Annotated in this window: 54 protein-coding genes, 1 pseudogene and 1 riboswitch (2 of these 56 cut by a window edge); of the genes and pseudogenes, 19 read left to right on the forward strand and 36 right to left on the reverse strand. The window is 39.5% G+C overall.

Annotated features, from left to right (window positions below):
* The 4 genes and pseudogenes from QGM71_RS06465 to QGM71_RS06480 form a co-directional block, all read right to left on the reverse strand.
* Positions 1–552, reverse strand: partial view of a sialic acid TRAP transporter substrate-binding protein SiaP gene (locus QGM71_RS06465; protein ID WP_327606709.1) — the 5' portion only. The gene continues 459 nt to the left of window position 1, outside the view; only the first 552 of its 1,011 coding nucleotides appear in the window; the start codon lies at positions 550–552; its stop codon lies beyond the left edge, outside the window.
* A 132-nt stretch (positions 553–684) separates the two neighbouring features.
* On the reverse strand, positions 685–1,551 hold the full coding sequence (locus QGM71_RS06470) for an N-acetylneuraminate lyase (RefSeq protein WP_327606710.1): 867 nt from the start codon (positions 1,549–1,551) through the stop codon (positions 685–687).
* Positions 1,552–1,564: 13 nt separating this feature from the next.
* Positions 1,565–2,257, reverse strand: coding sequence for an N-acetylmannosamine-6-phosphate 2-epimerase (locus tag QGM71_RS06475; RefSeq protein WP_327606711.1), 693 nt, complete (start codon positions 2,255–2,257; stop codon positions 1,565–1,567).
* Positions 2,258–2,561: 304 nt separating this feature from the next.
* Positions 2,562–2,876: pseudogene (locus QGM71_RS06480) on the reverse strand (DUF3892 domain-containing protein).
* Between the two features lie 255 nt (positions 2,877–3,131).
* Here QGM71_RS06480 and QGM71_RS06485 point away from each other — a divergent pair.
* The 4 genes from QGM71_RS06485 to QGM71_RS06500 are packed head-to-tail and all read left to right on the forward strand — an operon-like array spanning position 3,132 to position 7,749.
* Positions 3,132–3,722 (forward strand): TetR/AcrR family transcriptional regulator, encoded by a 591-nt coding sequence (locus QGM71_RS06485; protein WP_327606712.1) that lies wholly within the window; start codon positions 3,132–3,134, stop codon positions 3,720–3,722.
* 31 nt (positions 3,723–3,753) lie between these two features.
* Positions 3,754–5,091: a purine-cytosine permease family protein gene (locus QGM71_RS06490; RefSeq protein WP_327606713.1), complete on the forward strand. Its 1,338-nt coding sequence runs from the start codon at positions 3,754–3,756 to the stop codon at positions 5,089–5,091.
* Entirely contained in the window at positions 5,088–6,176 is a 1,089-nt protein-coding gene (locus QGM71_RS06495; protein WP_327606714.1) for a DUF917 domain-containing protein, read from the forward strand. The genes QGM71_RS06490 and QGM71_RS06495 overlap by 4 nt, the downstream gene beginning before the upstream one ends.
* 1 nt (position 6,177) lies before the next feature.
* The gene (locus QGM71_RS06500) at positions 6,178–7,749 is read left to right on the forward strand and encodes a hydantoinase/oxoprolinase family protein (protein WP_327606715.1); all 1,572 of its coding nucleotides are present in this window, start codon (positions 6,178–6,180) and stop codon (positions 7,747–7,749) included.
* A gap of 204 nt (positions 7,750–7,953) precedes the next feature.
* On the opposite strand, the gene QGM71_RS06505 is transcribed toward QGM71_RS06500, so the two are convergent.
* The 18 genes from QGM71_RS06505 to menC form a co-directional block, all read right to left on the reverse strand.
* A complete protein-coding gene (locus QGM71_RS06505) occupies positions 7,954–8,676 on the reverse strand; it encodes an amino acid ABC transporter ATP-binding protein (protein WP_327606716.1) in 723 nt (240 codons plus the stop codon).
* On the reverse strand, positions 8,677–9,339 hold the full coding sequence (locus QGM71_RS06510) for an amino acid ABC transporter permease (protein WP_327606717.1): 663 nt from the start codon (positions 9,337–9,339) through the stop codon (positions 8,677–8,679).
* A 76-nt stretch (positions 9,340–9,415) separates the two neighbouring features.
* Positions 9,416–10,192 (reverse strand): transporter substrate-binding domain-containing protein, encoded by a 777-nt coding sequence (locus tag QGM71_RS06515; RefSeq protein WP_327606718.1) that lies wholly within the window; start codon positions 10,190–10,192, stop codon positions 9,416–9,418.
* 391 nt (positions 10,193–10,583) lie between these two features.
* Positions 10,584–11,264 carry a phosphoribosylaminoimidazolesuccinocarboxamide synthase gene (locus tag QGM71_RS06520; protein ID WP_327606719.1) on the reverse strand — a complete coding sequence of 227 codons (681 nt, stop codon included), beginning with the start codon at positions 11,262–11,264 and terminating at the stop codon, positions 10,584–10,586.
* Positions 11,265–11,990: 726 nt separating this feature from the next.
* On the reverse strand, positions 11,991–12,434 hold the full coding sequence (locus QGM71_RS06525; protein WP_327606720.1) for a HicA family toxin-antitoxin system: 444 nt from the start codon (positions 12,432–12,434) through the stop codon (positions 11,991–11,993).
* Positions 12,435–12,551: 117 nt separating this feature from the next.
* A complete protein-coding gene (locus QGM71_RS06530; RefSeq protein ID WP_327606721.1) occupies positions 12,552–13,154 on the reverse strand; it encodes an ABC transporter ATP-binding protein in 603 nt (200 codons plus the stop codon).
* On the reverse strand, positions 13,147–14,103 hold the full coding sequence (locus tag QGM71_RS06535) for an ABC transporter ATP-binding protein (RefSeq protein WP_327606722.1): 957 nt from the start codon (positions 14,101–14,103) through the stop codon (positions 13,147–13,149). Before QGM71_RS06535 ends, QGM71_RS06530 begins: the two co-directional genes overlap by 8 nt.
* A 14-nt stretch (positions 14,104–14,117) precedes the next feature.
* On the reverse strand, positions 14,118–14,984 hold the full coding sequence (locus tag QGM71_RS06540) for an ABC transporter permease (RefSeq protein ID WP_327606723.1): 867 nt from the start codon (positions 14,982–14,984) through the stop codon (positions 14,118–14,120).
* Positions 14,981–15,976, reverse strand: a complete 996-nt coding sequence (locus QGM71_RS06545) for an ABC transporter permease (protein WP_327606724.1) — start codon at positions 15,974–15,976, stop codon at positions 14,981–14,983. The genes QGM71_RS06540 and QGM71_RS06545 overlap by 4 nt, the downstream gene beginning before the upstream one ends.
* Positions 15,977–16,059: 83 nt before the next feature.
* Entirely contained in the window at positions 16,060–17,652 is a 1,593-nt protein-coding gene (locus QGM71_RS06550) for an ABC transporter substrate-binding protein (RefSeq protein ID WP_327607050.1), read from the reverse strand.
* A 117-nt stretch (positions 17,653–17,769) separates the two neighbouring features.
* Complete coding sequence (locus tag QGM71_RS06555) at positions 17,770–18,594, reverse strand: urease accessory protein UreD (RefSeq protein ID WP_327606725.1); 825 nt, start codon at positions 18,592–18,594, stop codon at positions 17,770–17,772.
* Entirely contained in the window at positions 18,587–19,207 is a 621-nt protein-coding gene (gene ureG, locus QGM71_RS06560) for an urease accessory protein UreG (protein ID WP_327606726.1), read from the reverse strand. Before ureG ends, QGM71_RS06555 begins: the two co-directional genes overlap by 8 nt.
* 51 nt (positions 19,208–19,258) lie before the next feature.
* Positions 19,259–19,945, reverse strand: a complete 687-nt coding sequence (locus tag QGM71_RS06565) for an urease accessory protein UreF (RefSeq protein WP_327606727.1) — start codon at positions 19,943–19,945, stop codon at positions 19,259–19,261.
* A complete protein-coding gene (gene ureE / locus QGM71_RS06570) occupies positions 19,938–20,393 on the reverse strand; it encodes an urease accessory protein UreE (protein ID WP_327606728.1) in 456 nt (151 codons plus the stop codon). The genes QGM71_RS06565 and ureE overlap by 8 nt, the downstream gene beginning before the upstream one ends.
* A gap of 10 nt (positions 20,394–20,403) precedes the next feature.
* Positions 20,404–22,122: an urease subunit alpha gene (ureC, locus tag QGM71_RS06575; protein ID WP_327606729.1), complete on the reverse strand. Its 1,719-nt coding sequence runs from the start codon at positions 22,120–22,122 to the stop codon at positions 20,404–20,406.
* Positions 22,119–22,442: an urease subunit beta gene (locus QGM71_RS06580; RefSeq protein ID WP_327607051.1), complete on the reverse strand. Its 324-nt coding sequence runs from the start codon at positions 22,440–22,442 to the stop codon at positions 22,119–22,121. The genes ureC and QGM71_RS06580 overlap by 4 nt, the downstream gene beginning before the upstream one ends.
* Before the next feature lie 47 nt (positions 22,443–22,489).
* A complete protein-coding gene (locus tag QGM71_RS06585) occupies positions 22,490–22,792 on the reverse strand; it encodes an urease subunit gamma (protein ID WP_327606730.1) in 303 nt (100 codons plus the stop codon).
* 722 nt (positions 22,793–23,514) lie between these two features.
* Positions 23,515–24,618, reverse strand: coding sequence for an o-succinylbenzoate synthase (gene menC / locus QGM71_RS06590; protein ID WP_327606731.1), 1,104 nt, complete (start codon positions 24,616–24,618; stop codon positions 23,515–23,517).
* 199 nt (positions 24,619–24,817) lie between these two features.
* Here menC and QGM71_RS06595 point away from each other — a divergent pair, with 199 nt between their 5' ends.
* A complete protein-coding gene (locus tag QGM71_RS06595; RefSeq protein WP_327606732.1) occupies positions 24,818–25,657 on the forward strand; it encodes a MurR/RpiR family transcriptional regulator in 840 nt (279 codons plus the stop codon).
* Positions 25,645–26,772 carry a M20 peptidase aminoacylase family protein gene (locus QGM71_RS06600; protein ID WP_327606733.1) on the forward strand — a complete coding sequence of 376 codons (1,128 nt, stop codon included), beginning with the start codon at positions 25,645–25,647 and terminating at the stop codon, positions 26,770–26,772. The genes QGM71_RS06595 and QGM71_RS06600 overlap by 13 nt, the downstream gene beginning before the upstream one ends.
* A gap of 421 nt (positions 26,773–27,193) precedes the next feature.
* On the opposite strand, the gene QGM71_RS06605 is transcribed toward QGM71_RS06600, so the two are convergent.
* Entirely contained in the window at positions 27,194–29,170 is a 1,977-nt protein-coding gene (locus QGM71_RS06605) for a S8 family serine peptidase (protein WP_327606734.1), read from the reverse strand.
* 313 nt (positions 29,171–29,483) lie between these two features.
* On the opposite strand from QGM71_RS06605, the gene upp reads away from it, so the two are divergent.
* The 4 genes from upp to QGM71_RS06625 all read left to right on the forward strand — a co-directional run bounded on the left by upp (position 29,484) and on the right by QGM71_RS06625 (position 32,397).
* Positions 29,484–30,116: a uracil phosphoribosyltransferase gene (gene upp / locus QGM71_RS06610; RefSeq protein ID WP_327606735.1), complete on the forward strand. Its 633-nt coding sequence runs from the start codon at positions 29,484–29,486 to the stop codon at positions 30,114–30,116.
* A 99-nt stretch (positions 30,117–30,215) separates the two neighbouring features.
* A riboswitch (TPP riboswitch) is annotated at positions 30,216–30,311 on the forward strand.
* A gap of 109 nt (positions 30,312–30,420) precedes the next feature.
* Entirely contained in the window at positions 30,421–31,116 is a 696-nt protein-coding gene (gene tenA, locus QGM71_RS06615; RefSeq protein ID WP_327606736.1) for a thiaminase II, read from the forward strand.
* 367 nt (positions 31,117–31,483) lie between these two features.
* The gene (locus QGM71_RS06620; RefSeq protein WP_327606737.1) at positions 31,484–31,969 is read left to right on the forward strand and encodes a DoxX family protein; all 486 of its coding nucleotides are present in this window, start codon (positions 31,484–31,486) and stop codon (positions 31,967–31,969) included.
* A gap of 107 nt (positions 31,970–32,076) precedes the next feature.
* Positions 32,077–32,397: a cupin domain-containing protein gene (locus QGM71_RS06625; RefSeq protein WP_327606738.1), complete on the forward strand. Its 321-nt coding sequence runs from the start codon at positions 32,077–32,079 to the stop codon at positions 32,395–32,397.
* Positions 32,398–32,471: 74 nt separating this feature from the next.
* On the opposite strand, the gene QGM71_RS06630 is transcribed toward QGM71_RS06625, so the two are convergent.
* The 7 genes from QGM71_RS06630 to QGM71_RS06660 form a co-directional block, all read right to left on the reverse strand.
* Positions 32,472–34,238: an L-lactate permease gene (locus tag QGM71_RS06630; protein WP_327606739.1), complete on the reverse strand. Its 1,767-nt coding sequence runs from the start codon at positions 34,236–34,238 to the stop codon at positions 32,472–32,474.
* A gap of 141 nt (positions 34,239–34,379) precedes the next feature.
* On the reverse strand, positions 34,380–35,144 hold the full coding sequence (locus tag QGM71_RS06635) for a fumarylacetoacetate hydrolase family protein (RefSeq protein ID WP_327606740.1): 765 nt from the start codon (positions 35,142–35,144) through the stop codon (positions 34,380–34,382).
* 70 nt (positions 35,145–35,214) lie between these two features.
* A complete protein-coding gene (locus QGM71_RS06640) occupies positions 35,215–36,675 on the reverse strand; it encodes an FAD-linked oxidase C-terminal domain-containing protein (RefSeq protein WP_327606741.1) in 1,461 nt (486 codons plus the stop codon).
* Between the two features lie 20 nt (positions 36,676–36,695).
* On the reverse strand, positions 36,696–38,078 hold the full coding sequence (locus QGM71_RS06645) for a (Fe-S)-binding protein (RefSeq protein WP_327606742.1): 1,383 nt from the start codon (positions 38,076–38,078) through the stop codon (positions 36,696–36,698).
* A gap of 1 nt (position 38,079) precedes the next feature.
* Positions 38,080–39,414, reverse strand: coding sequence for an FAD-binding oxidoreductase (locus QGM71_RS06650; protein WP_327606743.1), 1,335 nt, complete (start codon positions 39,412–39,414; stop codon positions 38,080–38,082).
* A gap of 15 nt (positions 39,415–39,429) precedes the next feature.
* On the reverse strand, positions 39,430–40,140 hold the full coding sequence (locus tag QGM71_RS06655; RefSeq protein ID WP_327606744.1) for a FadR/GntR family transcriptional regulator: 711 nt from the start codon (positions 40,138–40,140) through the stop codon (positions 39,430–39,432).
* A gap of 315 nt (positions 40,141–40,455) precedes the next feature.
* On the reverse strand, positions 40,456–42,633 hold the full coding sequence (locus QGM71_RS06660) for a malate synthase G (RefSeq protein WP_327606745.1): 2,178 nt from the start codon (positions 42,631–42,633) through the stop codon (positions 40,456–40,458).
* Positions 42,634–42,789: 156 nt separating this feature from the next.
* Between QGM71_RS06660 and QGM71_RS06665 the strand changes: the two genes are divergently transcribed.
* Positions 42,790–43,674: a LysR family transcriptional regulator gene (locus QGM71_RS06665; protein ID WP_327606746.1), complete on the forward strand. Its 885-nt coding sequence runs from the start codon at positions 42,790–42,792 to the stop codon at positions 43,672–43,674.
* A gap of 10 nt (positions 43,675–43,684) precedes the next feature.
* Here the strand turns inward: QGM71_RS06665 and QGM71_RS06670 are convergent, their stop codons facing one another.
* The 4 genes from QGM71_RS06670 to QGM71_RS06685 form a co-directional block, all read right to left on the reverse strand.
* Complete coding sequence (locus tag QGM71_RS06670; RefSeq protein ID WP_327606747.1) at positions 43,685–44,386, reverse strand: LutC/YkgG family protein; 702 nt, start codon at positions 44,384–44,386, stop codon at positions 43,685–43,687.
* Positions 44,387–44,389: 3 nt separating this feature from the next.
* Entirely contained in the window at positions 44,390–45,823 is a 1,434-nt protein-coding gene (locus QGM71_RS06675) for a LutB/LldF family L-lactate oxidation iron-sulfur protein (RefSeq protein WP_327606748.1), read from the reverse strand.
* Positions 45,824–45,838: 15 nt separating this feature from the next.
* On the reverse strand, positions 45,839–46,558 hold the full coding sequence (locus QGM71_RS06680; protein ID WP_327606749.1) for a (Fe-S)-binding protein: 720 nt from the start codon (positions 46,556–46,558) through the stop codon (positions 45,839–45,841).
* Between the two features lie 320 nt (positions 46,559–46,878).
* Positions 46,879–47,379: a zinc-binding dehydrogenase gene (locus tag QGM71_RS06685; RefSeq protein WP_327607052.1), complete on the reverse strand. Its 501-nt coding sequence runs from the start codon at positions 47,377–47,379 to the stop codon at positions 46,879–46,881.
* On the opposite strand from QGM71_RS06685, the gene QGM71_RS06690 reads away from it, so the two are divergent.
* A complete protein-coding gene (locus QGM71_RS06690; protein WP_327606750.1) occupies positions 47,315–47,446 on the forward strand; it encodes a hypothetical protein in 132 nt (43 codons plus the stop codon). The genes QGM71_RS06685 and QGM71_RS06690 overlap by 65 nt on opposite strands.
* Before the next feature lie 48 nt (positions 47,447–47,494).
* On the opposite strand, the gene QGM71_RS06695 is transcribed toward QGM71_RS06690, so the two are convergent.
* Positions 47,495–48,226 carry a glucose 1-dehydrogenase gene (locus QGM71_RS06695; protein WP_327606751.1) on the reverse strand — a complete coding sequence of 244 codons (732 nt, stop codon included), beginning with the start codon at positions 48,224–48,226 and terminating at the stop codon, positions 47,495–47,497.
* Between the two features lie 246 nt (positions 48,227–48,472).
* Between QGM71_RS06695 and QGM71_RS06700 the strand changes: the two genes are divergently transcribed.
* On the forward strand, positions 48,473–49,078 hold the full coding sequence (locus tag QGM71_RS06700; RefSeq protein WP_327606752.1) for a TetR/AcrR family transcriptional regulator: 606 nt from the start codon (positions 48,473–48,475) through the stop codon (positions 49,076–49,078).
* Between the two features lie 606 nt (positions 49,079–49,684).
* Here the strand turns inward: QGM71_RS06700 and QGM71_RS06705 are convergent.
* Positions 49,685–51,097: a sigma-54 interaction domain-containing protein gene (locus QGM71_RS06705; RefSeq protein ID WP_327606753.1), complete on the reverse strand. Its 1,413-nt coding sequence runs from the start codon at positions 51,095–51,097 to the stop codon at positions 49,685–49,687.
* Between the two features lie 210 nt (positions 51,098–51,307).
* Here QGM71_RS06705 and pruA point away from each other — a divergent pair, with 210 nt between their 5' ends.
* The 6 genes from pruA to QGM71_RS06735 form a co-directional block, all read left to right on the forward strand.
* A complete protein-coding gene (gene pruA, locus QGM71_RS06710; RefSeq protein ID WP_327606754.1) occupies positions 51,308–52,855 on the forward strand; it encodes an L-glutamate gamma-semialdehyde dehydrogenase in 1,548 nt (515 codons plus the stop codon).
* A gap of 105 nt (positions 52,856–52,960) precedes the next feature.
* The gene (locus QGM71_RS06715) at positions 52,961–54,166 is read left to right on the forward strand and encodes an ornithine--oxo-acid transaminase (protein ID WP_327606755.1); all 1,206 of its coding nucleotides are present in this window, start codon (positions 52,961–52,963) and stop codon (positions 54,164–54,166) included.
* 60 nt (positions 54,167–54,226) lie between these two features.
* On the forward strand, positions 54,227–55,495 hold the full coding sequence (locus tag QGM71_RS06720; RefSeq protein WP_327607053.1) for a Glu/Leu/Phe/Val family dehydrogenase: 1,269 nt from the start codon (positions 54,227–54,229) through the stop codon (positions 55,493–55,495).
* A gap of 64 nt (positions 55,496–55,559) precedes the next feature.
* Positions 55,560–55,814, forward strand: coding sequence for a biotin/lipoyl-binding protein (locus tag QGM71_RS06725; protein ID WP_327606756.1), 255 nt, complete (start codon positions 55,560–55,562; stop codon positions 55,812–55,814).
* A 307-nt stretch (positions 55,815–56,121) separates the two neighbouring features.
* Positions 56,122–57,546, forward strand: coding sequence for a Na+/H+ antiporter NhaC (gene nhaC, locus QGM71_RS06730; RefSeq protein WP_327606757.1), 1,425 nt, complete (start codon positions 56,122–56,124; stop codon positions 57,544–57,546).
* Positions 57,547–57,580: 34 nt separating this feature from the next.
* Positions 57,581–57,671, forward strand: the 5' end (the start) of a protein-coding gene (locus tag QGM71_RS06735; RefSeq protein WP_327606758.1) for a mandelate racemase/muconate lactonizing enzyme family protein. The gene runs 1,016 nt beyond the window's last position; only the first 91 of its 1,107 coding nucleotides appear in the window; it begins with the start codon at positions 57,581–57,583; its stop codon lies off the right edge, out of view.

Raw genomic sequence — 57,671 nt, forward strand, 5'->3', positions numbered from 1 at the left:
TGTATCCGCTTCAGGAACGCGTAATTTTAATCCTTTCATATCACTCAGTGATTCAATTGCGCGGTTTGCTGTAGTTTGACGTGTACCATTATAAGCAGTAGCCGCAATCATCCAATTATGCTCGTCCAGCAATTCACTGTGAAGCTCTTGGCCATATTCTGTTTCATAAACTGCACGGTGTAAATGGTCGAAATCGTCAACAATGTAAGGCAGCCCCATTAACGTTGCACGTGGAACCCAGATTCCAAATCTGCCAGTCTCGGCAAATGTTATATCCAGTGAGTTCTCGCGGACTTGCTCCAGCATTGCACGGTCATCTCCAAGCTGTGAGTCTGCATAAATATTAATAGTCAGTTGACCATCACTTTCTTCATCAACATAGTCAGCAAGAACCTCCGCTGCTTTGTATTCATTCTGTGCTGTACCTGCTACCATACCAAACTTCAACTCGAAGCTTTCCTCGTCAGATGAAGCTCCTCCCTCATCTGTACCACATGCTGCTAATCCTGCAATTAAGACTACTAAGATACCCATCAACATAAATTTCTTCATAACTAAACCCCTTTCATTTTATGGAATTAATGTAATCGCACCATAATAAAACGCTTTCATTGATTATTGACAATATATCACCATGATAATATATTGTCAATATAATTTTAAAAATGACTTTTACCTATCAATTTACATGTATTTCTCTGCAATCTGTCTTGCTCTGCCTACTTCTTCTTCCTTTAACTCACGCATAGGCTTTCTGCAGTGTCCTGCGTCAATTCCTTTAAATTTCAGCATTTCTTTTATAGTCTGATAGAGACCATTGTCTAAAACGGCCGCAATCAAATCATTCGTTTCTTTTTGTACTTTTCTTGCCTCTTCCATTTTACCTTCAGCTGATAGTTCCATAATTTGTCGCGCGCGTTTGCCATTTACATTAAAAGTACTTCCAATAGCTCCATCAATATTCAGCACACTAGCAGATAGAAGCATTTCATCAAAACCGGAATAAATCAATTTATCCGGAAATGCATGTCTGATTCTTTCCAGCAGAAAGAAATCTGGTGCTGTAAATTTAACGCCAATAATCTTTTCATTTTCAAATAGCTCACCAAACTGTTCCAGATTCATATTCACACCAGTTAATGCAGGGATAGAATAAATGATTAAGTCATTGTCCACACTTTCCAGGATCGTATTGTAGTAGTCTTTAACTTCTTCAAAGTTAAACTTATAGTAAAATGGAGTCACTGCTGAAATAGCATCATAACCCAGATCTGTAGTAAATTGTGCAAGCTCCACTGCTTCATCTATGTTCAGCGACCCAACCTGGGCAATAAGCTTTACCTGATCTCCAACCTCATCTTTTACTATTTCAAAAATTCGCTTCTTATCTTCAGTTGAAATCAAGAAGTTTTCTCCCGTGCTCCCATTGACATACAGACCATCAATTTGAGATTCCTGTATGTTATGTCTTACTATTTCTCTTAAGCCCTTCTCATTAATTTTTCCTTTTTCATCAAATGAACACATTAAAGCAGTATATAATCCTTTCATAGCTATCACCTTTCTATTGGTTGTATTTTTTATTTTCTTCAATTGCTTGCATAAATTTTTCCGTAATTAGTTGTGGTCGGGTAATCGCACTTCCCACAACTACAGCATGCGCACCTAGTAACAGTGCTTTTTTTGCTTTTTCAGGTGTATCAAAATTCCCCTCCGCAATGACAGGGATTGAAGCTTTTTCAAGCAGTTCCTTTAACAAATCCAGTGGAACAGTTCCCTTGGAATAGGTAGTATAACCCGCAAGTGTTGGTGCAATGATATCAATACCGGCTTTTTCAGCATTTAGCCCTTCTTCAAGTGAAGATATATCCCCCATAAATAATTGATCCGGGTATTTCTCTTTGACCTCGGAGAAAAATTCCCGGAAACTCTTCCCATCTGGTCTTTTCTGGTTAGTTGCATCAAACGCAATAATATCCACACCTTCGTTATAAAGCTCATCCACCTCGTTTATCGTAGGGGTAATAAATACATTGCTACCAGGTAAGTCCTTTTTAATTATACCTATAATAGGAAGATCCACTTCTTTTTTAATCGCCTGAATATCCTTGACACTATTTGCTCGAATTCCGGAAGCTCCCCCCATGCTTGCCGCAAATGCCATTCTTCCCATGATATAAGAATCATGGAGGGGTTCACCTTCCAATGCTTGGCAGGAAACAATTAAACTTCTGTCTATTTTCTCCAGTACACTCATAGTAAATCTCCTTACCTGTTGTAATAACAAATTTCTTGTAAAACGCTTTCAACAATTGAACTATACCATTTTTGATTATTGGCTGTCAATTTATTTTTTAAAATGATAATGAGTATTCACAATGAGTTGCCAACCTGACATCCAATAGAGATTTAATAACGAAAAGCTAATTGTTAGATATAAAGTGGCCTCTTTATCTGACTCATATTCAACAGATTAGAGACTGCTAGATCCATTGTGAGCTTTCTCATTATTCCTACCCTTTAACAGTCTCTACGCTTCCATTTTCAATCCTATAATTTAATCAAAATGTGTCCAGATTAGATAAGTTATTTTCTTTTGCTCCATCCGGTTCACTGCGGATGATGTCCCTGCCGTATTTATGAAAGACATCTACATGTGCCAATTTTCCTGCCTTCGCTACATCCAGAGCTCTCAGATAGTCCAGTTCTCTTCCGCTTTCTGTTTTAAATGCAATGATATCACCATCATCATTTTTTCGAACAGCTACTATTCGTTCTTGATGTGATTCTGCAGATTGATCCATTTGAACCTTTGCCTCATCTTTTCCTTGATTCCTATATTAATTATAAATACGTTCAAAATCTCTATCAGTCATATGAAAACCTCCCAAACTATAGTTAGTTTGTTCTAGGTCCGCTAATTTATGCGCTATACCGTAAAGCGTTGAACAGCTTTAAAAACCATCATAAACAATAGTCTAATTTAGAAAGTAATGGAATTCAGCAATTAAAAATAAACTGCCCTGTATGACTTCCCTAATTTTACAAGTAAGTGAATTGTCGAAAAAGTTATTGACTTCTGTTTACTTTGCTCCTATAATCAACCTAACAATCGTTAGGTGGTGAAATTATTGAAGGAAAAATTAATTGATGCAGCTTTAAACCAATATTCATTACATGGATATCACGGTGCAACGATGAGGAAAATTGCTGCAGAGGTTGATATAAAACCCGCATCTATTTACTTCTTTTACGAAAACAAAGAAGAATTATTTATAGCAGCTTTTAAACAGCTGTTAAATAATCACTTTAAAGCAATAGAACAGGTTTTAATAAATAGTAAAAACAGCCCTGTAACTGAAATTTTCACTGCCTTACTTCACGGTATTGTCGCCCACCATAAGGGAGACGAGCAGAGTACAACTGCATATATATCGTTGGTTACATCACCTATTCCCGGAATCAGTAAGCATCTGAACAGTTACATGTTATATATTAACGATTATCTTGTTGAGTCATTGGGATCTGTCCTTAAAAAAAGCTATCCATTGATGTCAACACATGAAGTTGATCGCGTAATTAAGCAATGGGTTTTTATCGGTAATGGGGTCTTCTGGGGGATAAAGTTATATGAAGGCGATGCTTTTAACGAACAAGTGGATTTAGCTGAGAAAATGATTCAAACCTTATTCCTTGAGCTGGAAAAGAAATATGCAAAATAATTTAAATTTTATAAATAGGAGGAACTCGAAAATGGAGAATCGATTTGATATAGTAAAAGATTACGAACTTGAACCAGTGCCACAACATAAACGAAAAGGATGGGTCAAGCTATCACTTGTATGGATGGGCGGCATTGTAGCCTTATCTGCAATCGTTCTTGGAGGAGCGTTGGGTTCTGGATTATCGTTATCACAGGCAATAGCAGCTTCATTTATCGGTTCATTCATATTGGCGATTCTAAGCGCACTATGCTGTGTCGTAGGAGCAAAGACTGGTTTGTCAACCGCACTTGTTTCTAGATTTGCTTTAGGTAAGTACGGATCTTACGCTGTTTCAATCATTATTGCAATAGCTTTATTTGGTTGGTTTGGTGTTCAGCTTGATTTATTCGGAGCAAGTTTGCACAATATTTTGATTGATGGACTTAATATTAATATTCACCCACTTATTCTAGTTATTATTGGCGGCATATTAATGACCACTACAGCAGTTTTCGGATATAAAGCAATTGAAAAGTTAAGTTTGTTGGCAGTACCACTTTTGGCAATTTTATTAATTAGTTCTCTATCAAAAGTAATGAGTGATTCTACTATGACAAACGTTGCAAACGCACCTATTATTGGTGATCCTTTAACAATGGGTACTGCAATTTCATTGATCATTGGCTCATTAGCAATTGGTGCGATTATCGGACCGGATATTTCCCGATACGCCCGTTCTACTAAAGATGCCATCATTTCATCCTTTATGGGTTATTTTGTAGGATTTAGCATTGTTTTAATAATTGCCATAGTTCTAGCAAAAGCAACGACCCAAGTCGATATTGTAGAAATTATGTTAACACTAGGTTGGGGAACAGCTGCATTGCTTGTCTTAATATTAGCGCAATGGACAACAAATGATAACAACCTTTATTCTTCCGCACTCGGATTTTCTGTTATTTTTCAAAAAATTCCAAAGTACATGTTAACAATCATGGCAGGTGTGATAGGTACAGCAATGGCAGTCGGTGGTATATATGATAATTTCATTCCTTTTTTGAATTTCCTAAGTGCTTTAATCCCTCCTATTGGTGGAATTTATGTTGCGGACTTTATCATAAACCGCCAAAAATATAAATTTGATAAACTAGGAGAAACAAAGGATGTAGAAGTAATAGGTATTGGTGTATGGGTTATAGCTGCACTGCTAGCATTCATGACTATGCCTGCACCAAATGGTTTTGGTCTTTTTACATTAACTGGTGCCTCAGGATTTGATGCATTTATAGCTGCTTTTGTATTACAGCTTATCCTGGCAAAACTAGCAAAAGGTTCAACTAATAAATCAATTGTGTCATCTAACGCTAAAGGAGGAAATGTTTCATGAGATTAATAGGCAAACAGGAAATAGAAGACATCGCAGTTGGTGCTGCCCTTTTAGGTACAGGGGGTGGCGGTGATCCGTATATAGGGAAATTAATGGCACTACAGGCAATTGAAGAGAATGGGCCTGTCCAATTATTATCCGTTGAGGAGGTGCCTGATGATGCACTTGTAGTTCCTTCTGCGATGATGGGCGCTCCTACCGTTATGGTTGAGAAAATACCGAGTGGTGAAGAAGCAGTTGGTGCTTTTAAGGCGTTACAGACCTACATGGGTAAGGAAATTTTTGCAACCATGCCTATCGAAGCTGGGGGAGTAAACTCATTATTACCTTTTGCTCTAGCAGCACAGTTGGGTTTACCTGTGATTGATGCAGATGGTATGGGGAGAGCTTTCCCTGAATTACAAATGGTAACCTTTTATTTGGATGGTGTACCCGCTACACCTATGGTTCTAGCAGATGAAAAAGGAAATAATATGGTTCTTAATACGATAAACAATGTCTGGGCCGAGAGAATTGCACGTGGTGCGACCATTGAAATGGGAGGGTCAGTGATGCTTTCCATTTATCCTATGGATGGTAAAACTATAAAACAAAGCGCCATACACAATATTCTGCAACTGGAAGAAAATATTGGCCGAACGATTCGTGAAGCCAAGTTGAATAATTATGATCCAATTGCTGAAGTTTTAAAGCTTACGAACGGGTACACTTTGTTCAAAGGAAAGGTAACCGATATCGATCGGAAAACGGAAACAGGATTTGCACGTGGTGTAGCTACAATTGAAGGAATTGAAAACAATCAAAACGAGGAACTGTACTTGAAATTTCAAAACGAGCATTTATTAGCAGAAACAAAAAATAAAACATTGTGCATGACACCAGATCTTATTGCTGTACTGGATTCTGATACAGGCATGCCCATTACTACAGAAGGACTAAGATATGGTGCTCGTTGTGTGGTTGTAGGCCTGCCATGTGATCCGAAATGGCGTACAGAAAAAGGCATTGAAACTACTGGCCCCCGCTATTTCGGTTATAACACAGACTTCACACCAGTTGAAGAGCTTATGAAAGGGGAAGTATAAAATGGCAAACTACCGTATTGGAATTGATGTAGGCGGGACACATACAGATGGCGTTATTTTAGACGAAGCATATAACGTTATTGCAGAGACGAAAGTACCAACTTCTGAAGATGTAAGTAGTGGTATTTACCAAGCTCTTCACGAGATAGTAACCACTTCATCTGTTCCTGTTGAAAATATTAATTATGCAATGCTCGGAACCACACATTGCACGAACGCAATTGTCGAGCGAAAACGCCTTAACAATATTGCAGTTATTCGTATTGGAGCGCCTGCTACACTAGCTATTAAGCCTTTACTTGGAGTTCCAGAAGATCTTAAAGACATTTTAGGAAAGCATGTGTATATTGTCCGTGGTGGTCATGAATTTGATGGTCGCGAAATCACTGAACTTGATGAAACGGACATTTACCGAATTGCGAATGAGGTCAAGGGTAAAGTTGATTCCATTGCCGTTACATCTGTCTTCTCACCCGTAACAGATGGACATGAACAGCGCACAGCTGAAATATTACAGGAAGTTCTTGGTGATGAAGTAGCTATTTCCTTATCCAGCGAAATTGGAAATGTTGGACTTTTGGAAAGAGAGAATGCAACTATTTTAAACGCATCAATCGTAAACGTTGCAAGAACAACTGCAAATGGATTTGTAAATGCGCTTAAAAAAGAAGGCATTGATGCAAAAGTCTTTTTCGGACAGAATGATGGAACTCTTATGTCCGTGGAATATACGGTACGATATCCAATCTTAACAATCGCCTGTGGACCAACAAACAGTTTACGCGGAGCCTCTTATTTAACAAATAAGTCTAACGCTCTTGTTATCGATGTTGGCGGAACAACGAGTGATGTTGGTGTGTTAACAAATTCCTTCCCTCGTCAATCATCACTCGCTGTTGAGATTGGTGGAGTACGTACAAACTTCCGTATGCCAGATATTATGTCTGTTGGCCTTGGTGGTGGAACGATTATCCATGTAAATGAAGATCAAACATTTCAGGTTGGTCCAGATAGTGTTGGCTATCGACTTACAGAAAAAGCACTTATCTTCGGTGGTGACACGTTAACGACTACTGACATTGTTGTAGCATTAGGAAAAGCAGATCTGGGCGATCCATCAAAAGTAGCCCACTTGGATAAGGACTTGTTGGAATCTGTTTATGCAAAAATGGTAAGCATGGTTGAAGAAGCATTAGATAAAATGAAGACAAGTGCAGATCCTATCCCCGTTATCTTAGTTGGGGGCGGTAGTATATTACTTCCGGATAAGCTAAAAGGTGCTTCTGAGGTCATCTGCCCGAATAACTTTGGTGTAGCAAATGCGATTGGATCAGCTATATCACAAGTTAGTGCACAAATTGAGAAAATATTTTCATTTGATGAACTGGGCCGTGATAAAACGATTGAAAAAGCAAAAAATATGGCAAAAGAAGAAGCAATCCTAGCAGGTGCAGACCCGGATGACCTAGTAATTGTTGATCTGGAAGATGTTCCACTCGCTTACTTGCCTGGGAATGCTACTAGAATTCGTGTGAAGGCAGCCGGATCGTTAAAGAAAACTACAGTGGTTTAATTGGATCAGCAGGAGCACACGTGATGCTCCTGCTGATTTTATTTGGGAACCTTTATTTATGTGCTGCAGCGCAAATTATCGATCAAAGTGGCACACTATCTACATAAAAAGCTGCTAGAATCAATGAGAATAATCAACCCCATCGACCTAGCAACTTCTAATTCAACATAAAGTGATACAAACCGGGAAGTGACACCACCAAACCTACAATATCTTACTCAAAAAGGATTGGGTTCTTGGGTTTTGGGGGTCATCAAAGATCTGTGCTGGTTCTCCCTCTTCCATTATGATTCCTTCATCCATAAATAACACACGATCTCCCACTTCTTTTGCAAAGCCCATTTCATGTGTGACAACGACCATTGTCATCCCTTCTTCTGCTAAATCCTTCATTACTTCGAGAACATCCCCTACTAATTCAGGGTCAAGAGAAGATGTAGGTTCATCAAACAGCATCACTTTCGGGCTCATAGCAAGAGACCTTGCAATAGCCACACGCTGTTTCTGTCCACCTGAAAGGCTATCGGGATAATCATCCGCTTTTTCGGATAACCCTACTTTATCGAGTAATTTCAGACCAATATCTTTGGCTTCACTTACCGATAGACCCTTAACCTTAATTGGACCGAGTGTAATATTCTCTAAGACCGTTCTATGTGGAAAAAGATTAAAATGCTGAAAAACCATTCCAACTTGAGACCGGACCTTATTAATATTGACTGAAGGATCGGTTAACTTGTCGCCATCGATCGTAACTTCCCCCGCAGTTATATCCTCAAGGAGGTTGAGGCATCTGAGAAATGTACTTTTACCAGAACCAGATGGCCCAATCACGCATACAACTTCACTTTCATCAACCTTAGCATCAATCCCTTTTAATACTTCTAAATCACCAAACGATTTATGTAACCCTTTTACTGTAATCATTTATACATCCAGCTTCCTTTCTAGTCTGTTTAAATACAGTGCTGTCGGGATAGTTATACATAAGTAGAGTAAACAAACCATAACTAATGTTTCAAATATCTCAAATGTTGTATTGTAGTACTCCTTAGCCATAAACACAACATCGTGTACGACAATAACAGAAAATACGGATGTATCTTTTAAACTTATAATAAATTGATTTCCAAGAGGGGGAATCATTCGTTTAAATGCCTGTGGCCATATAATATAGCGCATGGTTTGTTTTTCTGTTAATCCCATAGACCGTCCAGCTTCATGCTGGCCTTTATCAATGGAATAAACTGCTCCACGAACAATTTCAGCAATATATGCCCCCGCGTTAACAGCTATTGCAATAACACCTGCTGTAAAAGAACTTATGTTTAAGCCTATTAAATCCTCGGAAACACCGTAATAAAGAAATAGTGCTTGTGCCAATATTGGTGTACCTCGAACCACTTCAACATATACCGACCAGAACCCTCGGATGAATTTGTTTTTAGAAAGCTTTCCCAAACCTGCTAAAGATCCAATAATCATCCCAAAGAATAGACCTATAACCGTTATACTTAATGTTACTTTTAAGCCGTCTAATAGGAAAGGTAAACTTTTAATATATGCTGTATCCATAATCGTATAGATCATATTTGTATTCTCTCCTTAATAAAACAGCGTAACAAGAAACTACTTGTTACGCTTCATTTGTATTCTGCTCAGCTGTTTATTCAGTTTCGGGTGGTGCTGTACCAAACCACTTCTCATAAATCTCTGCATATTTTCCATTTTCTTTGATTGCTGCTAATCCTTCATTTACAGGACCTACAAGTTCCGAGTCTTTAGGTAATGCAATTCCATATGGTTGACCTTCCATGACGTCTCCCACTGTTTTTAATTTATCAGAAGCATTTTCACTGATATAGTACTGTACGTTTGGCAGATCATATAAAACTGCGTCCAGACGCCCTCTTTCCAAGTCCATGTAGGCAGTTACGATCTCTGGATATGCTTCAACATCAGCATCTGTATTATCTTTTAAGTAATCATTACTAGTAGAACCTTGACGTGCCCCAACTTTTAATCCATCCACATCATCTATGGATTCAATATCAGAATCAACAGGTACTGCCAGAATCAACCCGGAATCATAGTATTTATCCGAAAAATCGATGAATTCTTTACGTTCCTCTGTAATAGAGATACCAGCAATACCGATATCGTTTTTTGAAGTTCTCATGGAAGCAAGTAATCCATCAAATTCCATCGTTTCAAATTCGACATTAAAGCCGGACTCTTCCGCGATAGCTTCGATGAGCTCAATGTCAAATCCCTCCATTTCACCAGTATCAGGATTTTTATACTCAAATGGTTGGAAGTTAGAGTCTGTAGCTACAGAATACGTCTCTCCGTCCCCATCACCGCTAGCTTCGTCTGTTCCACAAGCTGCAAGTAGTCCAATAAGAATAATTGCTGTAAGTGCGAATAATAGTTTATTTTTCATTTTTATTTATCCTCCTTCTCTTCTGCATTTCATCTTCTCATACTATTCAAACTTTTTGAACTTCGGTTTGAAGCTATAATTAGGGGAAAACTTCTATATACCTGCTTCCAATGTGTATAGAGGCTGATTATTTTAAAATATCTGATAAATACCCTTATTTACTCCAATATAAAAGAAATTTGATAACGTTTTCCCGATTATGGAAGACGTTCATGCAGGATTGAGCCGATTATCGCAGGAAGAAAGATACATTCGTGTATTATTATGGATAACAAGGGCTTTGCACCGAGGAGTTCGGATCATCTACAGGGGAAAAGGAAACGCACCTGAAAAGCTAAATAGAACAACAAAAAAATGTGCCTTTCCTCACTATGGAGAAAGGCACATCTAGTTAAGAAATCATTATTTTCTGCAGCTTAAGCGGTTCGATATATTCGCCGTCTTTATAAGCCCGCATATTACCACCGGATATTTCATCAATAAGGATAATTTGATTATTACTATCTTTACCAAATTCAAGTTTAATATCATATAACTCAATACCCTTTACTGCTAACTCCTCTTTTACAACATCAGCTATTTGAACTGTCCGTTCTTTCAGCACCTGGTATTCTTCGGTTGTTAATATACCAAGCATACGAAGGGCATCTTCACTGATCGGCGGATCCTTGCGTTCATCATCCTTTAGTGTTACTTCAACGAAACCATCCAGCACCTGTCCTTCTTCGGCATATTTTCCATAGCGGCGCAGGAAACTTCCCACTGCCCGATAACGGCAGATTACTTCCAAACCTTCTCCAAAAATACTTGCCGGTATTACTGTCATAGTCGCCTCTTCAATAGTTGCATCAATATAATGGGTTGGGATTTCTCTATCTTTAAGCTTTTCAAAGAAAAACTTGGTGAGCTTCAGTCCCGCTTTTCCAGCACCATCAATCGTAAGTCCTACCGTATTTGCACCAGGATCGAATACACCATCTTCACCTGTTACATCATCCTTAAATTGCAATAAATAATTGCCATCTTCCTGCTTGTACACATCTTTCGTTTTACCAATATATACACGTTCCATTCCTGATCTCCTCGCTTCTTATGTAGAATTAAATTAAATTTAACAAATCCAAAAATAAAGCTGTTTAATACCGATTGCATTTCTCTCAGAAGCAATCAATACCAGATAGATGCATGTCATACATTTTTTCCATATGAAAAACTTCTGGTCAGTTTAGATATGACTTAACTATCTAAAGAAAATAATAACATAATTGGTGGGAAAGATAAGACTATAAAGTCAGTTTTGCAGCTGGTAAGTTGAAGAAAATAATTAGTATACTGACTTATTTCCTACTTAGCCATCACCATTTTGATCTTTAGTCACATCTTTTACACGGAAATGGTTCAAGCTAAACAAAAGGAGGCATTCATATGAGCAAAGGTAAAAAGAAAAAGAATAAGAGCAAAGAAGAACTAAACGATATGAAGGATGATAAAAAGTATCCTCGAAATCGGCCTAAATAATGTTCAGATGCTAACTCTTCATTATAATTGACGAAGAGTTAGCTTAGCTTTGAAGAAAATAATCATCCACCGGTTTGACGTTTTCAAAAAATGAAGCTCTATTTCTATTAAGGTTTTTTAACACCATTTATATAGTTAGCCTGGTAGAGAACTGATAAACTCACATATTAAAAAGCTGCCAGAACCATTTTGCAAATGATAGCTTGCAAATTGCCCCTGACAGCTTCTATTCTTCACTTATACTATTCGACAAAAACCGGGAAGTGACAGGCACTGCAAGCTATTCTAGATGTTTTTTAACTTTTTCCTGCACTTTTTTTTCAACCTTTTCTACACGTTCAGCTTTGATTTTACGTCTCGGTTTAGGGTGAAACCATTCTATTTCGCCATTACGAAAAATTCCTTTGAACTCTTCACCTTGAATCTTCAATTTAAACATATTAAGCTCTCGGGAGTGGTCGGTTAACATCGGTTCTATTTCCATATCATCGGTTTCATCCCTTATTCCATGCTCCCCTAATAGTTCATATACCTCAGCTTCAATAGCTTTTAGTTCAGTCTCTCCAATGTCCTGTTTCGGATGCGGGTTTAACCAGGTAATTTCCCCATCATGATAATCACCTTTATAATTGCGTCCATCTATTACAAGCTTGAATTGATGACGCTCATATGTACGATCTTCAAAAACCGGTTCCACTTCAAATCCGTCTACCAGTGGAAACACCTCCCTGAAAAATTGATTACTTTTTGTATTTCCTTATTCAGCAATAAACATGTTCATTTCAAAAGATTAAACCTTATCCTAAGCTTTTCAACGATTAATGTCAAACAGAAAAATGTTCTAATTTATTTCAGTGAAGTTTATTATCCGATCGCTTACCCTTTTCAATAAATGTTGATCGTGACTAATAGCAAGTACACCTATATTACGTTCTTTCGCCAACCTTTTAACCGCATGCCACATTTGTGCCTGTGTAATTGCATCCAGCATGGTTGTCATTTCATCGGCAACTAAATATTTCACATCCCCAACAAGGGCGCGTGCAAGACAAAAACGCTGTAATTCTCCACCTGACAATTCCCTTGGCCAGCGTTCTAACCATTCGCTTTTTATACCTAGACTTGCCAATAATTTTTGATCAAAACCACCTGATTCTTCAAAAATTTGTTTCATACGCCATTTTGGATTGATCGCCCTTTCAGGATGTTGCCAGACTAATTGGACAGGATGAAATCCAAAAATGGGAATAGCTTGACCGTCAATCAATATTGTACCCTCATCAGGTTTTAAATATCCGCCAATGATTTGGGCCATTGTTGATTTCCCGGAACCACTATAACCAGAAATACCCACAATTTCACCAGGCATTATTCTAAGGCTGAGATGCCTGAATAGCCACGGACTGCTGGGGTAACGATAACTTATCCCTTTCACTTCAAGCATGGAAACACCTTACTTCCCCACCTTCAACTGAATGGAATGCTGGTTGCTTCTGTCTGCATATATCTGTTGAAATCGGACACCGCGGCTGGAAAATACAGCCTTCTGTAGCTTCATAAGCAAATGGTTGTGTACCATCAATTGGAGTAAATTCATTTTGAGGTAATGCATTCCATAATGCTTTCGTATAGGGATGACGTAATTTTTCTCCTTTACCGGAAAAGTCGTTTGCATGCGCAATTTCTACGGTCTGCCCAGCATAGAAAACAGCAACTTTATCAGCTACTTGTATAGCTGTTTCAATGTCATGGGTAATAAACATAATTCCTTTTCCATCTTTCGCTAGTTGTTTCATAAAGTTTATTGTTTCATGAAGTGCTGCCGGATCTAAACCCGGTGTAGGTTCATCTGCAATAATCAATTGTGCCCCACTAACCATTGCAGTCGCTGCAATTACCCTTCTTGTCATGCCGCCAGATAATTCAAAAGGGTATCGGTCCCCAGTTTCTTCAGCTAATCCTACCTTTCGAAAAATAGCGTTTTGAATTTCTCGCTTATTTTTTTCCTTAATAACTGTTTGAACCTGTTTTCCCGTTTTCATTAGAGGATCAAGTGCATTTACCGATTGCGGGATGAGTGAAATTTCCTTTCCCCGCAATGCCAATAGTTTTTTGTGTGAAAGTGCCTCACCCTTGTAATTCAACGTGCCCTTCATTACTGCATGATCTGGAAGAATTCCTAGTATCGCATTCGCAAGTAAACTTTTTCCCGAACCGCTTGCACCTACGACAGCAACAATCTCTCCTTCATGGATTGTCAAATCAAACTTGCGTATGACTTCTAAATTAGATTCACGCAAGCCTTTGCCATAATGACGAAATAGCAAGGAAAAATTCTCCACTTCCAGTAAGGGTTCCTGAACTGACTCTTTTCTGTTTGTTTTTGTAGTCATCCCTTATATCCTCCTTAACCTCTTTGTCCATGGAATGGATCGATAAGCCTTTGTATACTGCGTCCAAGTAAATCAAAAATACCGACCATCACTAATAATAAGAGTCCCGGAAAGAAAGCCAGCCACCATAGTCCTGTTGATAAATAACGCATCGATTCAGATAATATTATTCCGATTGCAGGTGTTTCTGTTGATAATCCAAAACCTAAAAAAGTAATCGCAGCTTCATGTAAAACAGCATGTGGGAAAAGTAAAATAAACCCAACGATAAGCTGTGGAATGAGATGTGGCAGAAAGTGATGCCGTGCAATCCAAAAACGGGTTTTTCCTAAACGAAGTGATACACTTACATATTCTGCATTTTTTAGCTGCAGCACTTCTGCTCTCAGTAAACGGGCTAAACTTGGCCAATGTGTTAGTGCAAGTCCAATAACTACCCCTTTAAATCCCCCGCCGACAGCAAACGAAATTAATAGTAACGTGACAATATGTGGGACACTGAGAAAAAGATCTATTAACCATGTAACAATATAATCTGCTGTTTTACTCCATGATGAAAACAGACTTAGTATCAATGCGATAATTGCACTCGATAGCGCAGCAAGCATACCAACGCCAAAGCTTAATGTTAAACCCTTCAACGTACGTGACAGCATATCCCGTCCTAACCAATCTGTCCCAAACCAATGAGCCAAAGACGGTGTATTATTTTTACTATCCAAGTTGATACCTATTTTTTCTGCATCTATGCATAGGCCACTGACAATCATCACCAAAAGAATGGCAAGCGAAAAGATTATCATCGCTATTGTCCGCTGCCTTATAGTAAATCGTCGCCTTTTATTTATTCCTCGCTTTTCATTCATTAATTGATCGTTCATAGGGCCTCGTCACCCCTTCTTATCCGTGGGTCAATTACTTTATAGAGTAAATCAGCCAACAGATTTCCAACGAATACAAATACCGCACTAAACAATACAATACCTAATAATAGTGGAACATCACTACCGAGTCCCGCCTGGACAACTGCTTGTCCAAGCCCCGGGTAAGAGAAGACTTGTTCCGCTAACACCGTACCTCCGAATAGCTCTCCAAATGATGCAAAATGCAAAGAAACTGCAGGAAGTGAAATATTCCGTAATCCATGTCTCCAGAGTAATGTTATATCGCGCTCCCCTTTGGCTTTTGCAAAGCGGGCAAATTCACTATTAAGTACTTCTACTAGTTTCTGCCTCGTATGTAACGCTATATTTGCAACACCTAGAATGCTTAACGTTAAAGCAGGAAGAAACAGATGTTTTAAACGATCTAACAAGGAAACATCAGCAGCTACTATACCAGCTGGTGACCCAAGCCCAATCGGAAACCAGCCAAGCCAGACAGAGAAAAACATTAAAAACAATAAGCCTAACCAAAATGCAGGTGTAGATGCGAGTGTAAAGCAATACCCTTTTATCAAACTGTCTATCCACGTACCTTCCTTCATGCCAGCAATAATCCCTAATAAAAACCCAAAGATACCGGAAATAATCCATGCAACAACCATTAATGCTAACGAAGCAAGAAAGCGTTCTGCAATAACATCAGAGACGTTGGCTCGATATAACAAAGATGTACCAAAATCTCCTTGTAAAACAGCCTTTCCCCAGTTCATAAATTGCTGAACTTTTGTTTCATTTAATCCCCAATAGTCAGCGATATTATCACGCTGCTCTGAGCTGACTCTTGTCATGTCAGCACCAATATAAGATTGTACCGGATCTATTGGTGAATAGCTTAAAAGGGTGAAGGACAGAATGCTGATTGCAATTAGTAAAGTGGCTAGTTTAACTGCTTTCCCTATAATGTAGAAGGCAATTTTTTTATAGCGCATTTTTATCCCTCTTTCTATTCATCTTCCTAATATGTCGGTAGTGGCCAGGCTAATTTATCAGCAGCTGTGCAATTTAATACCGGCTACTCTTCTCTCCAATGCCATTGCTCAATAAAGTCAGTAACAGGCCAACCATGTCCATGGGGCTGTAATTTCTGATCCCCAATTTCCAAAATATCATTTACAAAATAAAGATGCTTCAGATTTACAAGCCAGACCCATGGTGTATCACCTTTCGATGAAAATCCTGTTTCACCATCCCACTGGGCTTTCATCCAATAATCATTCGCCTCCTCCTGCGTTATTGAACGCATTGCCTTTTCCATGTATTCATCAACAACCGGGTTGGAATAATAATTAGCATTATAGAAACCTTCTCCTCTTGTCTCACTACTGTAGATATTATACATTTCGAGCGGGTCATGGCTCCCCCATCCCATCATGACAGGATTTGAATGCATTTTTTTCTCTAGACCATTCCAATTTTCACCTTTCGTTTCCACCTGAATACCCAGATCTTTTATTTCATCTGCAAAAGCGATTGATAGCGCCTGACGAATTTCATCTCCTGCAGGGTAGAGTAACGTAAAGGAAGCTTCTAAGCCTTCCCTTTCTCGGACACCCTGGTCATTTTCTTTCCATCCATCATCATCTAACAATTTTTTTGCCTTTTCCATTTCGTTATCTTTTACTTCTGTTTCCGGATTCCACCATGGTAAGTGATCTGATACGGAAGAGGCAGGTGTGCCAAAACCATCTAAAACCCCATCTACCAAAACTTCACGATTAATTGCAATGTCAATTGCTTTACGAATCGCTTTATTTGCGGTAACATCATTTCCAATTGGTACACCCTCATCCGTTTTTTCTCCTGCTTTTACATAAGGAAATAAAATACCTCTGTTATCAACAGTATCTAATTCCACTAAATCCATGCCTGGTATATCATTTTTTGCAAAGCTGGGTGTAACAGATACAACATCAACTTCACCAGTTTTAGCTGCTGCAAATGCTGCATCTTCTTCTAGAAATAAGAATGTTAGCTTTTTAAATTCAGACTTATCCATATAGTAATAAGGGTTTTCTTCTACAATCAGTTGTTGACCTTTATTCCATTGCACCAATTGAAACGGCCCAGATCCAATTGGATTTTCATTGTACGTATCATCATAAGCGTGTTTCGGAACAATACCTGTTGTTACTAATAGGCTAATAAACGTGGATTGTGGCTGCTTTAATTTAAACTTCACTGTATAGTCATCCACACTTTCTACTTGATCGAGATTACTTAAATCAATAATGGAGCCACTTTCTTTTGCTATTTCAAATGTAAAAACAACATCTTCAGCTGTTAGGGGTTCTCCATCCGAAAACTTAACATCATCACGAATCTCTAGTATATATTCCAATCCATCTATACTAATTTCATAGTTTTCAGCTAGGTCATTTTTGATTTTAAAATCCTTATCATACGTTAATAATGTACTTTGAAATAATGATGAGCCATATCTTCCCCATCCTGTCGTCGGATCAAAGCCAGCTTCTGTTTCTCCGCCAACTGCTAATACTAACTCATCCTTGTTCGTACCGTCTTTTGTCACTATAGATTCGTTATCACTATCGTTTGAACAAGCACTTAACATACCAACTGCGATTAACATAATGATTAAACTCATTTCCTTCAACGTTCATACTCCTTTAAAATGAATAATTCTATTTTCAACTTTTATATATAATGCCAACTCAAATAGAATGCCCGACAATAATCTAGCAGTAATTGTCGGACACCAGCTTTAATATTTCCTTAGAAAACTTGGTTTTGTTTGATACCATTCATCACTTATTACATGGTGGCAGGCAGTAATTATTCGTTCAATGACTTGTGTAGAATCAGCCATTATCCGAACAGTAAACCCGGGAACGGCAAGCATTGATATTCCCGCTTTAAAATCACCTGATTCCGCATCAATTGTTTTATACAATCGATCTAGTAAATCTTTATCGGTTTTTTCACCAACAACGATAAACGACCCTAAATGGGTATAGCCTTCCATAAAGCCTAACCCATTTATACACTGTTTCCCCGGGTTAAGTTTAATGTGGTCGAAAGCAATCAATTCATTGTCCATATAAATCTCGTTCTTTAAATGGAGCATATCGTAACTAAATTGTTTACCCTCAGGGGACCATCCAGGTGTCACTATATCAGAATAAAGAAATGTTGCACCCTTTTCCATGTGCACCACATTTTTTTGATAATACTTTGCACCCTTGTAAGCAATAAGTGCATCTGGTAAATACTCTAAATAACTGTCCTTTTTTAAATAGAATTCAGTTTCTTGGTATGCATGTGTTTTTGGTGTTTTGTAGACTTTGGTTGACGATTGTGTTGTAAGGGTAAGCTGGGCTTTTTCGCTCAGCGATACTTTCATTCGATAGGTGTCGCCATCCAAATATCCCCCACCAGGGTTTAAAATGTAATAACATGGGTAGCTGTAATTGTTATGGTATACGGGACGCATAACTTTAAATGCCCCCTGAAAATATACATTCTTAGCTACTGTTCTTCCTTGACGATTTTCTACGTCAAGCTCAAGAATCCCTGTCCAATTAGACATCTTGCCCTAATCCCGTTAACAATGCATGCTTTTTAATCCAATCAAGGACTTCATCAAGGCCAGAGTTATCCTTTAAGTTTGTAAAAACAAAGGGTTTATTGCCACGAAATATTTTTGTATCTGCTTCCATCACCTCAAGGCTTGCACCAACATATGGTGCTAAATCTGTTTTATTAATAATAAATAAATCAGATTTAATCATTCCTTGCCCACCCTTACGCGGAATTTTTTCACCTTGTGCAACATCAATAATATAGATGGAGAAATCAACAAGTTCCGGGCTGAATGTCGCTGCTAAATTATCTCCGCCACTTTCCACAAAAATTAATTCAACGTCTGGATGCTTCTCTTTCAGTTCATCAATAGCAGAAAAGTTCATTGATGCATCTTCACGTATTGCAGTATGCGGACAACCACCTGTCTCCACTCCAACAATTCTATCCTCAGCTAATATGCCATTTTCTACTAGAAATTTAGCATCTTCTTTTGTATAAATATCATTCGTGATTACTGCCATACTTATTTCTCCATCTAACGCACGGGTAATTTTTTCAACCAACATTGTTTTACCCGCGCCTACAGGTCCACCTACACCTATTTTAATCGGTCCCATTCTTAACACTTCCTTTTATAGATTGTTCAAACAGTCCTTGTTTAAAATTCATTACGAACTAAAAATACGTATATTAACGCGTTCATGTTGCATTTGTGAGAGCTCCAGACCTGGTGAGACGACACCAAATTCCGCTTCGTCTAAATGCATAATTTTATCTGTTGCTTGTTTTAACTCATTTTGAAATGCATAAATAACTTTTTGTCCGGCAGTTTGACCTAAAGGTATCGCGCGGACAGCATTTTGAACAAGACTTGCTATCGTAGAATATAAATAATATAAAATAGTTGTCTCTTTCTGTACTTGCAAATGATGTCCTACCATTGTAAACACAATTGCAGGATGACCAAATGATTGTTTATTGGTTAACCGTTTACGGTATATAGACAACATCGGTATTTCATATATGGACTCAGCAATATTCAACAGACGATCACCCATACGCTGTGTACCCTCACGGGATTCCTGCGCAAGATTTTGTACTGTTAATATCCGGTCCAATTCCCATATCTTTTCTAGTTCATCTTTATCGAGCGCATCGTATACAAGTCTAGCTGCCAAACCGTCAGAATATGCAAGCTGTTCATGTAAATAAACCTTTAGCCACTGTGAAAATGTTTTCTGATCATGAACTGTATCGTTTTGAATATAGGTTTCAAGCCCAAACGAATGACTAAAGGCTCCTGTTGGAAAGTTTGAATCACAAAGTTGAAATAACGACAATGCATTATTAGTCATGACTATGCCCTATATGACGAAAGGCTTGTCTTACTTTGCGGTTCTCCCGTTTAAATGGAATACCTATCTCTTGCAGTAACTCCTCAACTAGATAATCATACTGCACAAGCATATCATCTGCTTCAAACTGTGCAGGAAGATGACGGTTACCGAGCTGATGGGCGATTGTCCCCATCTCGTGCATACTGCGTGGGCTAATAATAATTAAATCATCAGACAGTACATCGATAATAATCATAGTTTCATCATCCATAAAGAGTACATCTCCAGCCTCAAGATCACGGTGCTCATTTAAACGAATACCAAGCTCACGGCCATGGTCTGTTTCTACACGTTGAATACGTTTCATTAAATGGGCACTTTCAAGATAAACTTTTTCTTTATGTCGTTTTTCTAATTCACTAGGTTCTAATTCTTTTACATTCGTTACTATTTTTTCTATAATCATTTTATTCACCTCAAAATAAGAAATAACGCTGTCCCATAGGAACAATATCAACAGGCTCACATGTTATTACTTCTCCATCTATTTTCACTTCGTATGTTTGTGGATCTACCTCTATATCAGGTGTTGCTGTATTTAACTTCATCTCTTTTTTCGTTAGATTACGTATATTACGGACAGGTAGAACCTTTTTTTGCAGTCCAAGCTTTTCCTTAATATTATCATCGTAAGCAGCTTGCGAGACAAACGTAATCGAGCTTTCAAACAAAGCTTTTCCAAGTGTTGCAAACATCGGTCGATATATCATCGGCTGTGGTGTGGGAATTGATGCATTTGCATCTCCCATTAAACTTTGCACAACTAAACCATTCTTAAGAATCATTTCTGGTTTTGCACCAAAGAATTTTGGATCCCAAAGAACAAGGTCAGCCATCTTGCCAACTTCAATAGAACCGACATATTCGGCTATCCCATGTGTAATGGCAGGGTTAATCGTGTATTTAGCAACGTAACGTTTCGCACGATTGTTATCCGCGTGCTTACTATCCCCTTCCATCGTCCCTAATTGTTTTTTCATTTTGTCCGCTGTCTGCCAAGTTCTTAGTACAACTTCTCCGATGCGCCCCATTGCTTGTGCATCTGAACTTGTCATACTAAATACGCCCATATCCTGTAAAACATCCTCTGCTGCAATCGACTCACTACGAATCCGTGAATCAGCAAATGCGATATCTTCTGGTACCGAAGGATTTAAATTATGAGCAACCATTACCATATCAAGATGTTCATCAACTGTGTTTATTGTGTATGGTAATGTTGGGTTGGTTGAGGCCGGTAAAACATTCATCATACCTGCAGATTTAATTAAATCTGGCGCATGTCCCCCACCGGCACCTTCTGTATGGTACATATGAATAACACGATCTTTTATTGCCTTCATTGTATCTTCAAAAAAGCCACCTTCATTTAATGTATCAGCGTGAAGCGCGATTTGGACATCATATTTATCAGCAACGCTTAGCGCATGATCTATTGCAGAAGGGGTTGCCCCCCAGTCCTCATGGATCTTCAAGCCAATAGCACCCGCAAGAATTTGTTCAGCTAAAGGGGCCTCAGCGGCTGCATGGCCTTTTCCTGTTAGACCTACGTTAATTGGAAGCCCTTCTAATGCCCTAAGCATGTTATGAATATGCCATTTCCCAGGTGTCGCAGTTGTCGCCCTTGACCCTGCAGCAGGACCAGTACCGCCTCCGATTAACGTTGTCAATCCACCAGTAAGTGCAACATCTACTTGAGCAGGATTAATAAAATGTACATGTGCATCGATGCCACCCGCAGTGATGATCTTACCTTCTCCGGAAATAATTTCAGTAGAAGCACCAATAATAATATCTACATTATCCTGAACTAGCGGGTTTCCACTTTTACCAATCCCGGAAATATTACCCTCACGGATAGCAAGATCTGCTTTATAAATTCCAGTATAATCAAGAATAATGACATTGGTTATAACCGTATCTGGAACGCGTTCATCATCTTCACGTGCTATTAATGGATGTTGCCCCATGCCATCACGGATGACCTTCCCACCACCAAATACGACCTCTTCACCATATGTCGTAAAGTCTTTTTCAATTTGTATAAACAAATTTGTATCTGCTAAGCGAACAGAATCACCAGTTGTCGGTCCATACATTTGCGCATATTGCTCTCTCGACATTTTAAAACTCATTTTGCATCCCTGCCTTCTAATGGTCCATCTACTTTATTACTAAATCCATAAACTTTGCGTTCACCAGCATAATCAATCAGTTGAACTTTCTTTTTATCGCCTGGCTCAAATCGAACAGCCGCACCAGCTGGAATATTTAACCGTTTGCCATACGCTTCTTTTCTCTTAAAATTCAATGCTTCGTTTACTTCATAAAAGTGAAAATGCGAACCAATTTGTATGGGTCTATCGCCAGTATTAGTAACCAATACATCTGTATTAACTGCGTTTTCATTGCACTTAATTTCTTCGTCTTTTAAAATAAATTCGCCCGGAAACATTGGCAATCAATCTCCTTCCATATTTTATTGCGCTTTTTATCTAAACATTATCGGATAGGATTGTGTACTGTAACCAACTTCGTACCATCTGGAAATGTAGCCTCTACTTGAATATCTTCTATCATTTCCGGAATACCATCCATGACATCGTTACGGGAAAGTATCTGCGCACCATACTGCATTAATTCTGCAACTGTTTTTCCATCTCTTGCACCTTCTATTACTTCATATGTAATAAGTGCCATTGCCTCAGGATGATTTAGTTTAAGCCCTCGTTCTCTACGTCTTCTTGCAACATCTGCAGCAACTACAATTAACAGCTTATCGATTTCACGTGGTAATAATTGCATATTTTGACCTCCTAAAAAATAAAAGCTACTATCCCTGAGTTTCCCCTAAATCTTACTTATTTATAAGAAGGGATAAACACCACTACAAAAAACATAGTAAATAAATCATACTACGATTATCGACCATTACTATTTTTGTTTGTGAATGTTTTAACAAACTAGTATATAATTAAATACTTAAAAAAATGCATACTAAAAAAAGGTATTCTAAAATTAATTTGTTTTGGTTTTGCATAAGCAATTTGATAGTCAATATTGTTATTCATTTTCAAACATAGTTGAAAGAGACAGTGGGTCTCCTGAATAACAGAAAGGGAGAGGGTAGTCTATTTTTCTATTTCGTAGAACAACGAGCGAAAAATAGTTTGAGAATTGTTTTTTATTGTCGATAATCTAGTAGATTTTGTACTGCTACCTATTCTACATATTCTTTTCGGAAAATCAAGTTATTTACGGTAATTTTCTACTGAAGCAGAATTTTTTCTTGTTTTCCCCAATGATTTTACATTATTATGATTGAAATTGTCCATCGGCCATTTTAATTGACTCCACATTCCAATATATCGAGCTAACATATTTCCTTAAACTGCGATAAACTGGAAGTAACAGGAACTGTTGAAAAAACTGTTAGAACCAACCTCAAACGATACGTAGCAAATTGGCTCTAACATCCACCTTAAATCTAATATACTATTCGACAAAAACCGGGAAGTGACAGGCACCTAGAATACCTTTTTTTCCACCGTGTTTTTCTCGACTTCTTCTCTATCAACTTCATAACCTATACCGGCGTTGTCGTTTAGGGTTATTATGCCATTTTCTGCTACTACTTCGGGCTTGATGATATCTTTTTCCCAGTACCTGGATGAGGATGCGGTGTCACCTGGAAGCAGGAAATTTGCCAGGGATGCAATGGCAATATTATGCGCACGGCCAACTCCTGATTCCAGCATGCCGCCACACCATAATGGAATTCCGGCTTCTTTACAAAGATCATGTATTTTTTTCGCTTGTGTCAATCCTCCAACACGTCCAACCTTCATATTAATTATCTTGCCACTACCCAATTCAATCGCCTGGCGCGCATCTTCATAAGAATGAATACTTTCGTCTAGACATACAGGTGTTTTAATTTGTTTTTGCAATTTCGCATGATCGATTAAATCTCCAGCAGTCAGCGGCTGCTCGATCATCATGAGGTCGAACGCATCCATCGCCTTTAATGTTTCCATATCATCCAGTGTATACGCAGAGTTCGCATCAACCATTAAGGGGATATCCGGATAATGTTTTCGTACCTCGCGCAGGACTTTCAAATCTTTACCGGGCTTGATTTTTATCTTAATTCGTTTATAGCCCTCTTCTGTCTTTTTCTGAATGGCTGCCAACAAATCACCTATATTATCTTCTATCCCTAAACTGATTCCTACCTCAACCGTCGATTTACTACCACCCAATACTTTGGATAGCGATTTGCCTTCTGTTTTTGCGTACAGATCCCAGATAGCTCCTTCTAATGCTGATTTAGCCATATTATTTCGTTTATATACATTGAAACCTTCCTGTATTTCATCTGGATGCCCGATTTCCTTATTGATAACCATGGGGATAAGGAAATTTTCAAGCATGAACCAGCTTTGTTGGGTAAACTCTTCACTGTACAGGGGGCGTTCCGTCGCACAGCCCTCTCCCCAGCCTGAAAGCCCATCCTCACTTTTTGCTTCAACTAATATAAATTCACGATCTTGTTCCGTACCAAAACTTGTTGTAAAAGGATTTTTCATTTTCATTTGCATTTTATATAAAATAACCTCATTAACTTTCATCGCTCTAACAGCTCCTTTTTTAAATTGGACCAAACTATGTATCTGATATTTTTTTCTGAACTAAAACGGTGTCACTCTGTTCTATATCTCCAGGGAGACCTAAAGTTATCAAAAAATTTACAACTTGCATTCGATTATAATAAAGGATATAATTTATTGCAAGATAAAATATTGTAAATACTTTAAAAGGGTGAGAAAAGTGACCCCAAATTATATAAATAAAACGGAATATTATTTTCCAACATTGACAAAGGGGTTAAAGAAGGTAGCGAACTCCCTACTCTCCGACCCAATGATATTTGCCACCCATCCTGCCAAAAAGGTTGGCGAAATAATAGGTGTCAGTGAGACAATGGTTATACGACTCTGCCATTCGATCGGTTATACAGGATACAGTACCCTGCAAAAAGAAGTAAGAACGTATTTGTTGGAGTTGAACAATGAGTCTTTTGAGGTAGCAGCAGATCAGATAGAAGCCACGAATCGATATGCACTGAGTATGCAGAAGGATATCAGCAACTTAAAAAATAATATAGATAAATTGGATGTTGATCAGTTAAACGAATTTGTAGAAACTATTATCAACAGCGAAAAAGTAGTAATAGCTGGATACTATCATTCCTTTACATTCGCACATTGGTTTAGTTTTAATTTAAACTACATACTGAGGAATTCGTCATTGTATCGGCCAGAAACAGATGCTGGATTACTGGATTTACTACCCGAAAAATCATGCATTGTCGTGTTTTCCTTCTATCGGTACGCACTGGACACCATCAGGCTTGCTGAAGAAGCAAAGGAGAAAGGTATAAAGGTGTTAACAATTACTGACTCCCGTGTCGCTCCTGTCACCGAGGTTGCTGATATAATAATTCCAATTACTATTTCTCCAAACAACCTCCTCAGTAAAGGACCTGTGACGTTATCATTTATCAATTCAATTTTATTTGAAATTATTCAACGAGTAGAAGAGCGTGGAGTAATACATTCCACCTTTAAATATTTTATAGAGGATGGCGAAGATAAATGGAAAAGCTAGAACAACAGGTGAAAGACACATTTCATTACTTGCATAATCATGCTGAAATCAGCTGGGAAGAGACAGAAACAACAAAGTATATTGAAACCATACTACAGGAGAACGGATGCAGTGTTACAACCTTTGACGATTGTACCGGAGTCATCGGAGAATATGGAAATTTTGAAGCCGACCTTCCCGTTGTAGCCGTTCGTGCAGATATGGACGCACTTTGGCAGGAAGTGAATGGTAAGTTTCAGCCTAATCATTCCTGTGGTCATGATGCCCATATGTCCATGGTACTTGGCTTATTACGGAAATTAAAAGAACATCCTGAACTCAAAGAAAAAATAGCATTGAAACTGATTTTTCAGCCCGCAGAGGAAGTGGGTGCAGGGGCATTGAAGATGATCGAAAAAAATGTTATTGATAATGTAGATTATCTATTTGGAGCACATCTGCGCCCAAATCAGGAAACAGTGATGGGTCGGGCAACACCGGTCATTGTACATGGTGCTACTCAAATGTATCGTGTTGAAATCAAAGGACAGGATGCTCATGGAGCGCGCCCTCATTTAAATACGAATGCCATCGAGGTAGCAGCTCAAATTGTAGATGCATTAAGTAAAATCCATCTTGATCCACGTGTGCCGCATTCCGTTAAGATGACGAACATTCAGGCTGGGGGGAAAAGCTCAAACATTATCCCGGGAAGCGCTACATTCTCTATAGATATGCGGGCGCAGAACAATGAAATGATGACGGAATTGGTTACCAAGGTGAAAGATATTTTTGAAGCCATGAAAAACTTATACGAAGTTGAATTAGCCATAATAGATACGGAAAATATCCCAGCGGCAAAAACAAATCCGGAAGCAACCCTGCTTATGGAAAAAGCTATTGCAAGCACACTTGGAAAAGAAAATGTGGATGCACCACTTGTAACACCAGGTGGAGATGACTTTCACTTTTATACCATTAAAAAGCCCGAGCTGAAAGCAACCATGTTAGGTCTCGGTTGTGATTTAACACCTGGTCTGCATCACCCAGACATGACTTTCAATGACGCTGCATTGATGAATGGAGTAAATATATTATTTGAAGCAGTAAAAGGTGTTTATGGAATAGAAGATTAGTATATAGAAACGGATCCTGGCCAACTGTTGCCTGGATCCGTTCTTAAATTCATAAGGCTAATCATCTAAAAAATATAGTCCTCTCTTTTCCAGATAGGCCAAAATTTCCACTCATTCTCTTTTGTTTAAATTACCTGGTTTTTTAAAAAACGCTTATATGAATAGTATCGGGTCTAAAGGTCATCTGATGACTATGTATACTTCATTTGATAGTTATGTAGTCTTCTATAAGTGATAATTTTATATTGCTTTAATATGAAGTTATATCCTAAAAAGTACAGGTAGAATGAGAGTCTGGTTCAAGTACATTGCTACATGCCCCTCTGCTTTTTGAATGGTGTATCCATATATTAAATCTGACTAACAAGGCTTTCCGGAAAAAAGTGCCTCATTCACTATAATGTGAACGAGGCACCTTCTATTAAAACAAACCGGCAATCCAATCAACTACACTCACAAACACCTTACCTATAAAAGCAAAGAACTTCATGATGAGATTCTTGTCATCATCTGTTTTATCCTCATCTTCTGATGTATTGTTGGACTCATTGCCATTCTTTTTTTCTGAAGATTCATTGGCTTCACCCGTCCCAACAGATTCATAGGTTTCATTACCAGGTATTTCTTCATCTTCCTTTGTATACCTTTCATTAGAAGAGCTAAGTGAAGATTCTTCTATTGGTTGTTTGGGTGTTATTTTATTCTTTGGCTCTGATTCCTTTACTTCTTTTACTTGATCCTCATTTACTTTGCTCGGGAATGACACCTGCATTTCTTTTTCCGTATCTTTTTCAGAATCGTTTTCATCCGATTGTTCTTGAGATGGTGTCCTCTCTGGTTTTTCTTTTACCTGTTTATTAGGTTCTTTTTCCGATTCAGCTATTTTCTCTTTTTCTGCTACAGGATTCTCATCCTTTATTTCTTTATCTTGTTCCGTCTTCTTTTCTGAGATAACGATATCTTGATCAACAGAAGCTGATTCAGCCTTTTCTGTTTTCACTGTTTGTACCGTACCTTCAGATTGATTTCCATAACGATCTTCCGTATGAATTGAAAAAGTATACGCTGTGTCAGCATCCAATCCAGTATACGTGTATGTGGACGTTTCTGTACTATCGATAGTTATCAAATAACCGTCATCCAGATATAAATTCACCTTTTGGAGATCCTCGTCTTCAGGGTTTGTCCATCTAATTGAAATTGAATCCACAGCAGTTTCCACCTGGATATCTGATACTTCGCCAGGCGGTATAAAATCTGTTTTATAATTAATATAACCGTGACCATATAAAGGATCTCTTCCTGGCTCACCTAAATCCTGTGTATAGTTAATTAGTTCATACCTAAGCTCCGCAGCAGACATGTCGGGGTATTTTTGCTTTAATAAAGCTAACATTCCAGCCACATGAGGAGAAGCTTGAGAGGTACCACTGGAAATTCCATACGATTCATCCAAGTAGGTACTAATGATATTTACACCAGGTGCAGAGAACTCTACCTCTTGACCCGTCGAAGAAAATGGGGTGATTTGCAGCCGGGCATCTACAGCAGAAACCCCAATAACACTTTCATATTTGGCTGGATAAATAACAGATTCAGCCACTCCTTCATTTCCACTTGCACCAACTATTAATATACCGGACTCGTACGCTTTATCCATTATTTCCTTTAGAGTTTTGCTATTATAGTCTGTACCTAATGAAAGATTGATAATATCCATTTCATTATCGATTGACCATTCGATTGCTTCAACAAGATTTCCAAGTGTACCATCACCATTATTGTCCAGCGCCTTTACAGCGAAAAGATTTGCTTCTGGTGCTACCCCAACTACTCCAAATCCATTAAGCTGGGCCCCCAGGATACCTGCCACATGTGTCCCATGGCCGTTATCGTCCGCCCATTCTTTCGTATAATCAACTACTGAAGTCCCACCGGAAATTGCTAGATCTGAGTGTGAAGAAATACCCGTATCTATGATTGCTATATTAACCCCACTTCCAGTAAAGCCATCCTCCCAAGCAAATGTACTGCCGATTAATTGGACATTCCATTCTTCCGTTTCTGTTAATTCCCTTGATTCAGAGATTTCCTCTATATATTGAGTATGATTTGATAATGTAACGGAAACATTATTTTCTATGTACGCAACATTGTCGTTTTGTTCCAATTCAGGCAAATTGTTTTGATCTATAGTTACAGCTATTGCTGATAAATTACTAAACTGATAGTCTACTTCACTGCTTTTTTCAATAATCAACGCTTTACCACGTTCATTTTCATAACCAATAATTACTTCAATCTCATTACTGCTCATTCCGTGAATGCTTACAGGATGGTATGAAATGATAAGTAGTGCAGACAACAGCAAAAAGACGGTGCGATATAACTTTGACAATTCTCTAACCCCCTTTATATCTATACTATTACTAGATTTTAACAGTTTGGTGATAGTTTGTCTGTACTTTCTGCTAAAATTTGCTGCTATTTGTCAGACTTGATTTTTCCTTCTCAAAATAGATGGCTCACTCTATAACTTATATAAAACCAACTTTGATAACTGTTACGTATAATCTCTTTTTTTCAAACTCATATATTATATTGAGTGATTTGAATAATTTATGGGACGAAAAAGAAACATTTCGAGATTCTTGTCATTTTAAATTTTCTACTGTACTATTTAATTTAATGTTACAAAGGAGGTTATTATAATGGTCAAAAAAGTGCATGTCCTGGACCACCCATTAATTCAACATAAATTAACCATTATTCGAGATAAAAATACCGGACCAAAGGAATTCCGTGAGTTAGTAGATGAGATATCTACTTTAATGGCCTATGAACTGACCCGAAATCTGGCGCTGCAAGTAGTAACAATTGAAACACCAATTAAAAAAATGAATGCAAAGAAATTATCTGGCAAGAAAATTGGAATTGTACCAATCATGCGCGCAGGATTGGGCATGGTTAATGGTATTACAAGAATGATCCCGGTCGCTAAAGTAGGCCATATAGGTTTATACCGCGACCCTGAAACATTAAAAGCAATTGAATACTACGTTAAACTGCCAACAGACATACAAGGACGGGAGCTAATCGTCGTTGATCCAATGCTGGCAACTGGCGGTTCCGCCTCAGCAGCTATCCAGGCGTTGAAAGACAGAGGTGCAGTAAATATTAAATTCTTATGTCTTATTGCCGTACAAGAGGGAATCGATGCGATACATAAAGACCATCCGGAAGTAGACATATTCACCGCATCCATAGATCAGGGATTAAATGACAAAAGCTATATCATCCCCGGCTTTGGCGATGCAGGCGACCGCCTGTTTGGCACAAAATAATTAAAAAGGGCAGCTAACTGGCTGTCCTTTTTGTTATGTCTGCAACAATAGTTGACTTTAGTTTTACATGTGATAGGCTGAATATATAATTTCATAAATCGTTTCCGCTAGGGGAGCCTTGTTTAAGGCTGAGACTTATGACCCTTAGAACCTGATCTGGTTAGCACCAGCGGAGGGAAGTGGAAAGTCACTTAACTATTCAACCAATCTGTCCTTTTTAAGGGATAGTTTCATAGGGATTCCTTTAAGTGCTTCTCTTTCCTCCTCTATCAGTCGGAAACAAACTAAGAGGAGGAATTTTTGTATGCTATTTACAGAAACATTAAGAGAGGCTACAAGAAACAGCTGGGAACAAAGCCTAAATCATCCTTTTGTTACAGGTATTGCAAATGGAGATTTACCATTGGAAACTTTTAAGTATTATATTTTACAGGATATCTACTATTTAAATCATTTTGGAAAGGTACATGCGTTGGCGGCTGCACAGGCCGATGACTTCCGGATCACTGCTATGCTTGCTGATAAAGCAAAACATACTGCAGAGGCAGAACTAACTGTTCATAAAGAACATGCAGCTATCCTGAATATTACAGATAAAGAACTGAATCAGTTTAAACCAGCGCCGACAGCATATGCTTATACTTCTCATTTATACCGTGCGGCCCTATCAGGCAGCCTCGGTCAGACAATTGCTGCACTGCTTCCTTGCTATTGGCTCTATGCCGATATTGGAAAGACCTATCAGAACGTAAAACCATCTGAAGCAATCTATCAAAATTGGATTAACACCTACGCCAGTGAATGGTTCCATGCATCCACCCAGGATCAGATCGACTTGCTGAATCGAATAGCTGAAGATGCGAATGAAAAAGAGAAAGAAAAAATGAAAGAACAGTTCGTAATTGCTAAAGAGTATGAGCTTGCGTTCTGGGAGATGGCCTACACGAAAGAAGTTTGGATGTCAGAACGAAAAAATAGTTCTTCAGCTTCTAAAAAATAAATTGTGAAATCTGGCGCTGTACCGAGCAAAGCTTGGTGCAGCGTTTTTATGTGCACAGTTTTCACTATGTCAATTTTATTTATTACTCGCCCCTCCCTAAGTAATTTCTACGTTTAATCCAGCAAACCATTCGTCAAAATATATCCATACCAGAAAGTGGCTGCTATTAACACTATTGGCATGCTGTTAATGTCAGATTTCTGTCATAACTTTGTTACTATATTGCGAATAATGTAGTATACCAATTCTGTATTTTTAGTATCATGGTATGATTTAACTGTGCTACATACACCTTTACAGCTCATTGTGAATTATTACACAATGAATCAAACAACAAATAAGAAACATAGTTAAGGAGCTGGTTTACATGATTATGAATTTTATCAGAAGCAATAAAGCAGTTGCTGGTATTTTGGCTCTATTAAGAATATATATTGGGTTTAGATGGATGACAGCTGGATTTGGAAAGTTGACCAGTGGGGGATTTGATGCGGGTGGATTTATCAAGGTAGCAACCGAGAGTTCGGCGGTGCCCGGCTGGTGGGCAGTATTTTTGGAAACTGTAGCATTACCCTACCAGGGATTCTTTTCAATTATGGTTACGTGGGGTGAATTATTAGTGGGTATCGCCCTTATTCTGGGCATTTTCACCAACTTTGCAGCTCTCATGGGGATCACCATGAACCTCTCCTTCCTATTCAGCGGGTCTGGCATAATTGACGCGCAAATGGCAACAATGTCTGTATTTCTTGTGATAGCTGGAAATAATGCTGGAAGGTATGGCTTAGACAGATGGATCCTGCCGTATTTAAAACATGTTATTATAAGAACAGGGAAAATGAAAAGTTACTAATCGTTTAGCAGAGCAGATTTACACTAGTTTGTAATACGTACTTCTTTAATATAGGATTGAAATTATATAGTACAATCCCAATAGTTAGCCATAAAAGGAGGATACCTTTGGAAAAGAAATCAATCATATCAGCACAAACATTTGATGAAAATAAGTTTACGAAAACAAACGTATTTAAGAATGAAACCAGCACTCTGTTCGTTTTGAACTTTTTACCGAAGCAGCAGCTGCCCGCACATTATCATCCTGGACATGAATTATATCTGCATGTACTGCAGGGAAATGGAACATTTACGATTGATGAAATTGCCGTCGAAGTAACTAAAGATGATGTTATTCATGTTACCGGTGATGAAAATTTAGCTTTTACGAACACAGGTGAAAACAACGTCTCTATTTATGTCACCATGAGCAAGTTACCTAAATAATATATAAGGAACAAAAACACATGAGAAAAGTTTTCTCATGTGTTTTTTTATGAAAGTTGCACTAAATAATTATCTTATGCGATGTTGCGTTTCTGTTGAATCGCATTCAACCGTCTATTATTCGTTGCGATAATATAAATAACAATTCCCCAAATGATCACGGCGATAATGGATCCGATGTTGAAGATACCTTTGTCGGCAGTCCACATAATGGAATAACCGATCGAACCGATCAACAGAGCATAATAGAAGAACGGAAGAAGCGTTTTACGAATAACATGCCCTTCTTTTCCTACTAGGCCAACCACTGCTGATGCTGCGACAACGTTATGCACACAGATCATATTTCCAGCTGCACCACCAACTGCCTGGAGTGCAACCATCCATGTTGCGTCCCCGCCAATTCGCTCACCTACGCCAAACTGGAAGAGCGAGAACATCATATTACTAACAGTATTACTACCAGCTACAAATGCGCCGAGTCCTCCGACAAACGTTGCAAAGATCGGATACACAGACCCTGCAAGACCTGCAACACCTTCTGCCAGAGCAAGTGGCATTTCCGGATACCCTGCAGCCCCGCCACCTGAGTTAAGAAACACCTGTACCATTGGAACAGTAAAGACAAGTGCCGAACCTGCAAGAATCATCGTTTTACCCGAATCCTTCCAAGCACGAGCAAACTCCTGCCCTTTCATTCCATGCATATAGTACGTAAATACGGCCACGACGATAAAAATAAATCCTGGAGAGAATAGAATTTGCCAACTGGACGATATTTCTGTCCCAAAAATATTTGGTAACGATAGTGTGACAGATTTAAGCCAATCTCCAACTACAGTTAACCTTGAAACTAGTAATAGGACAGCAATTAAAACGTATGGAGCCCATGCACGCCACATACTTATTTTACCTGCATAAATATCACTATGTTTCAGCTCAACACGCCCAGTCCATGTTGGATCCCAGCGGTCTTTTGCTTCGAAGTCCCAAATGTCATCTTCTTTTGGCATAAGAAATCCACGTTTAGCCGCAGGAATAACGATAGCCAACCCTATTAAGCCACCAATCATTGCAGGAAACTCAGGTCCTAATAAATTAGCAACGATAACATATGGTATTGTCATCGCTAAAGAAGCAAAAATGGCGAACTTCCACACCTGTAAGCCCTCACTGAATGATTTGTTTTTCCCAAAAAACCGGGTTAATATGCCGACTAAAAATAATGGGATTAACAGACCCGCAATGGCATGGAGCAGGGCCACCTTACCAGCGACACCAAATACAAATGCAGAAACATCTGTAATTTGGGCAAGTGGCTCAATACCAGTACCCACCCCAACTATCATCGGTGTTCCGACTGCACCAAATGATACTGGTGTACTTTGAATAACCATGCCAGATACTACGGCGGCCATCGCCGGGAATCCCAGCCCAACCAATAATGGTACTGCAACTGCTGCAGGTGTACCAAACCCTGCTGAACCTTCAATAAATGAACCGAAAAGCCAAGCGATGATAATTACTTGAATACGGCGGTCTGGTGTAATGTCGGTAAAACCGCGACGAATGGTGTGAAGACCCCCACTTTCTTGCAGTGTGTTCAATAGTAAAATCGCACCGAAAATAATGAATAAAAGCGTAACAGCTACGATCAGACCATGAACAGAAGCAGCAGCAACCTGTGGAAATGCTACATCCCAAACGAATAGTGCCAGTAGAACAGCAACGATGTAGGAAAGCGGCATTGCTTTACTTGCTGGCCATTTAAGACCGACTAGAAAAACGGCAACAACGATAATCGGTAATAAGGCCAGTACAGCTAATGTTCCATTTCCCAATTCAATTCCCCCTTAAAAGGTTTTATTATATTAAATAACAATATTTGTTCCTTATTTCATGACAAACACGATCATGAAAAAGATAATATTGTTATATAACGTACATTCGCTGGCTTTTCCATTCCTTTATTGTGATTCAGATTATCCCTGTTTTACAACATTGCGCAGTTCACCAATTCCGGCAATTTCACAGCTGATTTCATCCCCATCTTTCATCATTTCTGCCCCTAACGGACTACCAGTAAGAATTACATCACCTGCTTCCAATGTCATGACACTGGATAAGTAAGCAATCATCTTCTTCATGGAAACGATCATTAAAGCGGTTCCACTGTCCTGCTTCTTGTTACCATTTAAGTATGCTTCCACCCTGATCTTGTCAGGATCAAGTTCTGTTTCGATATAGGGACCAAGTGGTGTGAATGTGTTGAATGACTTTCCAACCATCCAATGCCCAGCCTCATGAAAGAATTGCGGTGCGGTTACATCATTGGCTATGGTATAGCCAAAAATATGATCGGCCACCTCTTCTTCAGATATATTGCTTGTACGTTTGCCAATTACAACCGCCAGCTCGGATTCGAATTTCACTTCGTCAATTTTAGCTGGGATAACAATTGGTTTCCCGCTCCCAATAACGGACGATAGTGGCTTATAGAAAAACACCGGGATCTCAGGCAGCTCAGAAGGTAAGTCTTCTATTTTTCCGACATAGTTGGCACCAATACCAATAACATGTCGTGCTGTAAGCGGCGCCAAAAGTTCAAGCTCTTCTGGGTTATGTATTAAATCTGTATGTTTCCAATCCGAGAATATGTCCCCCTTAATTTGTTGGATCCCATTGTCTGTTACGACTCCTTGCAAAATTTCTGTTTCATTTTGTTTTGTAAATCTAGCGAATTTCATTGTGTCATTCCTCCGTTTCCATCTGTTGAGGTGAGCATTCAACCCACCTCTTTCTTGTAAAACTAGTAAACTAGTGTACTTCTGCTTTCTTTAATTCCTGTTTCACTTCAGCACAACGGCCAGGCTCCGGGAATAGTTTTCCTGGATTTAATAGATCGTCTGGATTAAACACAGCACGTATATCCGTTTGTGCTGCCATTTCTTCGTCACTGAATATAAAACGCATTTCAGCTGATTTTTCAATTCCGACACCGTGTTCACCAGTAATCGAACCGCCAACATCAGCGCAGGCTTTCAGACATTCGGAACCCGCTTTAGAAGCACGTTCACTTTCACCTGGAATACTTGCATCGAATAATATGAGTGGATGCAGATTGCCATCGCCTGCATGGAAAATATTCGCGATACGAAGCTCATATTTTTTACTAATTTCAGTAATTTTTGTAAGAACTTCAGGCAAGCGTGTTCTCGGAATAACACCATCCTGAACAAGGTAGTCAGGAGAAATTGCCCCCATTGCTCCAAAGCCCATTTTGCGGTTTGCCCACCAAAGACCTCGCTCTGCTTCATCTTTTGCTACTTTTACTTCACGAACATTATTTTTCTTACATACAGCAAGGATCTCATTAATTTGATCTTCAATTCCAGCAGCGATTCCATCTACTTCAATAAGCAGGAATGCTGCAATGTCTCTTGGATGCCCAACTGGATAAGCAGCTGATTCCACACCTTCAATGGCGATAGAATCCATCATTTCAAGTGCTGCTGGAATAATCCCTGCTGCAATAATCTCTGAAACTGCCTGGCTGGCATCATCAATATCATCATAATAAGCCAGAACCGTTTTCTTCCCCTCAGGGTTTTTCAACACTTTTACAGTAATTTTGGTCACAATCCCAAGCGTTCCTTCTGAGCCTGTCAATAGTCCGAGCAAATCATATCCCGGACGATCAGGAACCCCTTCTGAACCAAGATCTACAATTTCACCACTAGGCAGTACAATTTCAAGGCCTAAGATATGATTTGTCGTAACACCATATTTCAAACAGTGAGCGCCACCTGAATTCTCAGCAACATTACCACCAATGGTAAATGCATATTGGCTTGATGGGTCAGGCGCGTAATAGTAGCCCTTATCTGAAATGGATTGGGTGAGCTTCAGGTTGATATAACCAGGTTCGACCACTGCTTTTCTATTTTCCAAATCCAGATGAAGCATCTTCTTCATCCGAACCAGACTGATCAGCACCTCTCCTCCCAATGGAGTTGCTCCTCCACTCAGACCAGTACCAGCACCTCGTGCAATATATGGAATTTCTTCGTTGTTTAAACATTTCACAACATCGGAAACCTGTTTTGTATTTTTCACAAAAACAACGGCTTTTGGCATCCCCTTTGACATCGTATAGCCATCACATTCATAAGAAATGAGGTCTTCCTTTAAATAAAGAACTGCACTTTCACCAACAATATCCATTAATTGTTGAACAACAGCATCCGGTTTTTGTCTTTGTCGCTTTTTCCCAAACATACCTTTCACCTCCTTTTCAATTATGATTCTACCCGTTTGCTTGCTTCCGCTTTATCTTTCTCATAAGCCCAATCCAGCAGTTGAACGGTATGGACAACCTTCTCACTTCTGCCATGTTTTTTAACACCCATCGCGATCTGGAGCATACAACCAGGATTTCCCATCGAAATCATCTCGATATTCTCAGGCACGTCATCCATTTTACGATCAAGGAGTGCCCCTGCCATCTCAGGATGTGTAAGATTATAGATTCCCGCACTGCCACAGCATCTGTCGGCATCTGGCAACTCGACCATTTCCACGCCTGGGATTTCGTTTAATAGCTGACGAGGTTCAAAGCGTATACCTTGACCGTGCGCCAGATGACAAGCATCATGATAGGTTATTTTGGTTTTCATTTCTGCTTTTGGACGTTTAAAATCAGTGTCATACAAGAACTTGGATACATCTTCAACTTTTTCCGAAAATTCTTCTGCTAAAGGCAGCATCTCGGGGTCATTTCTGAACAGTTCATGATATTCCTGTAACGCACTTCCGCAGCCAGCTGCATTTACAAGTACTTTATCGTAATCTTTAAAAGCCTCCATATTTTGTTTTGCCAGCTTCTTTGCTGTGTCTCGTTCGCCAGCATGAATATGAAGCGCACCACAGCATCCCTGGCTTTTCGGCATGCCAACCTCAAATCCGTTATGTGTCAACACACGAATTGTCGCTTCGTTAACGTCACTGAACATGACATCCATGACACAGCCAGTTAAGATTCCTACTCGTTGTCTGGTCTCCCCTTCAGCTGGAACAATTTCCGGATACCTGCCCAGCACCGGTTTTCCCACTTTCGGAAGAACGGACTCCATATCTTTCAAATGCGCTGGCATCACATGAAGCATCCCTGTTTTCCTTGCAACAGTTTGGATCCCGCTCTTTTGGTAAAACCGCATCAACCCACCAAGCATATTCAAACGATTCTGATGTGGAAAAACACCTTTTAATGCTGTCTTGCTGAGCATTCCGGTAAAACCTGTTAAAGGCATCGCCTGGCGAATTTGACCTCGAGCTTCTTCAATCAACCCCCCCACTTGGACGTCTGCCGGACATGCCGTTTCACAAGCACGACAATCAAGACAATCAAAGACGGGTTTGGAAAAAGCTTCATTCACATCAATTTTCCCTTCAGCAACAGCTTTGATTAAATAAACACGCCCTCTTGGTGAATGTTGTTCTTCACCTGTTTCCTGATACGTCGGACAAGCTTCCAGACACATGCCACAGTGAACACAGTCTGCCCATTTATTTTCATTGGGAAGATCATCCCAAAGAAAGTTTCCTAATGTCTTCGTTTGACATGCAGCTCCGTTTTTTGCAGTATCAACCAAATTTGCTAATCCCTTCTCGTGCACACTCATCTTATATACCTCCTACAAAACGGTGGCGGTTTAGGATTTCCTTTGGGTCATTTGTTCGTTTAATACCTTCCAGCAGCGCAAAATACCCTGGCTCCTCACCCCAAACCCCTACCGTTTCCCTTAATAGAAATGGTAAATGTGTACAAACGACATATCCGTGTCTTTCTTCGACGTTTGTTCGTAGTGCTCTAATGTATGAAACTATATTTTCAGAAAAACCCTTTACATATACCCGTGAAATGCCATGGCCCAAGCCACCGTGCGCTTCGATTGAGATAGAGTGTATCTCCGCAAGTTCCTCAGCCAGCTCCAGGTTAACGAGGACATCTAAATTATTACTCCCTATTTTCAAGGCAGCTTGGGTAGTTGCATCGTTTGGTTCATCATTGTAGCCATTAGGTCCAACATGACGGAATTTTTTCCACCACTGCCTTGCTTCTTCTTCATGCAGTACAATATGTTCCACACCTGCTGGTAAATGTTCCATCACCCATTTTTCCTGTTCCAGAACGGCATTCTCCCTGTCTTCAAATGCAATTGCCAGTGTATAGTGAGGTTTACCCGTCATTTTTTCAGCGATCGTAGGGGATAAAATTTCCAGCGAGACCGGCTCCATCATCGAATCAAGAATAAGCACGGAGAAATCCCGTATTGCCTGTTCATTGCCAGCAGGAAACTGCAGTAGAGACAACCCCTCATATTTCGGGAGCGGACGCAATTTAATCGTAATTTCACTAATCACACCAAGTGTTCCCATCGAACCGATAAAGAGCTTATTCATGTCATAACCCGCCACGTTTTTTACTACTTTACCGCCTGTGCGAATAACTCTTCCATCTGAGTAAACGATCCTGGTACCGATAACCAAGTCTCTCGCAGACCCGTAGAGCAGTCTTTTTGCCCCACTGTCATTTGCTGCGACAATACCGCCGATTGTTGCCAGCTCTGGCCAGGAAGTATCCAGTGCAATTCGCTGTCCTGTTTTAGTTAATTCATCTGTAATTTCCTTTAATGTGGTTCCTGGTTTTACCGTCAACGTCAGGTCACCAACCGAATGCTCGACAATTCCTTTGTAGTTCGCAAGCGATAATAAAATATCCGCCTGTTCCATTACGCCGCCGTAGCCCCGCTTTGTCCCACCTGACACAACATTTACCGTTTTATTATGTTCGTTTGCATATGCCAGCACTCTCGAAATATCTTCTTCTGAGTGGGCTTCCACTATCTGTACCCCTCCGTTACCTAGCGGATGACCTTGATCCTCATTCTGTTTGATTTGCTCTTTCGGTAAAATTCCTTTGATTGGTAAAACCCCTTCTGTACCTGAAGAAATCATGTTGCTGTTCCCCCTTCATTCATTACTTGAATCTTGCAGGTGACTATTAAGTAACTCTTCTACATATGTAAGGTGACTTAGCATTGCTTTTCGCGCGCTTATTGGATCATTTGCTTTTATAGCCTCATAGATTGCAATATGCTGACCTGCAATATCGGCTGATAATTTCTTATCTGATAAAATCAACCGATGGCAATCCATTATTCCTTTCTTCATGGTATCTGAAACCGCTTTCATTAAATCAGTTAAAATATCGTTAGCACATGCTTCTGCTATCGTCTGATGAAATAGATAATCCGCTTCCCATGCCTCTACCGTTTCAGCCCTTGATAATTCACCCAACGCCAGGTTCATCCTTTCAAGCTGATCTGCTGTTGCGTTTTGAGCAGCCACTTCAACAACGCCTGCTTCTACTATTTTTCGGACTTGATAAAGTTCACTTATATCCCTTTTGCTTAAAAGCATCAAATCAGGAAAAAGGTGCGAGGTGTTCCTATGACAAACAAAAGTACCTTCACCATGCTTTACGACAACCAGCCCTTTACCTTTCAGCGTTGTTAACGCATCACGCACGGCAGAGCGTCCGACTTCAAACATGTCACATAGTTCTCTAACAGATGGCAGTTTCTCCTCTGGCATTACTTTTTCAGTACGAATCCAGTCTTCTATTTGTTCAACAACAATCTCAGAAACTTTTTTTGTCGAGATCTTCTCAGCCCGGAGCACTTGAATACCACCTTTCATTTTTTACGAACATGGTTCAGTTATCAGATATCTGATAACTTTTTCTATAGTAAACCACTGTAATTTAACAAAGTCAAGGCTGTTTTCTAAAAAATCCAAATATTTATGCAATACTACGTTAACTAACAAAACTCGACAAATTATTAATGCGATGCCGAGTTGTGGAGCCACAGCCGGGACGCAGCATCACTAACTCGGGACACAGCAACACCAACTCAGGAGACAGCAACCCGGCCACCCCACATCACCAAACAGCACAAATAGAGGGGACCTAACCTGCTAGCCCCCTCCTCTATATTAACTTTTAACTGGATACTTCTCTTTTGCTTCCAGACGGCGACGGTGAAGAATCGGTTCAGTATAGCCACTTGGTTGCTCTTTACCTTTGAAAACAAGGTCGCATGCTGCCTGGAAAGCTATTGAGTCATTGAAACTTGGTGCCATTGGGCGATATAATGCATCTCCTGCATTTTGTTCGTCCACAATTTTTGCCATGCGTTTCAGTGTATCCAACGTTTGTTCTTCAGTACAAATACCATGATGCAGCCAGTTGGCCATCATTTGGCTGGAAATACGTAATGTTGCCCGGTCTTCCATCAGCGCTACGTTGTTGATGTCGGGAACTTTGGAACAGCCGACACCCTGCTCAACCCATCGAACAACATACCCAAGCAAGGTCTGTGCACTATTATCAAGCTCTTCTTGAATTTGCTCAGCAGACCAGTTTATATTTTTTACAACAGGAATTTGTAAAATATCGTCACGGTAATTCTGTACTTCTTCTTGCAATTCTGTTTGCACTTTGCGCACGTCAATTTCATGGTAATGAAGCGCATGCAATGTTGCCGCTGTTGGTGATGGAACCCAGGCTGTGTTTCCACCTGCTTTTAAGTGACCTGTCTTTTGCTCCAGCATATCAGCCATTAAATCCGGCATTGCCCACATCCCTTTGCCAATTTGCGCTTTGCCCTGCAAACCAGCATCCAGTCCAATACGGACATTATTCTTCTCATAGCTATTCAGCCAGGTTGACGATTTCATTTCACCTTTTCGGATCATTGGACCTGCTTCCATTGAGGTATGAATCTCATCGCCTGTACGATCCAGGAAACCTGTATTAATGAAAACAATTCGCTCTTTTACTTCGTTAATACAATTTTTCAAGTTCAAGCTGGTGCGGCGTTCTTCATCCATTACGCCAATTTTAAGTGTGTTGCGCTTCATCTCAAGCATATCTTCTACACGATTAAATAGCTCATTTGCGAAAGCCACTTCTTTGGAACCGTGCATCTTCGGCTTAACAATATACACAGAACCCTTCGAAGAATTTTGGTATGGGCCATTGCCTAAGAGACCGTGCTTAGCCATCAAACTTGTAAACACACCGTCCATAATTCCTTCAGGTACTTCGTGCCCGTTTTCATCCAGTATTGCGTTGTTTGTCATTAAGTGACCAACATTTCGGATGAACATCAGCACACGACCAGATAGAGTAACTTCCTCACCTTTCGGCCCTGTGTAGCTTCGATCAGGATTTAATGTACGCGTTACTTCTTTGTCGCCTTTGGTAAATACAGACGTAAGGTCGCCTCTATTCAGTCCAAGCCAATTGCGGTATACAAGCGTTTTATCTTCGGCATCCACAGCTGCAACGGAATCTTCGCAGTCCATTATGGTTGAGGTTGCGGACTCTAAGAACACATCCTTAACCCCAGCTTCATCTGTTTTTCCGATCGGATGATTGCGGTCAATTTGAATTTCAAAATGCAACCCGTTATTTTTAAATAAAACAGCAATAGGTTCAGCTGCAGAACCCTGATAACCAGCAAATTTAGCAGTATCTTTAAGTTCTGTTGTCTCCCCGTTCTTAAGTCTTACTTCTAATTTTCCGCTGACAATGGAATAATCTGTTGCATCTTGGTGTGAGGATGTCTGAAGTGGTATGTTTTGATCAAGGAATTTTTTAGCAAAAGCGATTACTTTTTCACCACGAACTGGGTTGTATCCACCTTGCTTCTCAGCTCCGCCTTCTTCACTGATTGCATCAGTTCCGTATAGTGCATCATAAAGTGAACCCCAACGTGCGTTGGCAGCATTTATTGCATAGCGTGCATTATCAATAGGCACAACAAGCTGTGGTCCTGCTTGAAGAGTGATGACATCATCAACATTCTCCGTCGTTATATTAAAATCCTCTACTGGAGATTCCAGGTACCCGATTTCTTCCAAAAATGCTGTGTATTTATCACTATCAAACATTTCATTTACTTTATGCCATTCATCGATCTGTTTTTGAAGTACTTCACGCTCAGCTAATAACGCCTTGTTTTTCGGAGCCAAATCAGAGACTAGCTTATCTAAGTCTTTCCAAAATGTTTCCCTTTCAAGACCCGTATCAGGCAGTGCTTCCAGATTTACAAAATCATAAAGCTCTCTTGCAACTTGAAGATTGCCTGTTTTCACATAAACTCCCATTCCTTATTCCTCCCTTTCCTTACTATATCTCCTATTCTAATGGGAACAGGCCAGAAACAAAAATACATGTTTTGCATGAACGTTATTCCTTTTGGCTATACCGTAATGTATACTGGGGATACAATTAGTTATTTTGATAGTGAAGGGGGAGCAAACTTGGATATCAGGCAAGTAGAATATTTTGCAGAGGTTGCGAGACAGCTTAGTTTCACGAGAGCCGCTGCTGTTCTTCATATCTCACAGCCTTCCTTAAGCAAGACAATTAAAAAACTGGAGACTGAACTGGGGGCACCACTTTTTTATAGAGGAGCTAAACAATTAGAACTGACAGATGCGGGACAAGCTTTCTTAGTTAACGCGAAAACTGTACTTGACGCTTTTGAAAATTTAACATCTGAACTGAATGATGTCATTGATTTAAAAAAAGGGGAAATCAAAATTGGGATTCCCCCGATTATAGGTGCCGCGTTTTTTTCTAAATTAATAAGCAATTTCAAAGAAGCTTACCCCTCCATTAATATGATTCTAAATGAAGTTGGCAGCAATAAAATTAAGCACGGTGTAAGTGAGGGCGAGCTTGATATTGGTTTAATCTGTAATTTGCCTATTCAAAAAGAAAACTTTAATACAATTAAACTATTAAAAGATCCATTAATGCTTATTGTGCATAAAGACAGTCCACTGGCGCAAAGAGAAGAAATCGATTTTCCACGTATTGAAAAAGAGCCTTTTATTATGTATCGGAATGACTTCTCTCTCCATGACAGAATTATAGAAGCATGCGAAAGTCATGGATATTATCCGAATGTCGTCTGTGAGAGTTCGCAAAAGGATTTTATGATTGAAATGGTTGAAGCAAAATTAGGGATTGCCTTATTACCAAGTAAAATCTGCGTCAAAATAAACAATGATAAAATTAAAGCCATTCCTTTTACCAGGTCTGTCGTCAATCTGGAATTAGGGATGATCTGGAAAAAGGACAAATACGTACCACATGCTGTACGCGAATTTATTGCAATGTCCGAGTCATTCAGTATTTAGATTGCAATTTTCAGCGATCGGTTACTAATACATACACTGCCTTAACCGGTCCATGTACTCCAACAACGATATCCATTTCAATATCAGCACTATTGCTTGGGCCGGATATGAAATTAACACAGGTTGGAATTTCCTTACCAGCCTCTACACGTTTATGAATCTCGTGAGTAGCCTGCGTCATTCGGGGGACAATGGTAGATTTCGGGACAATAGCAATATACGTAATCGGCAACAGACTAACGGAACGAGCAATATCATTATCATTGAATTGAACAATCGTACCGGATTCCGCCAAACTCGTATCGCTGAAAAATACGCCTATGTCCGCATGTTTAGCTTTCTCAATATTTTCTTTCCCGACTGACGTATCCCATATACGGGTCTCGGATTTATCAAATACGGAAGTAAGTCCATACGCTGAAAATCTACTATCCTTTGTAGTAACAATGGATCCACCACCGTATGTCTCGATAATCCTTTCTAACGTTTCAGAAAGCTCCGATTGATCGGTTTCATACACATCAACATTTCTTTCTTTACTGTTTTTCAGAAAAGCTGCCATTAGTCCGTCGATGGATTCATTTTTGTAAACCTCCCATTGGGGCTGGTGTTTCCAAGTTGGCAGGGAGACATCTCCTTTGCGTTCACGTCCAAGTTTGTCAGCGATTTTATTTAAAAAAAGGTCTTTATTATAAATTGTGCCTTTGGCCATTGTTTACTGCCTCCCTTTTTGGTGTTCCTTGAACCAACTTCTAAAATTAGCTTTTCCCGGTGCAGGAAATTCACGGATCGCTGTCCAGGATTTCATAGGTCCAGGTCCTTTAGAAATACTTCCATCCCGTACGAACGGTTTCATAAATGTCGGTGCACCTTTGACAGCCATTTGAAATAAAGATGGGGTGCTTGCACCAATTCCAAAGGCTTTCATGGCTGCCTTCTCACTCGTTTTTGCCATCCCTTTTTCCTTTACATAATTTTCCCGGTGTTTGATTAATTGTTCATGAAGTGGGATTTTTACAGGACAAGCTTCCGTACAGGCAGCACATAAGCTGGATGCAAAGGGAAGTTCTCCATATTCCTCGTAGCCTCCAAGGATAGGGGATAGCACAGCTCCAATTGGTCCCTGGTAAATAGAACCATAGGCATGCCCGCCAATGTGGCGGTAGACAGGACAAACATTTACACAAGCTGCACACCGGATACAATGAAGAGCTGATTGAAACTCCGTACCCAACGCCTTCGAACGTCCAGCATCCAATATAACAAGGTGGAATTCTTTTGGTGCGTCAACACAATCTTCATCCACACCAGGAGTCAAATTGGTCACATAGGTAGTTATTTTTTGACCCACGGCACTTCTGCTTAGCAAATTAATTAAGACGTCCATTTCCTCCCAGGTTGGTACCAGCCGTTCCATACCCATCACCGTTATCTGTGTATCCGGAAAAGTTGTAACCATATTCAAGTTGCCTTCGTTGGTCGCAAGCGATAGAGAGCCAGATTCAGCAATTGCAAAGTTACAACCCGTAATTCCTATATCCGCATCCATAAACACTTCTCGCAGCTGACTTCGGGCAAAAGCTGTTAACTCCCGCGGTTCCTCAGTCCCCATATAGCCTACCTTCGTTTTAAACGTGTCGCGGATCTGTTCTTTATTTTTATGAAGGGATGGAACAACAATATGAGAAGGACGATCCTTATCATCTACCTGTAAAATATATTCAGCAAGGTCTGTTTCATGTACCTTACATCCGACTTCTTCCAGAGCTTCATTCAAACCAATTTCTTCTGTAACCATTGATTTTGATTTGGTTACATTTTTGGCATTCTTTTTCTTAGCAACCTCCTGAATATAAGCGTTTGCATCTTCCGCAGTTTCGGCAAAATACACATGCCCACCGCGTGCAGCGAAATTCTCACTTAATTGATCCAGATAAAAGTCAAGATTCTCCAAGGTGTGCCTGCGAATTTCTTCCCCAGCACTCCTCCATTCTTCCCAATCTCCAATCGTTTCATCGCGTTCGGTTGCGTCGAGTTTTTTATCACGCAATCTATCCTGGGCCGATGCCATCGCAGTAAGCATAAAATCATCCTGCAATGCATCATCCACCCGGTCAAAGAACTGCTTCTCTCCAATTTTCATTGGCATGTAAAAATACCTCCCTTAGGCACGCGTATTTAATATTTGAGCGATATGCTTTACGTTAATTGGAAGTTCCCTGCGATCAATCCGTCCCCCAATGTTCATGAGGCAGCCGCTATCAGAACCAATAAGCACCTCAGCTGTAGACTCCTGAACATGCCTGACTTTTTCATCTACCATTTGTTCGGAAATCGGTGCCATTTTCAACGCAAATGTACCTCCAAACCCACAGCAGTCATAGCTGTTTTTAAGTGGAAGTAATTCAAGACCTTTTACATTTTTCAAAAGTTTAAATGGTGCCTCTGACTCCTTCAGCAATCTGAGCATGTGACATGAGGTATGGTAAGTAGCACGCGCTGGGTAGACTGCTCCTACATCTTCAACTCCCAGAACAGTTACAATAAATTGAGTGAACTCATACGTTTTATCTGCAACAATCTGGGCTTTTTCCTGCCATTCATTGTCCTCTTTAAACAAATTCGGATATTCCTTGAACATTGCTGCACAGGAACCAGAAGGGGTTACAATGTACTCCGAATCTGCAAAAGTGGTAATCATTTGTTTTGCAGCCTTTTGAGCATCTTTTCGATATCCACTGTTGTATGCTGGCTGTCCGCAGCAAATCTGTCCTCCCGGAAAGTCAATGTCACAGCCAAGTCTCTCTAGAACCTCCACTACATCTCTAGCCGCATCCTGATAAAATATTTCACCAAGACAAGTGACAAATAAAGACACTTTCATGATCAATCACTCTCTCATACGTATTTTATAATCTATCTCAATGCTGAACTATCTTTAAGTTTCAATAGTTTACGTATTTCCTCAGCTCATTTATATGTATCTAATCTATTTTTATGTACAAGCCGAACTGGTAGAAGAACCTGTAATACCTGTCGATATAAACTGAATTTTTTTATTATGTATTTAAAAAATCAGGTCAATGGTTGACCTGATTTTATCTGAAATTTCTAACTACGTCAATGTAGTGTTTATATTATTTCTTTTTTTATCTTTCTCATAAAGACAACGCACTCCTAAGATCCCTAATCACTTTAAACTGTTTAGGGACTAACCAAAATCTTAGCGTAGCTTTTATCTTCTGTTAACAATTCCAGACCACCTTCTACAAGATCATCTAGTTTAATTTGTTTTGTAATTACCTGCTTAACTTCAAGTTTACCTTCAGCAATTGATTTAATAACTGCTGGAAAATCATTTGCGTAGGCTAAGCTGAAATTAATATTTACTTCCTTAAATAGCAAAGCATTTGGATCCATTGAAATTTCCTGTGAAAATCCGGCAACTACTAATAGCGTACCTTTCTTTTTAAGAGCAGACAATGCACTTGTAACTGTAGGCTGCGCTCCGGCAGCTTCAAAAGCAACTTCAACACCTTTTCCTGTAATAGCCCTAATTTTTTCTTCTACATTCTCATTCAGTGGATTGATGGTGTGTGTCGCACCCAGTTCTTTAGCTTTATCTAGGCGTTCTTTCGATATGTCAATGACAAATGTTTCTGATGCCCCAGCCGCTTTTGCACATAATAGTAAGAGAAGCCCAATCGGACCTGCACCAAAGATTGCTGTAGATTCCCCAACCTTTAATCCACTTTTTCTTACTGCTCTTTAAAACTAGTTAACTAGTAAAAGAAAAACAGGGAATACCATGCAGTCAAATTTATTGAGCTCCCAAGCCACCATCAATGACAAATTCTGAACCTGTTGAGTAACTTGACTCGTCGGAGGCAAGATATAATACCATGTTAGTGACTTCTTCTGGTTCTCCAGCCTTCTTTAATGGAAAAGCATTGATTAAATCATCATTTATGAGTCCTTCAGTCATTGCGGTTTTTATAAATCCAGGATGAACAGAGTTGACACGTATACCATACTCTCCAAGTTCTAGTGCAGCAGCTTTTGTCATTCCTCTTACAGCAAATTTGGAAGCAGTATAAGCTATTTTCTTATTCGCTCCTATAATTCCCGCAAGTGAAGAAATATTTACAATAGATCCTCCTCCAGCTTTCTTCATAGAAGATACAACGTATTTCATACCTAGAAATACAGATACCTGGTTCACATCGATAACTTTTCGGAAATTTTCTTCCGTAGCTTCTTCCAGGTTTACCTCTGGTAGGTCGATACCTGCATTATTTACTAGAATATTAATCGGTCCAAAGGTTTTTTCCGTTTTACTAACTACATTTTTCCAGTCTTCTGCACTTGTAACATCATGCTTTACAAATATTACATTTTCTCCAAGTTCATTCTCTAGATTTTTCCCATCTTCTTCTAGAATATCTGTAAAAATAACCTTAGCACCTTCAGATGACAATCTCCTAACATGACTTGCTCCCAATCCTCTTGCCCCACCTGTTATAACGACTACTTTATCATCTAATCTACCCATTTAAACATTCCTCCTTAATATCATTTAATTAATTCTCTTATTAGAGCAAACTTCATTATTAGAATATTTGCGAAGTAAACTGTATTCGCTTACACTAAAAGAGAAGTTAATAGGTATTTATTCTTATCCTAATTATAATACGGAGAAAATGAACATCAATCCACAGTTTCTAAAAAACTGTATACATAAGCAACATATTCTAAGAAACTGTTTATTTACGACTAATAAATCCTAGGAGGTAAGTCCGTGCAACTTAAAAATTCTCAAGTAGATCGTCGTATACGCAGAACTAAACGAAACCTTAAAAAAGCGGCAATCAATCTAATGAAAATCAAAGAATATAACAGCATTACTGTTAAAGACATAGTTGCGAGTGCAGATTATAATAGAGCAACATTTTATCGTCACTATCAGGATAAGGAAGATCTTAAAGATCAACTTGTTGATGAATTGCTAGACAAGTTGATCAACGCATTCCGCTATCCTTATAAAAATTCTAAGTTTGTAAATGCGTATAGTCTCACTCCATCTAATGTAAGAATATTTGACTACATTAAAGACAACGCAGATTTTTATATGCTATGGAAAGATTCTGAGGGGATACCCGGATTCCAGGGGAAATTCATTCAAACACTTACAGAACTTTTCAACCAAGACATAGTACACCTATCAAATCAACAGGGAGATATAGACAATGAACTTTTTATTACGTACCGAACATATGGCGTTTGGGGATTAATAATTAATTGGATAAAAAGTGACTTTAAAACACCCTCACAAGATATGGCAAAACAGTTAATTAATATTATAAATTACCATCCACTTAAAATTTATGAAACGAAACACTTTTAGATAATTACATCTATAAAACTATTAATTATATCTCTCCGCTTTTACTACACTGCTAGCTTGACTACTTACTTAGAAATAACTTAACCTGCCTACTGAAACGTTCAATATTGCCCCTTTACTGGTTGGGGGAAAATGTCTAACGACGGCGGGCCCTTACAGTAATATTACAATATTCGCTTTTTAAAATCGACAACTTCTGATATCTGCTAATCTAATATTTTCAAATCGATAGATGGCAGGAAGTGACAGGCACTCCAACTACCTATTCGTCCTCTTCGCTGCAGAGGCATATTCCAAAATACCAGTTCCAAAAATCACGCCGCTTAAATTCAAGATAAATCCAACCACATGATTGATCGTAATCATTAAAAAGAGAGAATTTGAATAAGCACTTTTTAGTCACTATGAGCAAGTAACCCAATAATATATAACGTACACAAAACACATAAGAAAAGTTTTCTCATGTGTTTTTAATACAGGGCTATGATTTGATGGTTCAAAGACGAAATTGAAACTGTTACAAAGTAATATGTTAAAAGCGGACATCTGATAAATGTCCGCTTTCTTGCATGTATAAACCTTTTCCCAGTTCAGCACCACCCTTAGCTACAATCCGAATTTTTTCATTCGGTACTGGAGGCTTTGTCTACTGATGCCAAGGATTTTTGCAGTGTGTGAGATGTTGTTATTATTTTCTTCAAGGACCTGCCGAATATAATGCTTTTCCGCCTCTGCCACCTTATCACGTAATGATCTGGAATCTCCTCCCGATTCAGCAATGGCTGGCATGCCCTTATGCGAATACAACCCCTCATTCATCTTGTATTTTTTCCGGAAGATTACAGGCAGGTCCTGCACACAAATGATCTTTTCATCCATAATCAGGTTCATCGTTCCTTCTATTGTATGCTCCAGTTCTCTAACATTCCCCGGCCAGTCATGCTGGTAAAGAATATGCATTGCTTCTTCACTGATTTTCTTAACATCCATTTGAAATAAAGCATTATACTTTTCGATGAAACGTTGAGAAAGCAGCGAAAGGTCTTTCTTCCGCTCGCGTAGAGGCGGGATGAATAATGTTACGACACTGAGTCGATAATATAAATCTTTTCGTAAACGATTATTGGCGACCGCATCCACTGGATCCTCATTAATGGTGGCGATAATTCGTACATCTACCTCTTTATCTTTCATATCCCCTACTCTTCGAATCGTTTTTTCTTGGATTACGCGTAAAAGCTTCGCCTGGAGTGAGGGGTCAAGCGAATTAATTTCATCCAGCAGCAAGGTCCCCCCATCAGCCTGTTCAAATAGTCCTGGTCTGTCCACTGCCCCGGTAAATGCTCCTTTTTTCGTACCGAATAATAAACTTTCCATTAAACTGTCTGGTATCGCTGCACAATTTTGCGAGATAAAAGAAGCACCTGACCGGTTGCTTCCATTATGTATACTTTGAGCAAATAATTCTTTTCCTGTACCGGTCTCACCTACTATCAGCACAGATGAGGATGTTCGTGTGGCTCTTTTTGATTCTTCAATGACTGACTGGATCACATCACTTTCTCCAATAATCTGATCAAATGTGAATTTTGTGTTTTGCTTACGGAGCACATTTTCCTTAATTATATGTTCCAGCTGCGTTATATCCTTTGCTATCTCAACAGCCCCTGTGATTTTTCCAGCATTGAGGATAGGAAAGGAATCATTAATTGTAGTAATCTCCTTGCCCTTGTTATTGAAATACGTTTGTTTAACGTGTTTCGTGCTCTTCCCCTCCTTTAGCGCTTGGACAAGTGTACTGTTTTGTTTATCATGGAATTTAAAAACATCCAATAGATTCTTGTCTAATACGTCATCGCCTTCCATTGATTCGATTTCCATCATTTTTTTATTATAGATAATGGTCTTCCCTTTTTCATTTATTACGTGAATGCCGACATCAACTTTATCGAGCAGATCTTTATACAATTCATTCATTGCGCTGAGTGAAAGGATATCTTTGGTTGGATTACTATTCATAAAAAATCCCCCTCTTTCAGATTATTTTAATAGAGTACGAGTTATAGTGCAAAGATTAATTGCATCTATCATACACCATCCATTAAATATCGCAAATATTTTTTGCACCTGATCCTCTGTTTTTTTAATAAAGGCTGATTTAATAATGTTTTGAAAAGTTGGCACGTTTTTTGCATATATAAAGGTGAATACATTTTTGGAGGGATATTTATGATAACACCATACACGCATGAACCATTTACAGACTTTTCTGTAGAAGAAAACAAGAAAGCGATGGAAGCAGCGCTTAAGCAAGTAGAATCCAAGCTTGGAAAACATCACGACCTGCTCGTTGGAGGGGAACGGATCTCTACAAAGGAGAAAATCGTTTCTGTAAATCCTGCTAATAAAGAAGAGGTTGTCGGGACGGTTTCAAAAGCAACACAGGAAATTGCGGAGAAAGCTATTCAAACAGCACATGAAGCATTTCAAACATGGAAATATACAAAGGCAATTGATCGTGCCAACATTTTGATGCGTGCAGCTCAAATTGTTCGTCGCAGAAAACATGAATTTTCCGCTTTACTTATTAAAGAAGCCGGAAAGCCATGGAAAGAAGCAGACGCTGATACTGCAGAAGCAATTGACTTTATGGAATATTATGCACGTCAGATGCTGGATCTGGAAAAAGGCAAAGAAATTAACAGCCGCCCAGGTGAATTTAACCGCTACTTCTATGCACCAACAGGTGTAACAGTAACGATTTCACCATGGAACTTCGCGTTTGCAATTATGGCCGGTACCACTGTAGCCCCCCTTGTTACGGGTAACACAGTATTATTGAAGCCTGCAAGTGCAACACCAGTTATTGCAGCTGAATTTGTTGAAGTTCTGCAAGAAGCTGGCGTACCTGAAGGCGTAGTAAACTTCATTCCAGGAAGTGGTGCTGAAGTTGGGGATTATCTTGTGGATCACCCTAAAACATCATTAATTACATTCACTGGTTCCCGTGATGTTGGAACAAGAATGTATGAGCGTGCAGCAGTAGTACAAAAAGAACAGAACCATTTAAAACGCGTGATTGTTGAAATGGGTGGAAAAGATACAGTCGTTGTTGACAAAGATGCCGACCTGGATCTAGCAGCAGAATCTATTGTTGTATCTGCTTTTGCATTTTCTGGTCAAAAATGTTCTGCAGGATCCCGCGCTGTTGTGCTTGAGGAAGTGTATGATGAAGTTCTTGAGAAAGTTATCAAACTTACGAATGAACTTACTGTAGGAGAAGCGAAATCAAATGACATTTATATGGGACCAGTTGTTGATCAGGGTGCCTATGACAAGATTATGAACTATATCGAAATTGGAAAACAAGAAGGACGTCTCGTTGCAGGTGGTACTGGTGATGATTCGAAAGGGTACTTCATTCAGCCAACAATATTTGCTGATGTAGATGTAAATGCACGAATCATGCAGGAAGAAATTTTCGGTCCGGTTGTTGCTTTTGCTAAAGCCAGGGACTTCGACCATGCACTGGAGATCGCTAACAACTCTGAGTATGGCTTAACTGGTGCGGTAATCACGAATAATCGTGATCATATCGACCAGGCTACCATGGAATTCCACGTTGGGAACTTGTATTTTAACCGTAACTGTACAGGTGCAATTGTTGGGTATCATCCATTTGGCGGATTCAAAATGTCAGGAACCGATTCCAAAGCAGGTGGACCTGATTATTTAACACTTCACATGCTTGCAAGAACAGTATCTGAAATGTACTAAGACAGGTTGCGTAAATCAGGCTTGTGCGCGGACCCCATTTGGGAATCCGCGTGCTCAGTCTGTGAACGCATATTTATTTCTAAATTTTTTAAGGAGGAATTACACATGACAACAGCAGCAACGAAAACGAATGAAATTATTGATCAAACAACACAATACGGGGCTCCTAATTACCACCCACTTCCCATTGTTATTTCAGAAGCAGAAGGCGCTTGGGTAAAGGATCCGGAAGGCAACCAATATATGGATATGCTAAGTGCATACTCGGCTGTAAACCAAGGTCATCGTCATCCGAAGATTATTGAAGCATTAAAGAAGCAGGCAGATCGTGTTACCTTAACTTCCCGTGCTTTTCACAATGACCAGCTTGGACCCTTTTACCAAAAAGTTTCCGAAATAACCGGCAAAAATATGGTACTACCAATGAATACAGGCGCAGAAGCCGTTGAAACTGCAGTAAAAGCTGCTAGAAGATGGGCATATGATCAAAAGAATGTAGCTGAGAATCAAGCAGAGATCATCGCATGTGAAGGCAACTTCCATGGAAGGACAATGACAGCGGTTTCTTTATCCTCTGATCCGGATAACAAGCGTGGCTTTGGGCCGATGTTACCAGGTATTAAAGTAATTCCTTACGGTGATATCGAAGCATTGAAAGCTGCAATTACACCGAATACGGCTGGTTTCTTACTTGAGCCCATCCAGGGTGAAGCTGGGATTATCATCCCTCCGGAAGGCTTCCTGAAAGAAGCATATGATGTTTGTAAAAATGAAAATGTACTGTTTATTGCAGATGAAATTCAATCCGGACTTGGCCGATCCGGGAAAATGTTCGCCTGTGACTGGGAAGATGTTAAGCCTGACATGTTTATTCTCGGAAAAGCACTTGGAGGCGGTGTGATGCCAATTTCATGTGTTGTTGCTGACGAAAATGTTTTAAGTGTATTTAATCCAGGTTCACATGGTTCAACTTTCGGTGGTAACCCACTCGCCAGTGCTGTAGCTATTGCCGCTTTGGAAGTAATCCAAGACGAAAAGCTAGCAGATCGCTCTCTTGAGCTTGGTAATTATTTTCAAAAGAAGCTGAAAGAAATTGATAACCCAATCATTAAGGAAGTTCGCGGAAAAGGGTTATTTGTTGGTGTGGAATTACACACGCATGCGCGCCCGTACTGCGAAAAACTAAAAACCGAGGGATTACTCTGTAAAGAAACACATGAAAATGTCATTCGCTTTGCTCCCCCGCTGATCATCAAGCAGGAAGATCTGGACTGGGCAATAGAAAAAATTCAACGGGTTTTATCTAACTAGTATTTTTTACTATAACTCTATGACGAGGTGCAAATAATGGGAACGACAGAAGTTCTGGAAATGGAACAAAAGCAGCAAAAGATTAAAAACGATTCATTGGGTCTCTTTAGTTCTACACAAACGATTATTAATGAAGCCTTGAATTACCTGGGGTATCCGGAAGAAGTGTATGAACTCCTGAAAGAGCCGATACGAATGTTGACTGTAAGAATTCCTGTCCGAATGGATGACGGAAAAATTAAAGTCTTCACTGGCTATCGTGCACAGCATAATGATGCTGTTGGTCCTACAAAAGGGGGCGTACGTTTTCATCCGGAAGTAAATGAAACCGAAGTAAAGGCGCTTGCCATGTGGATGAGCTTAAAATGTGGTATCGTTGACCTTCCCTATGGTGGTGGTAAAGGCGGTATTATTTGTGATCCAAGAGAGATGTCCTTTCGCGAGCTGGAAGGTTTAAGCCGCGGTTATGTACGCGCAATCAGTCAGATCGTTGGGCCAACGAAGGATATTCCAGCACCAGATGTATTTACAAATTCGCAGATCATGGCTTGGATGATGGATGAATACAGCAGTCTTAGAGAATTTGATTCGCCAGGATTCATCACAGGAAAGCCCATTGTACTTGGTGGTTCCCACGGTCGTGAAACTGCAACAGCAAGAGGAGTAACGATTTGCGTTGAAGAAGCAGCAAGGAAAAAAGGGATTGGATTAAAAGGAGCCCGTATAATCATTCAGGGCTTTGGTAATGCAGGCAGCTACCTATCCAAATTCATGCATGACGCTGGGGCAAAGGTAGTTGGAATTTCCGATGCTCATGGGGCACTCTATGATCAAAATGGACTGGATATTGATTATTTACTTGATCGTCGTGACAGTTATGGTACGGTTACCAACTTATTTAGTACCACGATTAGTAACAAAGAGCTACTTGAACAAGAGTGCGACATTCTTATTCCTGCCGCTGTCGCCAATCAAATTACGATTGAAAATGCAAAGGATATTAAAGCGTCAATAATTGTAGAAGCAGCGAATGGCCCAACTACCTTAGAAGCTACCAAAATAGTAACCAAACGCGGCATATTACTTGTGCCTGATGTACTTGCGAGCTCTGGAGGGGTAACTGTATCCTACTTTGAGTGGGTACAGAACAACCAAGGATACTATTGGACCGAAGAAGAAGTTCTAAGGAAATTACGTATCATTTTAGTAGATTCATTTGAGAAAGTTTATGAAGCTTCTAACAAACACCAGGTAGATATGCGTCTGGCTGCCTATATCGTTGGTATTCGAAAAATGGCTGAGGCATCCCGTTTTAGAGGATGGGTATAATTTCAAAATGAAAGCCATTTCGTTTATACGGAAATGAAAATTTTATAAAAGGAAAGGTGAAATCGTGAAGGATATTTTTCAAACCGTTTACAGTCCTTGCTGTGGTACAGTGGAAAAGATTTTTGTTGAACCGATGTCTTATGTGTATGAATGGGAAAAGTTAGTTTTAATCAAGACAAATGAAGAAAAGGAAATAGAAGTATCCATAGGTGTCAGCGGAAACATCACTGCCCTGGAAATTTCACAGGGTCAATACGTAACTCCTGATACGGCTCTAGCTGTTCTAAAAGATGATTTGGAAATTACCGGGAGCGATTAGTAGATTTATTGGTGAGGGGATGACCTCCCCTCACCAAGATCACTTTAATAAACAAATGAAGTTCAGCGTTTTATCATCTTCGTTTTAAGATATTTGCCGTTCCAAGTACCGCTATCGCGATGCTCATGATGACCGCATACATCCATGACGCCTGAATATTAGATGAAAATCAAAGCCATTCTCCTCTGTACAAAGAACTGATTATTACATTCCTGATATACTCAGCACAACCAGCGTTTACCATTCTTTTAAATTAAGTGTCGTTTTTTATTAACCGACTAGATACAACCTAGATGGGGGATACAATATGAATATTAATATTGAAGATAGAAAAATCAATATCTGGTGGGCATTATTGCCACTAGTGGTTATGATTACAGCAATGATCTTAACAATCATCGTTTATGAAGGTGAACCTCATATTCCGCTGATTATTGGTACAGGTGCAGCTGCTCTGGTAGCTTGGAAGCAAGGTTATAAATGGAAAGAAATCGAAGAAATGATGTTCCGCGGTATTCGCCTCGCTCTTCCAGCAGTACTTATTATCATGCTGGTTGGTCTGACAATAGGCGCCTGGATTGGTGGAGGTATCGTTGCTACGATGATCTATTTTGGACTGAAAGTGATTGCTCCGTCTATTTTTTTGGTAACGATTACAATCATTTGTGGAATTGTAGCATTGACGGTAGGAAGCTCATGGGCCACAATGGGAACAATTGGTGTTGCTGGCATGGGAATCGGCATTAGTATGGGTATCCCGGCACCAATGGTAGCAGGCGCTGTCATTTCCGGAGCTTATTTCGGAGATAAAATGTCTCCACTATCCGACACCACCAACCTTGCAGCGGGACTGACAGACACGGATTTATTCACGCATATCAAACATATGCTTTTCACTACCGTTCCTGGTTTATTGATCGCTCTTAGTGTTTTTGCCTATTTAGGAAAAGATTTCGGAAAAGATTCGATTGAGAGTGCAAGCATTTCGCAAACAATCACTGACATGCAGGCAAATTTCGTTATTTCTCCGTATCTTTTACTGGTACCATTACTTGTTATTGTCCTGGTCGCATTTAAAATACCTGCCATTCCAGCAATAGCAGTAGGGGTAATTATGGGCTTCTTTGCCCAAATTATAGTTCAGGGCGATTCTGTCGCCAGCGCACTTGATGTATTACAGAATGGGTATGCTATTGACACATCAAACGAGATGGTATCTGAGTTATTCAATCGTGGTGGTCTCATGTCTATGATGTATACTGTTTCTATGACTATTGTAGCAATGACATTCGGCGGTATACTGGAATACTCCGGCATGCTGCGGGCAATGATGGACCAGCTGTTAAAAATAGTCAAAACTACAGGATCGCTTATCGCATCAACTCTAGGCGCTTGCTTTTTGACGAACGCAACTTGTTCAGAGCAATATATTTCCATTGTCGTGCCATCCAGAATGTTTGCCAGTGTATACAAGGAAAAAGGCCTGCAATCGAAAAACCTTTCCAGGTCACTGGAAGATGGGGGCACACTGACTTCTGTCTTTATCCCATGGAATACATGTGGAGTGTTTATTTACAGCACATTAGGGGTGCACGCTTTTGCTTATGCGCCATACGCTATTTTAAATCTTGCCGTCCCAATGATTGCATTGTTTTATGCTTTCACAGGTATTACCATTGCAAAAATTGATAAAAACGAAGCGGGTACAGCAGAAAAGGAAGAAACAGCTTAATTGGTCAGAAAACTTATGCAGAGGACGGGTACAAATGAAAATAACTACGATAGAAGTATTTGCAATAGAACTGCCATTGGTCAAGCCATTTGTAATCAGCTATGCAACCTATGATACGATGTCCT

Origin of the sequence: Virgibacillus tibetensis, assembly GCF_036026595.1 — a bacterium.
Classification (GTDB): domain Bacteria; phylum Bacillota; class Bacilli; order Bacillales; family Amphibacillaceae; genus Virgibacillus_P; species Virgibacillus_P tibetensis.

What these genes read in the sequence shown, in the direction of transcription:
- QGM71_RS06470 (WP_327606710.1), bottom strand. Translation starts at nt 1,551, where the DNA reads ATGAAAGGATTATATACTGCTTTAATGTGTTCATTTGATGAAAAAGGA.
- QGM71_RS06475 (WP_327606711.1), bottom strand. Translation starts at nt 2,257, where the DNA reads ATGAGTGTACTGGAGAAAATAGACAGAAGTTTAATTGTTTCCTGCCAA.
- QGM71_RS06490 (WP_327606713.1), top strand. Translation starts at nt 3,754, where the DNA reads ATGGAGAATCGATTTGATATAGTAAAAGATTACGAACTTGAACCAGTG.
- QGM71_RS06495 (WP_327606714.1), top strand. Translation starts at nt 5,088, where the DNA reads ATGAGATTAATAGGCAAACAGGAAATAGAAGACATCGCAGTTGGTGCT.
- QGM71_RS06500 (WP_327606715.1), top strand. Translation starts at nt 6,178, where the DNA reads ATGGCAAACTACCGTATTGGAATTGATGTAGGCGGGACACATACAGAT.
- QGM71_RS06505 (WP_327606716.1), bottom strand. Translation starts at nt 8,676, where the DNA reads ATGATTACAGTAAAAGGGTTACATAAATCGTTTGGTGATTTAGAAGTA.
- QGM71_RS06510 (WP_327606717.1), bottom strand. Translation starts at nt 9,339, where the DNA reads ATGATCTATACGATTATGGATACAGCATATATTAAAAGTTTACCTTTC.
- QGM71_RS06515 (WP_327606718.1), bottom strand. Translation starts at nt 10,192, where the DNA reads ATGAAAAATAAACTATTATTCGCACTTACAGCAATTATTCTTATTGGA.
- QGM71_RS06520 (WP_327606719.1), bottom strand. Translation starts at nt 11,264, where the DNA reads ATGGAACGTGTATATATTGGTAAAACGAAAGATGTGTACAAGCAGGAA.
- QGM71_RS06530 (WP_327606721.1), bottom strand. Translation starts at nt 13,154, where the DNA reads ATGCTTGAAGTGAAAGGGATAAGTTATCGTTACCCCAGCAGTCCGTGG.
- QGM71_RS06535 (WP_327606722.1), bottom strand. Translation starts at nt 14,103, where the DNA reads ATGACTACAAAAACAAACAGAAAAGAGTCAGTTCAGGAACCCTTACTG.
- QGM71_RS06540 (WP_327606723.1), bottom strand. Translation starts at nt 14,984, where the DNA reads ATGAACGATCAATTAATGAATGAAAAGCGAGGAATAAATAAAAGGCGA.
- QGM71_RS06545 (WP_327606724.1), bottom strand. Translation starts at nt 15,976, where the DNA reads ATGCGCTATAAAAAAATTGCCTTCTACATTATAGGGAAAGCAGTTAAA.
- QGM71_RS06550 (WP_327607050.1), bottom strand. Translation starts at nt 17,652, where the DNA reads ATGAGTTTAATCATTATGTTAATCGCAGTTGGTATGTTAAGTGCTTGT.
- QGM71_RS06555 (WP_327606725.1), bottom strand. Translation starts at nt 18,594, where the DNA reads ATGTCTAATTGGACAGGGATTCTTGAGCTTGACGTAGAAAATCGTCAA.
- ureG (WP_327606726.1), bottom strand. Translation starts at nt 19,207, where the DNA reads ATGGGACCGATTAAAATAGGTGTAGGTGGACCTGTAGGCGCGGGTAAA.
- QGM71_RS06565 (WP_327606727.1), bottom strand. Translation starts at nt 19,945, where the DNA reads ATGACTAATAATGCATTGTCGTTATTTCAACTTTGTGATTCAAACTTT.
- ureE (WP_327606728.1), bottom strand. Translation starts at nt 20,393, where the DNA reads ATGATTATAGAAAAAATAGTAACGAATGTAAAAGAATTAGAACCTAGT.
- ureC (WP_327606729.1), bottom strand. Translation starts at nt 22,122, where the DNA reads ATGAGTTTTAAAATGTCGAGAGAGCAATATGCGCAAATGTATGGACCG.
- QGM71_RS06580 (WP_327607051.1), bottom strand. Translation starts at nt 22,442, where the DNA reads ATGTTTCCGGGCGAATTTATTTTAAAAGACGAAGAAATTAAGTGCAAT.
- QGM71_RS06585 (WP_327606730.1), bottom strand. Translation starts at nt 22,792, where the DNA reads ATGCAATTATTACCACGTGAAATCGATAAGCTGTTAATTGTAGTTGCT.
- menC (WP_327606731.1), bottom strand. Translation starts at nt 24,618, where the DNA reads ATGAAAGTTAATGAGGTTATTTTATATAAAATGCAAATGAAAATGAAA.
- QGM71_RS06600 (WP_327606733.1), top strand. Translation starts at nt 25,645, where the DNA reads ATGGAAAAGCTAGAACAACAGGTGAAAGACACATTTCATTACTTGCAT.
- upp (WP_327606735.1), top strand. Translation starts at nt 29,484, where the DNA reads ATGGTCAAAAAAGTGCATGTCCTGGACCACCCATTAATTCAACATAAA.
- tenA (WP_327606736.1), top strand. Translation starts at nt 30,421, where the DNA reads ATGCTATTTACAGAAACATTAAGAGAGGCTACAAGAAACAGCTGGGAA.
- QGM71_RS06620 (WP_327606737.1), top strand. Translation starts at nt 31,484, where the DNA reads ATGATTATGAATTTTATCAGAAGCAATAAAGCAGTTGCTGGTATTTTG.
- QGM71_RS06635 (WP_327606740.1), bottom strand. Translation starts at nt 35,144, where the DNA reads ATGAAATTCGCTAGATTTACAAAACAAAATGAAACAGAAATTTTGCAA.
- QGM71_RS06640 (WP_327606741.1), bottom strand. Translation starts at nt 36,675, where the DNA reads ATGTTTGGGAAAAAGCGACAAAGACAAAAACCGGATGCTGTTGTTCAA.
- QGM71_RS06645 (WP_327606742.1), bottom strand. Translation starts at nt 38,078, where the DNA reads ATGAGTGTGCACGAGAAGGGATTAGCAAATTTGGTTGATACTGCAAAA.
- QGM71_RS06650 (WP_327606743.1), bottom strand. Translation starts at nt 39,414, where the DNA reads ATGATTTCTTCAGGTACAGAAGGGGTTTTACCAATCAAAGGAATTTTA.
- QGM71_RS06660 (WP_327606745.1), bottom strand. Translation starts at nt 42,633, where the DNA reads ATGGGAGTTTATGTGAAAACAGGCAATCTTCAAGTTGCAAGAGAGCTT.
- QGM71_RS06670 (WP_327606747.1), bottom strand. Translation starts at nt 44,386, where the DNA reads ATGGCCAAAGGCACAATTTATAATAAAGACCTTTTTTTAAATAAAATC.
- QGM71_RS06675 (WP_327606748.1), bottom strand. Translation starts at nt 45,823, where the DNA reads ATGCCAATGAAAATTGGAGAGAAGCAGTTCTTTGACCGGGTGGATGAT.
- QGM71_RS06680 (WP_327606749.1), bottom strand. Translation starts at nt 46,558, where the DNA reads ATGAAAGTGTCTTTATTTGTCACTTGTCTTGGTGAAATATTTTATCAG.
- QGM71_RS06690 (WP_327606750.1), top strand. Translation starts at nt 47,315, where the DNA reads ATGTCAATGACAAATGTTTCTGATGCCCCAGCCGCTTTTGCACATAAT.
- QGM71_RS06695 (WP_327606751.1), bottom strand. Translation starts at nt 48,226, where the DNA reads ATGGGTAGATTAGATGATAAAGTAGTCGTTATAACAGGTGGGGCAAGA.
- QGM71_RS06705 (WP_327606753.1), bottom strand. Translation starts at nt 51,097, where the DNA reads ATGAATAGTAATCCAACCAAAGATATCCTTTCACTCAGCGCAATGAAT.
- pruA (WP_327606754.1), top strand. Translation starts at nt 51,308, where the DNA reads ATGATAACACCATACACGCATGAACCATTTACAGACTTTTCTGTAGAA.
- QGM71_RS06715 (WP_327606755.1), top strand. Translation starts at nt 52,961, where the DNA reads ATGACAACAGCAGCAACGAAAACGAATGAAATTATTGATCAAACAACA.
- QGM71_RS06720 (WP_327607053.1), top strand. Translation starts at nt 54,227, where the DNA reads ATGGAACAAAAGCAGCAAAAGATTAAAAACGATTCATTGGGTCTCTTT.
- nhaC (WP_327606757.1), top strand. Translation starts at nt 56,122, where the DNA reads ATGAATATTAATATTGAAGATAGAAAAATCAATATCTGGTGGGCATTA.